At 51.0% G+C, this 57,671-nt stretch carries 54 protein-coding genes and 1 pseudogene (2 of these 55 running past the window's edge); 35 read left to right on the top strand and 20 right to left on the bottom strand.

Going from position 1 to position 57,671, the window contains the following annotated elements; all coding sequences use genetic code 11:
• Positions 1-204 carry the start of a PP2C family protein-serine/threonine phosphatase gene (locus tag FT643_RS08145; protein WP_198043408.1) on the bottom strand. 1,368 nt of this gene lie to the left of the window's left edge, so the window shows 204 of its 1,572 coding nt (coding positions 1-204); the start codon lies at positions 202-204; its stop codon lies beyond the left edge, outside the window.
• 345 nt (positions 205-549) lie between these two features.
• On the opposite strand from FT643_RS08145, the gene FT643_RS08140 reads away from it, so the two are divergent.
• The 7 genes from FT643_RS08140 to FT643_RS08110 are packed head-to-tail and all read left to right on the top strand — an operon-like array spanning position 550 to position 7,569.
• Positions 550-915 (top strand): FHA domain-containing protein, encoded by a 366-nt coding sequence (locus FT643_RS08140; protein ID WP_156870883.1) that lies wholly within the window; start codon positions 550-552, stop codon positions 913-915.
• Between the two features lie 43 nt (positions 916-958).
• Complete coding sequence (locus tag FT643_RS08135; RefSeq protein WP_156870882.1) at positions 959-1,771, top strand: MotA/TolQ/ExbB proton channel family protein; 813 nt, start codon at positions 959-961, stop codon at positions 1,769-1,771.
• A gap of 14 nt (positions 1,772-1,785) precedes the next feature.
• On the top strand, positions 1,786-2,472 hold the full coding sequence (locus FT643_RS23120; protein ID WP_198043407.1) for an FHA domain-containing protein: 687 nt from the start codon (positions 1,786-1,788) through the stop codon (positions 2,470-2,472).
• Positions 2,473-2,487: 15 nt separating this feature from the next.
• A complete protein-coding gene (locus FT643_RS08125; RefSeq protein ID WP_198043406.1) occupies positions 2,488-3,312 on the top strand; it encodes a PP2C family protein-serine/threonine phosphatase in 825 nt (274 codons plus the stop codon).
• A gap of 41 nt (positions 3,313-3,353) precedes the next feature.
• Entirely contained in the window at positions 3,354-4,826 is a 1,473-nt protein-coding gene (locus tag FT643_RS08120) for an FHA domain-containing protein (protein WP_156870880.1), read from the top strand.
• Positions 4,827-4,865: 39 nt separating this feature from the next.
• A complete protein-coding gene (locus FT643_RS08115) occupies positions 4,866-6,866 on the top strand; it encodes a serine/threonine protein kinase (protein WP_156870879.1) in 2,001 nt (666 codons plus the stop codon).
• 31 nt (positions 6,867-6,897) lie between these two features.
• The gene (locus tag FT643_RS08110) at positions 6,898-7,569 is read left to right on the top strand and encodes an OmpA family protein (protein ID WP_156870878.1); all 672 of its coding nucleotides are present in this window, start codon (positions 6,898-6,900) and stop codon (positions 7,567-7,569) included.
• A 148-nt stretch (positions 7,570-7,717) separates the two neighbouring features.
• Here the strand turns inward: FT643_RS08110 and radC are convergent, their stop codons facing one another.
• Entirely contained in the window at positions 7,718-8,392 is a 675-nt protein-coding gene (radC, locus tag FT643_RS08105; RefSeq protein ID WP_156870877.1) for a RadC family protein, read from the bottom strand.
• A 130-nt stretch (positions 8,393-8,522) separates the two neighbouring features.
• Here radC and coaBC point away from each other — a divergent pair, with 130 nt between their 5' ends.
• The 4 genes from coaBC to slmA all read left to right on the top strand — a co-directional run bounded on the left by coaBC (position 8,523) and on the right by slmA (position 14,039).
• Positions 8,523-9,740, top strand: coding sequence for a bifunctional phosphopantothenoylcysteine decarboxylase/phosphopantothenate--cysteine ligase CoaBC (gene coaBC, locus FT643_RS08100; protein WP_156870876.1), 1,218 nt, complete (start codon positions 8,523-8,525; stop codon positions 9,738-9,740).
• A gap of 76 nt (positions 9,741-9,816) precedes the next feature.
• Positions 9,817-12,429: a phosphomannomutase/phosphoglucomutase gene (locus FT643_RS23780; protein WP_156870875.1), complete on the top strand. Its 2,613-nt coding sequence runs from the start codon at positions 9,817-9,819 to the stop codon at positions 12,427-12,429.
• Between the two features lie 93 nt (positions 12,430-12,522).
• Positions 12,523-13,425 (top strand): acetylglutamate kinase, encoded by a 903-nt coding sequence (argB, locus tag FT643_RS08090; protein WP_156870874.1) that lies wholly within the window; start codon positions 12,523-12,525, stop codon positions 13,423-13,425.
• A 2-nt stretch (positions 13,426-13,427) separates the two neighbouring features.
• Complete coding sequence (gene slmA, locus FT643_RS08085; protein WP_156870873.1) at positions 13,428-14,039, top strand: nucleoid occlusion factor SlmA; 612 nt, start codon at positions 13,428-13,430, stop codon at positions 14,037-14,039.
• On the opposite strand, the gene FT643_RS08080 is transcribed toward slmA, so the two are convergent.
• A complete protein-coding gene (locus FT643_RS08080; protein WP_156870872.1) occupies positions 14,036-14,689 on the bottom strand; it encodes a hypothetical protein in 654 nt (217 codons plus the stop codon). The genes slmA and FT643_RS08080 overlap by 4 nt on opposite strands.
• A 126-nt stretch (positions 14,690-14,815) precedes the next feature.
• On the opposite strand from FT643_RS08080, the gene FT643_RS08075 reads away from it, so the two are divergent.
• Both FT643_RS08075 and FT643_RS08070 read left to right on the top strand, forming a co-directional pair.
• The gene (locus FT643_RS08075) at positions 14,816-15,586 is read left to right on the top strand and encodes a sulfite exporter TauE/SafE family protein (protein ID WP_156870871.1); all 771 of its coding nucleotides are present in this window, start codon (positions 14,816-14,818) and stop codon (positions 15,584-15,586) included.
• A gap of 139 nt (positions 15,587-15,725) precedes the next feature.
• A complete protein-coding gene (locus FT643_RS08070) occupies positions 15,726-16,106 on the top strand; it encodes a response regulator (protein WP_156870870.1) in 381 nt (126 codons plus the stop codon).
• A 25-nt stretch (positions 16,107-16,131) separates the two neighbouring features.
• On the opposite strand, the gene FT643_RS08065 is transcribed toward FT643_RS08070, so the two are convergent.
• The 4 genes from FT643_RS08065 to rph all read right to left on the bottom strand — a co-directional run bounded on the left by FT643_RS08065 (position 16,132) and on the right by rph (position 18,971).
• Positions 16,132-16,650 (bottom strand): SixA phosphatase family protein, encoded by a 519-nt coding sequence (locus FT643_RS08065; protein WP_156870869.1) that lies wholly within the window; start codon positions 16,648-16,650, stop codon positions 16,132-16,134.
• A gap of 1 nt (position 16,651) precedes the next feature.
• A complete protein-coding gene (locus FT643_RS08060; protein ID WP_156870868.1) occupies positions 16,652-17,503 on the bottom strand; it encodes a CHAD domain-containing protein in 852 nt (283 codons plus the stop codon).
• 88 nt (positions 17,504-17,591) lie between these two features.
• On the bottom strand, positions 17,592-18,251 hold the full coding sequence (gene pyrE, locus FT643_RS08055) for an orotate phosphoribosyltransferase (protein WP_156870867.1): 660 nt from the start codon (positions 18,249-18,251) through the stop codon (positions 17,592-17,594).
• A 3-nt stretch (positions 18,252-18,254) separates the two neighbouring features.
• On the bottom strand, positions 18,255-18,971 hold the full coding sequence (gene rph, locus FT643_RS08050) for a ribonuclease PH (protein WP_156870866.1): 717 nt from the start codon (positions 18,969-18,971) through the stop codon (positions 18,255-18,257).
• 203 nt (positions 18,972-19,174) lie between these two features.
• On the opposite strand from rph, the gene FT643_RS08045 reads away from it, so the two are divergent.
• The 5 genes and pseudogenes from FT643_RS08045 to FT643_RS08020 all read left to right on the top strand — a co-directional run.
• Positions 19,175-20,041, top strand: coding sequence for a YicC/YloC family endoribonuclease (locus FT643_RS08045; RefSeq protein WP_156870865.1), 867 nt, complete (start codon positions 19,175-19,177; stop codon positions 20,039-20,041).
• A gap of 169 nt (positions 20,042-20,210) precedes the next feature.
• The gene (locus tag FT643_RS24160) at positions 20,211-20,693 is read left to right on the top strand and encodes an Arm DNA-binding domain-containing protein (RefSeq protein WP_232339993.1); all 483 of its coding nucleotides are present in this window, start codon (positions 20,211-20,213) and stop codon (positions 20,691-20,693) included.
• Between the two features lie 469 nt (positions 20,694-21,162).
• On the top strand, positions 21,163-21,477 hold the full coding sequence (locus FT643_RS08030; RefSeq protein ID WP_156870864.1) for a helix-turn-helix domain-containing protein: 315 nt from the start codon (positions 21,163-21,165) through the stop codon (positions 21,475-21,477).
• Positions 21,478-21,489: 12 nt separating this feature from the next.
• Complete coding sequence (locus tag FT643_RS08025; RefSeq protein WP_156870863.1) at positions 21,490-22,728, top strand: type II toxin-antitoxin system HipA family toxin; 1,239 nt, start codon at positions 21,490-21,492, stop codon at positions 22,726-22,728.
• 652 nt (positions 22,729-23,380) lie between these two features.
• Positions 23,381-23,756 (top strand): annotated as a pseudogene (locus FT643_RS08020) (DDE-type integrase/transposase/recombinase); the annotation flags it as partial.
• Between the two features lie 107 nt (positions 23,757-23,863).
• Here FT643_RS08020 and FT643_RS08015 read toward each other — a convergent pair.
• The gene (locus FT643_RS08015; protein WP_156870861.1) at positions 23,864-24,259 is read right to left on the bottom strand and encodes a RidA family protein; all 396 of its coding nucleotides are present in this window, start codon (positions 24,257-24,259) and stop codon (positions 23,864-23,866) included.
• Between the two features lie 176 nt (positions 24,260-24,435).
• Between FT643_RS08015 and FT643_RS08010 the strand changes: the two genes are divergently transcribed.
• Positions 24,436-25,017 (top strand): TetR/AcrR family transcriptional regulator, encoded by a 582-nt coding sequence (locus FT643_RS08010; protein ID WP_156870860.1) that lies wholly within the window; start codon positions 24,436-24,438, stop codon positions 25,015-25,017.
• Positions 25,018-25,470: 453 nt separating this feature from the next.
• On the opposite strand, the gene FT643_RS08005 is transcribed toward FT643_RS08010, so the two are convergent.
• The 4 genes from FT643_RS08005 to FT643_RS07990 form a co-directional block, all read right to left on the bottom strand.
• Complete coding sequence (locus tag FT643_RS08005; protein WP_156870859.1) at positions 25,471-25,683, bottom strand: DUF6434 domain-containing protein; 213 nt, start codon at positions 25,681-25,683, stop codon at positions 25,471-25,473.
• Positions 25,684-25,841: 158 nt separating this feature from the next.
• Complete coding sequence (locus FT643_RS08000; protein WP_156870858.1) at positions 25,842-26,816, bottom strand: HEPN domain-containing protein; 975 nt, start codon at positions 26,814-26,816, stop codon at positions 25,842-25,844.
• Between the two features lie 391 nt (positions 26,817-27,207).
• The gene (locus FT643_RS07995) at positions 27,208-28,194 is read right to left on the bottom strand and encodes a YecA family protein (protein WP_156870857.1); all 987 of its coding nucleotides are present in this window, start codon (positions 28,192-28,194) and stop codon (positions 27,208-27,210) included.
• A 105-nt stretch (positions 28,195-28,299) separates the two neighbouring features.
• On the bottom strand, positions 28,300-28,791 hold the full coding sequence (locus tag FT643_RS07990) for a hypothetical protein (protein ID WP_156870856.1): 492 nt from the start codon (positions 28,789-28,791) through the stop codon (positions 28,300-28,302).
• Positions 28,792-29,069: 278 nt separating this feature from the next.
• On the opposite strand from FT643_RS07990, the gene FT643_RS07985 reads away from it, so the two are divergent.
• Genes FT643_RS07985 through FT643_RS07970 form a run of 4 tightly spaced genes read left to right on the top strand, consistent with a single transcriptional unit; the run spans position 29,070 to position 33,253 of the window.
• Positions 29,070-29,768, top strand: coding sequence for a DUF3348 family protein (locus FT643_RS07985; protein ID WP_156870855.1), 699 nt, complete (start codon positions 29,070-29,072; stop codon positions 29,766-29,768).
• Positions 29,768-31,771 (top strand): hypothetical protein, encoded by a 2,004-nt coding sequence (locus tag FT643_RS07980; protein ID WP_156870854.1) that lies wholly within the window; start codon positions 29,768-29,770, stop codon positions 31,769-31,771. Before FT643_RS07985 ends, FT643_RS07980 begins: the two co-directional genes overlap by 1 nt.
• Positions 31,771-32,397 (top strand): OmpA family protein, encoded by a 627-nt coding sequence (locus FT643_RS07975; protein WP_156870853.1) that lies wholly within the window; start codon positions 31,771-31,773, stop codon positions 32,395-32,397. The genes FT643_RS07980 and FT643_RS07975 overlap by 1 nt, the downstream gene beginning before the upstream one ends.
• A 4-nt stretch (positions 32,398-32,401) precedes the next feature.
• Positions 32,402-33,253 (top strand): DUF2894 domain-containing protein, encoded by an 852-nt coding sequence (locus tag FT643_RS07970; RefSeq protein WP_156870852.1) that lies wholly within the window; start codon positions 32,402-32,404, stop codon positions 33,251-33,253.
• Here FT643_RS07970 and FT643_RS07965 read toward each other — a convergent pair.
• Positions 33,250-34,212, bottom strand: a complete 963-nt coding sequence (locus FT643_RS07965) for an AraC family transcriptional regulator (protein WP_317621974.1) — start codon at positions 34,210-34,212, stop codon at positions 33,250-33,252. The two genes, FT643_RS07970 and FT643_RS07965, sit on opposite strands and share 4 nt — an antisense overlap.
• Positions 34,213-34,603: 391 nt before the next feature.
• On the opposite strand from FT643_RS07965, the gene FT643_RS07960 reads away from it, so the two are divergent.
• The 3 genes from FT643_RS07960 (at position 34,604) to FT643_RS07950 (ending at position 40,554) form a co-directional block, all read left to right on the top strand.
• Positions 34,604-35,833 (top strand): efflux RND transporter periplasmic adaptor subunit, encoded by a 1,230-nt coding sequence (locus tag FT643_RS07960; RefSeq protein WP_232339991.1) that lies wholly within the window; start codon positions 34,604-34,606, stop codon positions 35,831-35,833.
• A 115-nt stretch (positions 35,834-35,948) separates the two neighbouring features.
• Positions 35,949-39,137, top strand: coding sequence for an efflux RND transporter permease subunit (locus FT643_RS07955; protein WP_156870851.1), 3,189 nt, complete (start codon positions 35,949-35,951; stop codon positions 39,135-39,137).
• Positions 39,130-40,554 (top strand): efflux transporter outer membrane subunit, encoded by a 1,425-nt coding sequence (locus FT643_RS07950; protein WP_156870850.1) that lies wholly within the window; start codon positions 39,130-39,132, stop codon positions 40,552-40,554. The genes FT643_RS07955 and FT643_RS07950 overlap by 8 nt, the downstream gene beginning before the upstream one ends.
• Positions 40,555-40,624: 70 nt before the next feature.
• Here FT643_RS07950 and FT643_RS07945 read toward each other — a convergent pair whose 3' ends face one another.
• The 3 genes from FT643_RS07945 to FT643_RS07935 all read right to left on the bottom strand — a co-directional run bounded on the left by FT643_RS07945 (position 40,625) and on the right by FT643_RS07935 (position 43,211).
• Positions 40,625-40,909, bottom strand: a complete 285-nt coding sequence (locus tag FT643_RS07945; protein WP_156870849.1) for a CPCC family cysteine-rich protein — start codon at positions 40,907-40,909, stop codon at positions 40,625-40,627.
• 125 nt (positions 40,910-41,034) lie between these two features.
• Positions 41,035-41,985, bottom strand: a complete 951-nt coding sequence (locus FT643_RS07940) for an isopenicillin N synthase family dioxygenase (protein WP_156870848.1) — start codon at positions 41,983-41,985, stop codon at positions 41,035-41,037.
• A gap of 137 nt (positions 41,986-42,122) precedes the next feature.
• The gene (locus FT643_RS07935) at positions 42,123-43,211 is read right to left on the bottom strand and encodes a BMP family ABC transporter substrate-binding protein (RefSeq protein WP_156870847.1); all 1,089 of its coding nucleotides are present in this window, start codon (positions 43,209-43,211) and stop codon (positions 42,123-42,125) included.
• 275 nt (positions 43,212-43,486) lie between these two features.
• Here FT643_RS07935 and FT643_RS07930 point away from each other — a divergent pair, with 275 nt between their 5' ends.
• Complete coding sequence (locus FT643_RS07930) at positions 43,487-45,184, top strand: HAD family hydrolase (protein WP_317621973.1); 1,698 nt, start codon at positions 43,487-43,489, stop codon at positions 45,182-45,184.
• A 7-nt stretch (positions 45,185-45,191) separates the two neighbouring features.
• On the opposite strand, the gene FT643_RS07925 is transcribed toward FT643_RS07930, so the two are convergent.
• The 4 genes from FT643_RS07925 to FT643_RS07910 are packed head-to-tail and all read right to left on the bottom strand — an operon-like array spanning position 45,192 to position 50,200.
• Positions 45,192-46,535 (bottom strand): 8-oxoguanine deaminase, encoded by a 1,344-nt coding sequence (locus FT643_RS07925; protein ID WP_156870846.1) that lies wholly within the window; start codon positions 46,533-46,535, stop codon positions 45,192-45,194.
• Positions 46,536-46,582: 47 nt separating this feature from the next.
• On the bottom strand, positions 46,583-47,509 hold the full coding sequence (locus FT643_RS07920; RefSeq protein ID WP_317621972.1) for an ABC transporter permease: 927 nt from the start codon (positions 47,507-47,509) through the stop codon (positions 46,583-46,585).
• A 13-nt stretch (positions 47,510-47,522) separates the two neighbouring features.
• The gene (locus FT643_RS07915) at positions 47,523-48,611 is read right to left on the bottom strand and encodes an ABC transporter permease (protein WP_156870845.1); all 1,089 of its coding nucleotides are present in this window, start codon (positions 48,609-48,611) and stop codon (positions 47,523-47,525) included.
• The gene (locus tag FT643_RS07910) at positions 48,605-50,200 is read right to left on the bottom strand and encodes an ABC transporter ATP-binding protein (RefSeq protein WP_156871159.1); all 1,596 of its coding nucleotides are present in this window, start codon (positions 50,198-50,200) and stop codon (positions 48,605-48,607) included. The genes FT643_RS07915 and FT643_RS07910 overlap by 7 nt, the downstream gene beginning before the upstream one ends.
• A 619-nt stretch (positions 50,201-50,819) precedes the next feature.
• Here FT643_RS07910 and xdhC point away from each other — a divergent pair.
• From xdhC to FT643_RS07870, 8 genes are all read left to right on the top strand, one after another.
• On the top strand, positions 50,820-51,707 hold the full coding sequence (gene xdhC / locus FT643_RS07905; RefSeq protein ID WP_156870844.1) for a xanthine dehydrogenase accessory protein XdhC: 888 nt from the start codon (positions 50,820-50,822) through the stop codon (positions 51,705-51,707).
• Positions 51,704-53,125, top strand: coding sequence for an allantoinase AllB (gene allB / locus FT643_RS07900; protein ID WP_156870843.1), 1,422 nt, complete (start codon positions 51,704-51,706; stop codon positions 53,123-53,125). Before xdhC ends, allB begins: the two co-directional genes overlap by 4 nt.
• Position 53,126: 1 nt before the next feature.
• A complete protein-coding gene (gene alc / locus FT643_RS07895; protein ID WP_156870842.1) occupies positions 53,127-54,152 on the top strand; it encodes an allantoicase in 1,026 nt (341 codons plus the stop codon).
• 32 nt (positions 54,153-54,184) lie between these two features.
• Positions 54,185-54,691: a 2-oxo-4-hydroxy-4-carboxy-5-ureidoimidazoline decarboxylase gene (gene uraD, locus FT643_RS07890; RefSeq protein WP_156870841.1), complete on the top strand. Its 507-nt coding sequence runs from the start codon at positions 54,185-54,187 to the stop codon at positions 54,689-54,691.
• Between the two features lie 83 nt (positions 54,692-54,774).
• Positions 54,775-55,113: a hydroxyisourate hydrolase gene (gene uraH / locus FT643_RS07885; protein WP_156870840.1), complete on the top strand. Its 339-nt coding sequence runs from the start codon at positions 54,775-54,777 to the stop codon at positions 55,111-55,113.
• Positions 55,114-55,611, top strand: a complete 498-nt coding sequence (locus FT643_RS07880) for an ureidoglycolate lyase (RefSeq protein WP_156870839.1) — start codon at positions 55,114-55,116, stop codon at positions 55,609-55,611. It begins immediately after the preceding gene.
• A gap of 24 nt (positions 55,612-55,635) precedes the next feature.
• Positions 55,636-56,955: a guanine deaminase gene (gene guaD, locus FT643_RS07875; protein WP_156870838.1), complete on the top strand. Its 1,320-nt coding sequence runs from the start codon at positions 55,636-55,638 to the stop codon at positions 56,953-56,955.
• Positions 56,952-57,671 carry the 5' portion of a urate hydroxylase PuuD gene (locus tag FT643_RS07870; RefSeq protein ID WP_156870837.1) on the top strand. The gene runs 477 nt beyond the window's last position, so only the first 720 of its 1,197 coding nucleotides appear in the window; the start codon lies at positions 56,952-56,954; the stop codon falls past the right edge of the window. The genes guaD and FT643_RS07870 overlap by 4 nt, the downstream gene beginning before the upstream one ends.

The raw sequence follows: 57,671 nt of genomic DNA, 5'->3' as shown, positions 1-57,671 counted from the left end.
TCGTGCCCGATCTTGCCAGCACCGAGATGCCGCATCAATTATTGCTTCTGCGGCAATAGCCCCTCCTTTATGACCTCCTAAACCGTCAGCCACTACAATCAGCCATTCATCGCCCAGACCCAAACCTAGGATCTTATATCGATCCTGGTTTTCCTCACGCTGACCGATATTACTGATGCCGATTGAAGAGTAAGATTTAGCCATCACGAACAATTTCCCAATGCGTGCTTAAAAGCTCACAGAGCACAGTCTGGTTAAAAACATACATCAGTATATTAAATCGGTATACCACTAATTTAATCCTACCATCTTGTTACCGCTTGGTGCGCCCAACCGAACTCGACCGGCACCAAGAATGCTGAGTTACGTAATTAGAGCTTCACAATTGAGCAATCGGTTGGCAGAATGTGGCGTGGAACAGATAATTGAATTGTTGATAAGTTCTATATTTAGATCCGGCGCACCCTTTTATTAAATTGATCAGCTAAGCTGGCCGCGGCAGTGGAATGCGCGATCAACAGGGCATTTGGGGTATGAGGGAGATAATTCATGTTTACCACCTATACTATCGGGCGATCGGCCACTATGGATTATGTGATTGATCATGAATCTGTGTCCCGCTTGCACGCCGAAGCTACTCGGAGTAGCCAGAACCGCCTCTTTATCATCGACTGCGGCTCTTCCTGGGGGACTTTTGTCTGGCGTAATGAACAATGGCAACCACTACAACAAGGCTATGTGACGCAGGATGATCTCGTCGCATTCGGCAAACAAAAAATACCGGTTGCAACGCTATTGTCGTTTATTGACCGAAATAAAGCCAAGCCTGAATACCCACCGGAAAACGACGCGTATGAGCCTCTTTCGGTTAAACCCCGGCGCAATGCTACAACCGGCGAGATTAAAAAATCCTGAAGTTCAATTGGGATAGAGCGGCAACAACGTACGAGGAACCAGAATGAACCCTCTTGAATTGGAAGAACAAAAAGCAAGAGTGATCCGAGCATTAATGGCGCTGCTCATCTCCATTGTGTTTATTGCTATTTGCTCGTTACTAGCGCCGCCTGCTGAGGAAGTTACCGGGGAAATGAGAATCCCGGACGTCTTGTTCGACCGCAGCAACCCTATCTACCCGTTCACCATACAGAACATCATGTGGGTCATGTTTTTCATCGGCTTAGGCGAATTGCTTATACGCCTAAGCCGGGCAAACCAAGAAGCATCGCAACTGCACCTGAACATTTTACCCGAAGAAGATGACACTATGCTGCGCTCAAAAGATCTTGTACCTATCTACAAGACAATTTACGAACGCAAACAGTCCCGATTTTATTTTTTACAACGCTTATCGAAGCGCGTTATTCTGCAGTTCCAAAGCAGCCAGTCTATTGATCAGGCAAACAGTTTACTCAACTCAAGCATGGAGCTAATGCAACATGAAATTGATCTGAAATACAATATGTTAAGGTATGTGGTCTGGTTAATACCCACACTGGGATTTATCGGAACCGTAATCGGAATAGCACTAGCCCTATCCGACGCCAGCCATATGCCGGACATCAGCTCAGGTGGAAGTGAAATAAAGGAATGGATGGGTGGTTTGACCACCAAACTCGGCATCGCCTTTAATACCACTTTGGTCGCACTGCTTATGTCGGCAATTCTGGTTTTTTTCCTGCATCTTACCCAAGGCAGAGAAGAAATGGCCCTTAATGCTGCAGGACAATACTGCATCGATAATTTAATCAACCGACTGTTTGAAGAAAAATAAGCCCGGAGGACAATATGGCAATCAAACGAGGGCCGGATGGTGTACCCATCGATATACCATCTACGGTGAAAAGAGACCGACAACCCAAGGGCGGTACCAGCACAGGTGGCGAAGACCCGACGCTACCTCCCCGCGGGCAACAAGCACAGCCGGTCACCATTCCCAATACCCTGTTTCCCGATGATCCACCCACAGCGCCACCTAAGCGTTCTGTTATCCCAGACCAGACCGCAACAAACAAAATCGTACCGGATGATGATCCGCCCACGGTCATTAACCGTGGTAGAAGAAAGCCAATTTCTTCATCCGGCCAAACCGAGATTTCAGCTGCCGAATCGGTGGATGGCGCAGATGCAATGACCGATCCTGTTGCAGGCTGGTTAGTTGTAATTCAAGGTCCGGGTAAAGGCAACTTTGTAAAGCTTGGATACGGTCAAAATAGCATTGGGCGCAGCCCCAACGAACGAGTAAGTGTGGACTTCGGCGACAGTCAGATATCAAGAAGCAATCATGCGATGGTGACTTATGATCCCCGAGGCAACCGGTTCTATATCCAGCAGGGTTCCGGTACTAATTTGGCTTATGTAAACGAAGCCCCCGTATTAACGCCGATGGAATTGGAGCCTTATAGCCATATTTTATTGGGCGATACGGTTTTGCGCTTCGTTCCGCTGTGCGGCGAAGGCTTCACATGGGATTAAATGCGGGCCAACCGAATGCTGAAAATTGATTTAGCCTGGGCGCAAATGCAAGGCACCCGAGAAAGCCAGCAGGATACAGTCGCAGTCCTGACATGGCCCAACGGATTCCGATTGTTACTGCTTGCCGATGGGATGGGGGGACAGGCGGGTGGAGAAATCGCTAGCAAGTTAATTGTTGAAGAGTTTAAACAAAGCTTTATCAATAATTCTACTGCACCCAACATGAGAGAACGTTTGCTGGATGCGTTGGAAGCAGCCAACCTTGCCCTATACCAATATATATCAGAGCAACCCCATATGCAGGGGATGGGAACAACCTTGGTTGCAGTCGTCTACGACGGTGATTCTATTCAATGGCTGAGCGTAGGTGACAGCCCGATGTGGTTAATTCGTCATGATTGCGTCAAACGCATCAATGAAAACCACTCGATGGCAGCGAAATTGGCAGAGCAAGTTGCGGCCGGCCAGCTATCTGCAGAGGACGCTGCGATTTCTCCCGATCGATCACAATTACTTGAAGCCGTACTGGGTGAAGACATAACCATCTTTGATGCCCCAGAATCACCTGCGCCATTACAACAAGGCGATTGGGTAATTATCGCTAGCGATGGCGTCGAAACCTGTTCAGAGCAGCAGTTGTTATCCCTTTCAAAGCATTCAGATGCAGCCGAAGACAGCACAGACACATTCGTTAGTAAAGTTTTGGACTCGATCGAACAAGCAGGAAAATTGAGTCAGGACAACGCATCCATTATTGCGCTGCGGGTAACGGGTCCGGTTGAACAGTCATCAGGGGATACATCCGGAATAAACAAGGTTGTTACGGCACGATCCCGCTGAACGCCCCAGAAGACTCTACTTTGATATTGGAGAACTTTTTGATGAAAAGTCGTTTACTGCAAACGATGATCCTATTTTGCGCATCACCTGTGTTGATTGCCAGTGTACAGGCGGCAACGGTAGTTAAGATATCGGCAATCAAAAAAGGTGAAGCGGTTCAACATGGGATGGCATCACTGGTCTCTGATGAAGTGTTACTTATGAACAATCTGTTTATTGATCTGGGAGATCAATTGCAAGTTTCTGATGAAAAAACCGGTGCCACCATTATCGGTAACGTCATTAGCACCAATAAGGATGCAGATTTAGCGCTCATTTCAGCTAAAGGCTTGTCCGGCGAGCCCTTCGTCCTCGCTAGAGAAGGCGTGCAACCTGGAAGACAAGTTAAACTCCAGTTTCTGGAAAACACCAACCGCCAGGGCACTGTGCATTCCATCCTGCCGCCCGGACAAGGCTCAGCCAGGGTTAGGCACACCATTCAAGTAAAAGAAAATGAATTTGGCGCTCCACTTCTCAATAACTGTAGCGAGTTAGCAGGTATCAGCCAAAATCCAAAACGTGGCTTCCTGGATCAAAAACTAGCCCCTTCCACAGAGTTTAGTCTCACTGGCGATGTTGAAACCCTGAAGCAATTCCTGGAAAAAAACAAAATTCAATATAGTGAAGCCAGGGACGTCTGCCTATCGGTTCAGGACCTGCTGGAAAAAGAACGAATAGAAAAACAATCTAAGAATAAGGCACTTGAAGAAATAGCCAAGAAGCAGGCTGTTATAGAAAAACAAAAATCGGATCTGGAGATATTACAAAAAGAGCTTGAGGCACGAAACAAGGAGCAGGAAGAAGATCTCAAACGTAAAGCAGAACAGCTAGAAGAAGAAATCAAAAAGAATGAAGCAGCCCTTGAAGCGCAAAAAGCACTTGAGCAACAAAAGGCAAAAAAAGACGAAGAAATTCGCCAGGCAAAAGTGGCTGAAGAGAATGCCCGAAAAAAACAGACCTATATCATTTCCGGACTTGGCATTCTCACACTGACAATTGCTTTGGTCGCCTTGATCAGCCTGCGTAAGAAAAAGCAAGCGATGAAAGTAATTGAAAAAGAATCGCTATCTAATAAACAACAGCTGACTGTAGAATTGGCTAAGAACGAATCTGCACAATCTGAACTTGAGAAAGCAAGCGCCAGCTTTAACGATATTCTGTTAGTTGGAACGGATGAAGATCAGAACAAATTCAGGGTTAAGATTAATGGTAAAGCGTTGGCCCAGGCATCCGACGGACAAATTCTGGGGCGATCTGTCCAGAATTCAGACTATGTTATAAATCTGGAACAGATTTCCCGTCAGCATATCCGGATCACACTCGTCGAAGGCACCGTGTATTTTGAAGATCTGGGGAGTTTTAATGGGAGTTCAATTAATGATATTAATTTAAAACCAGGGACACCGAGCCCTATTCGAGCCAACGACAGAGTTCGGATAGGAACAATTAGTTGCAAAGTCATTTTCATGGAGTAGCGTCAATCACAACCCTGTTGGTGGTGGGAGCATATTATATTGTCAACCTCAGAGCATAGATTAGCGTTACCCGTTGGTACCGTATTGCAACAGTTCCGTATAGAAGCGGTACTGGGTTACGGTGGCTTTGGCATCGTCTATAAAGGCCGTCACCAGCATCTTGATGAAATTGTCGTTGCAATCAAAGAATACCTACCCCAGGAAATTGCTACCCGGGACGGTGCCACAGTCTTCCCCCTGGGCACCAGTGAACAGGAAGACTATGAAGAGGGCATGACACGCTTTCTGGCTGAAGCCAAGCAGTTGCTGCAGTTTGATCACCATCCGAATATCGTTTCTTGCCGGGATTTCTTTGAAGCCAATGGCACAGCCTATCTAGTAATGAAATTTGAAGACGGCATGCCACTCAATGAGTTGATCAGACTGAGGCAGCAAGCTGACCGCCCCTTATCCGAACAAGAAATATTGCAGATTATTTTGCCCCTGCTCGATGGATTAAAAATGATTCACGACCATGGTGTGCTTCATCGTGACATTAAGCCCGGTAACGTTTTTATGCGACGAGGTACGGAGGACCCCGTGCTCATTGACTTTGGTGCTGCCAAACAAAATTTCAGTAAGCACAGTAAATCCAACGCACCCTATAGTGTGGGGTATGCCGCTTTCGAACAGGTACATTCCGACGGGCATCTCGGCCCCTGGACAGACATTCATGCTGTCGGAGGAATAATGTGGCGCATACTGAGTGGCAAGAATCCGATCCCCGTAGAAACTCGCCTAAATGCCCTTCTGCGACAGCACCCGGATCCGATGACCTCTGCCTTAGAACTTGGCTCAGGACACTATTCCCCTGCTTTCCTCGAAGCCATTGATAAATGCTTGAAAATAAACGAAGAGGATCGTTTTCAGGACGCAGAAACCACTGCGCTTGCGTTGCAAGGTAGATCCGTTCACGTTAGCGGAAAAACGAACATTGACCCAGACACTACGATTGCTGACGATGACGTTCCTACGCAAATGGTACGCCAGAAAGAACCGGCGAAAGAGAGCGTGGCAGATGTAAAACCGACCAACAATACAAAGTGGATTATCGCTAGTTTGCTCGTGCTCATCTGTGTAGCGCTGGCATCGCTTTTCTTCGTAGGAAACAACCTAAAACCGGAAAAAGATAGCATTGTTAAATCAGAGCCAACACCTGCGACGCCTGAAACTCAAACCCCGCCCTCTTCCCCCCCCACGCCAAAGCCACCACCGACTTCGTTGGTGACCCATAAACTATGGATCAATGCGGATCCTCAATTCGCTACAATTGAGTTGTTGAACAGCAAAATCAATTACGCTGCCGGTGTGGAGTTACCTGCCCAACGTTACCAGGTCCGGATATCTGCAACGGGCTATACCGAGCAGTCTATTTGGGTTGATCTATCTCAGAATAATCAGACTGTCAGTGTGACGCTGACGCCCGAATCCAAACAATACCAATTGTGGGTTAATACTTCTCCTTCATCGGCAAGCATCCGGATTCCCTCCACAGGCACTGCTTACCAAGCGGGCATGTCACTCAATGCAGGTCAATATGAACTTGAGGTGTCCGCTCCCGGCTATATATCCCAATCCACCACTGCCGACTTGCGCTCCAGCGACCAGCGATTAGCAATAGTATTGGAGAAAATAAAGCAGCCACCTGCACCAGCCCCGGCTCCGTCCAGCAACCAGTCAGCCCTGGAGGAAAAGGCGTGGGCCAATTGCCAAGTCATTTCCGGGTCACCTCAAACGGGTGAAGCCTACTTCACACTACCCGCAGGTGTATCCTCCGGAGATGTACTTTTCAAAGTCGGACGCTTTCGTTTGCCTCTACGTCCGGTACTGTCCTCTGACAAATTTATTTCGATGTGCCAAAGCAAAAATTGTTATAAAGTCCGAGCTAACTACGGGTTGAACGACTATAGCGCCACAGGGAATGGCATGAAAGTGAATGGCAAAGCCTGCTTTTACGCTGTAGGAAAGAAGCCCCATCATTACATCCTTAACCTTAAATAGTGTTGCAAACAACATACGAACCGGGGGAAAAATGAAAAACACAACTTCAAGACAAGTGATCTACATCAGCTTATTGGCGAGCCTAGTAGGTTTATCAAGCTGCGCGCAAATTGAGACTGTTGCCAATTCGATGAATGAAAAGCTGACCTCAGGAGGCAGTGCTGTAGCTGTAGGTGGCGGAACCTACTTTGCCTGCAAGCTGGGCGGAGGCAGCGATAAAGACTGTGCCATTACAGCAGGGGTTATAGGACTGGCCACTTATGGCTACTTAAAACATCAAGCCAATCAAATGGCTAAAATTGAGAATGTGATGGCGACTCCCTGTGAGTCCAGCGATGCGTCAAAACAAGCCTATTGCGTCAACATGACGGAAGGAGCCGTCATTTTTTCAAGTGGTTCTCATGACCTAAATCCTCAATCTAAGCAAACCCTTAACCAAGTTGCGAACGTACTTAAAGAATCCAACAACACCATTATTTATGTAGAAGGGCATACAGACCCTGTCGGCCCCGAAGAATACAATCAAAAATTATCAGAAGATCGGGCTTCTGCAGTAAGAAGCTACTTTGAGTCGCAAGGCCTATCCAATGAAAGGATGCTTACATTGGGGTGGGGAGAGTCAAAACCGTTGCCAATGGAAAACCCAAGTAATTCTGAATTGCGTAGAGTTGAGCTACGGGTTGAAGGCGATGAAAACGGCTAACTGAGTGTTCGAAGTCATCGCAGAACGACCAGAATGCCGTGTAGGTTCAGACACGGAATGATGGTGGTTTCTGCGGTGAACAGGTGTTCTGCGTTCGGGTAGTCACCCCTTGCTCACTTACATTTCGCGAACACTGAAACACCGGCGTTCAAATTAACCCGCGCTCGGCCATCGACACCACTTCTGCATCCCCTACCACAAAATGGTCCAGCACCCGCACATCAATTAATCCCAATGCAGATTGCAGACGCTGGGTAATGTGGCGGTCGGATTGACTGGGCTCGGCAATACCGGACGGATGATTGTGGGCAAATATAACCGCAGCTGCATTCAGTGACAGAACTCTTTTCACCACTTCACGGGGATAAACTGAAGCGCAGTCAATTGTGCCGGTAAACAGCTCTTCAAAGCGAATCAGCCGGTTTTGGTTATCCAGAAAAAGGCAGGCAAACACCTCGTGATGATAGGCTCGCAATCTGGCTTGCAGAAATTGCCGTGTCAGCATCGGGCTGGTGAAAGCCTCGCCCCGGCTTAGGGTGGTTTGCAGATACCGCTGCCCTAACTCCAGACAGGCCTGCAATTGAGCCCACTTCGCCGGCCCCATACCGGGCACTTCAGCAAATTGATCCGCAGTCGCATCCATCACCCCGCGCAAACCGTCAAAACGGGTGAGTAAATCCCGCGCCAACTCTACTGCGCTCTTGCCTTTAATGCCGATGCGCAGAAAAATCGCCAGCAGTTCGCTGTCAGACAGTACACTGCCGCCGTGCTTGAGCATCTTTTCCCGCGGGCGCTCTTCGCTGGGCCAGTCAGTAATCGCCATGATCCTTGTTCCCTTACCTGATTGAGTATATAGACGGCCACAACTTAAAATCCGCAGCCCAGATGCTTGTTAAGTTGCTCTGCGGCTCTTAACATGCGAACCAGTACTCAGATGACAGGACACCGAGACCATGTTGGAACTGGCTAATCGCCGCATAGTGCTGGGCGTGACCGGCGGCATCGCCGCCTATAAAAGTGCGGATCTGGTACGCCGCCTGATCGAGCGAGGCGCAGAGGTGCGCGTTGTGATGACACCGGCGGCTCAGGAGTTTATTACGCCGCTCACTATGCAAGCGCTATCCGGCAACCCCGTGCACACCACCTTGCTGGATACCGAAGCCGAAGCCGCTATGGGGCATATTGAACTGGCGCGTTGGGGCGATGTCATTCTGGTCGCCCCGGCCAGTGCCGACTTTCTGGCCCGTATCAGCCAGGGACAGGGCAACGACCTGCTCTCTACCCTATGTCTGGCGGCCCGCTGCCCGATCGTCGTGGCTCCCGCCATGAACCAGGCAATGTGGGCCTCGTCTGCCAATCAGGCCAATGTCGACACCCTGCGCACGCGCGGCGTAATTATGTTCGGCCCGGCCTCTGGTGAACAAGCCTGTGGCGACATCGGACCGGGGCGTATGCTGGAGCCCACCGACTTGGCACTGCAGCTCGCCACAGTATTCCCCTCCCGGCAGCTGAGCGGAAAGCGGGTTACCATTACCGCCGGCCCCACCCGCGAAGCCATTGATCCTGTGCGTTACATCAGCAATCACAGTTCAGGGAAGATGGGCTACGCCCTGGCACAAGCTGCCCGTGATGCCGGAGCACAAGTGACGTTGATCAGTGGTCCGGTGAATCTGGACGCCCCCGACCGCATTCAGCGCATTGATGTGATCAGCGCGCAAGACATGTATGAAGCGGCCATGGCACAGGTACAAGCCTGCGATATCTTTATTGCAACCGCAGCAGTATCCGATTTCCGTGTGCAAAATTCACACTCACAAAAAATCAAAAAGCAAGATAATAGCAGCGCGGCGATGACACTGACCCTGGTCGAAAACCCGGACATCATTGCGGCGGTCGCTAACAGCACCCCCAAACCGTTCACCGTTGGATTCGCTGCCGAAACACAAGAGGTTGAAGAATACGCCCGGCAAAAAATCAAACGCAAAAACCTGGACATGATTGTCGCCAATGATGTGAGCCGCATCGACATCGGTTTTAACAGCGACAACAATGCCGTTACCGCCATTTGGGGCTCCGGCGAAGCTACGCTGGAAATTGCCAGTAAACATCAAATCGCCAAACAGTTAATTACCTTGATTAGTGACCACTACCACAATTCCACAGAGAGCTAAGCAGCCATAGCTAAAACTGCTACTCTGAATAAATAAGCTTGCCCAGACATTGACCGAAACTCGATCAGGAACACCCATGGCAACGAAAAAAAAGCCTGCTAATAATAACGATCAGCCCGCTGCGAGCAAATCCGTTTCCGTCCAATCCGGCTTACTCAAGGTGATGCTACCTGCCATTCTGGGATCGGCACTGGTGGTCGCCATTTGCGGTGCGTTAATCGTGTTTCAGGTGCTGCAGCCCAGCGCCACCGCGCAGATGGAGATCGTCGGAAAAACCGAAGCCCGGCACTATCTGGACGATCTAATTCAGCTGACCAAAAGCCAAAGCGAACATGTCAAGCAAGTTGCCGGCAGCAAGGTCGTATTGGATTCTGTGCTTGGTAAAGCAGAGCAGATCCAAGCAGCAGAGACTTCCCTCAAGCAGATTTTTCCGCACGCCAGCAATATTAATATCAACAAAAAAGGTAGCGCCAGAAAAGACCCGGGCAGCACGCCGCCTATCAGCTTTGCGCAACTGGATATGATCGCCAAAGCAGAAAAACAGCGTGAGGTGCAACCGGAAATCCACCAGCACGACAAAGCCGGTTATCTCACTATCGTACAACCTGTTTTAAAGGGTGAGGACGTGCTCGGCACACTGATGGTCAGCTTTGATCTGAAACCACTGCGGGCACTGCTGCCGGTTATGAATAACGAGCAGGGATATCTGGAGCTGATCCAGACGTTTTCGAACCAGGCTCAGGTGGTCTACGCCATCGGCAACAACGCCCATAAACAAGGCTCGGGTTATGAAGCCAGCGGTGACATCGCTCACTGGAGTACCCGCTTTTATCCAGCGGCTTCAATGAACGTCATACAAAATAATATGATGATGGCCTGGATACTGATCGGTGTGGCACTCGTGATGGTATTGGCCATGAGCGTTACCAGCTATTTTTTACTCAACGGCGCTCTGCAAACCAACGCCACCGCCCTGGCGTCGTTTTTTCAGGCCAAGATCCAGAACGACAACCCCAGCAAGCCATTTAGCCTGGGAATATTTGCTTCTCTGGCGCAGACCCTGCAACGCCTGTTTGAAGACTACGATCGCAAAAACCGGCAGCCTCCCGGTAAAACGCGCAGCACTGAGCAAAGCACCAAAGCAACGGCGCCTTTACCGGATTTCGACCCCACCTACCATCACAATGACGATGTACTGGATGTGGATATTCATGAAGATGACAATGATCTGCTCAGCGGTGCCGCCCAATTTGATGACAGCCCGCTGGATCTGGACGACATGGACATGGCGGAGCCGGAGCTGGTGCACGAGGATGTCCATGTGGAAGCGGAGATTTTCCGTGCTTATGACATCCGCGGTATCGTAGGCCAAAACCTGGACCGGGATGTCGCCTATGCCATCGGTACTGCGGTGGGCAGTGAAGCCCTGGACCAAGGTCAGGACGCGGTCATTATCGGTCGAGATGGACGACATTCCAGCCCGGAACTGGCTGAAGCCCTGGCTCAAGGTATTCAGGCCACTGGCGCAGATGTAATTGATATCGGCGCTGTACCCACGCCTGTACTGTACTACGCCACCAAAACCCTGCGCACGCAAAGCGGGGTGATGGTCACTGGTAGCCATAACCCCCCTGATTACAACGGTTTCAAGATCGTCATCGCCGATGAGGCGCTGGCGCTGGAGCGGGTGCAAAGCCTACGGGAACGCCTGGACACCAAGCGCATCCAAAAAGGCAATGGCCGTTACGAAGCGGTGGAGATTTCGAACGAGTACCTGGAACGCATCTGTAACGACGTCGTTCTGGCTAAACCGATGCGCATCGTGGTGGACTCCGGCAATGGTATTGCCGGCCCCCTGGCTTGCCAGTTATTGGACGCACTGGGTTGCTCGGTGACCCCCTTATACACCGAAGTGGACGGTTCCTTCCCCAATCATCACCCAGACCCCAGCAATCCGAACAACCTGCAGGACCTGATCAACCAAGTGCAGTCGGAAGAGGCCGAACTGGGTATTGCCCTGGATGGGGATGGTGACCGCCTCGGTATTGTCACCCCCAGTGGAAAAATCATCTGGCCTGACCGTATGTTGATGCTGTACGCCCGGGATCTGCTATCGCGCAACCCCGGCGCCGACATCCTGTACGATGTGAAATGCACCCGGGATGTGGCAGAGCTGGTCAGCAGCCTTGGGGGGCGTGCCATCATGTGCGCCACAGGGCACTCGCTGATGAAAGCCAAAATGAAAGAGTCCGGCGCGGTGGTCGGCGGTGAATTATCCGGTCATATCTTCTTTAACGATCGCTGGTACGGCTTCGATGATGCGCTTTACAGTGCCGCACGACTGTTGGAAATCCTCTCCATGGAGCCCTTCGATGCCGAGTCCGTTTTTGCTGAGCTACCTGAAAAAATCAGCACCCCGGAGCTGCATATCGAGGTTTCTGAAGCCAATAAATTCAAAATAATGGAAAAATTGGTATCAGAAGCGAATTTTGAGGGTGGAAATCTGGTCAAGATCGATGGAGTCAGGGTAGACTTTCCGGACAGCTGGGGACTGATACGTGCCTCGAACACAACTCCGGTGCTGGTTGCCCGTTTTGAAGGCGACTCAGAAGCTGCGTTGGAACAGGTCAAAACCGTATTCCGCAACCAGTTGAAGGCCGTCGAACCCGGATTAAACATTTCCTTTTAGTAACCAGTTCGCTGTCAGCACCTGTTAGACTACTAGCTTCACTCAAGAACTTTATTTTGGACGCCGGAGCACCCGCTTCGTCGTATGGTAGCCATGACGCTTAGCAAAGACCAAGCTCTGAACATCGCCCAGGTGCTTTCAGAAGCCTTACCCTATATCCAACGATTCACCGGCAAAACCATCGTCATTAAATTTGGCGGTAACGCCATGGAAACGGACGAACTCACTAACAGCTTCGCGCGGGATATCGTGATGATGAAGCTGGTGGGCATCAACCCGGTGGTAGTACATGGCGGCGGCCCGCAAATCGGCAACCTGCTGAAAAAAATCGGTAAAGAAAGCGAGTTTATCGAAGGCATGCGGGTCACCGACTCCGAAACCATGGACGTGGTTGAAATGGTGTTGGGCGGTCTGGTCAACAAAGACATCGTCAATCTGATCAACAATCATGGCGGCAAAGCGGTGGGCCTGACCGGAAAAGACGGCCAGATGATTCTTGCCAAGAAATTAAAGATCAGCCGCAACGCGCCCGGCATGAACGAACCGGAGATCATCGACATCGGTCACGTGGGCGAGGTGGAAAAAGTCAACGTTGATGTCATCAATATGTTGGTTAACAGTGATTTCATTCCAGTGATAGCGCCCATCGGTGTGGGCGCGGACGGCGCCTCTTATAACATCAATGCCGATTTGGTGGCGGGCAAAGTCGCAGAAGCCCTGAAAGCGGAAAAGCTGATGCTGCTGACCAACATCGCCGGGCTGATGGATAAACAAGGTAAGGTGCTCACCGGGCTGTCGCCGTCCGGCGTTGATGAGCTTATTGCCGACGGCACCATCTATGGTGGTATGCTGCCGAAAATACAATGCGCATTGGATGCGGTGAAAGACGGAGTGGTGAGCGCACACATCATTGATGGTCGCGTTCCTCATGCAGTGATATTGGAAATCTTTACAGACGCCGGAGTGGGCACACTTATTACCAGCGAGAATTTGTAGACATGGCAACCAGCGACCGCAAAGCCTCCCGTAAAGACCAAATCTTACAGGCTCTGGCCCAAATGTTAGAGGCCACACCCGGAGGGCGCATTACCACCGCTGCCCTGGCAAAAGAAGTCGGTGTATCGGAAGCGGCGCTGTATCGCCATTTTCCCAGCAAAGCAAAAATGTTCGAAGGCTTGATCGAGTTTATTGAAAACTCACTGTTCTCACGAATCAACGCCATTGTGAAAGAAGAGCCGGACGCCACCGAACAATGTGGGCAAATCCTGCATTTGTTGCTGGCCTTCACCGAGAAAAACCCGGGTATCACGCGGATTCTGACGGGTGATGCCATAACCGGAGAAACTGATCGCCTGCGGCAGCGGGTAGTACAACTGTACGACCGCATAGAAACCCAACTCAAACAGATATTACGGGAAGCGGAATTAAAACAGGGCAAACGCACGACGTTATCGCCTGCGCAAACTGCGAACCTGATGCTGTGTGCAGCGGAGGGGCGCATTAGTCAGTATGTGCGGTCCGGTTTTACACGCTCACCACTGGAGAACTGGCTCGGACAGTGGTCTTTACTTTCGGGGGCTCTGTTCCGGGTACCTGAAAAGGTCATTTAATGCTTTGATCGCTGCTCGATCGCTTTATTACGCAGGTCCACCAGGTATTTAAGCCGGTCGATGTCGACCTGATACTCTTTTCGAATCTCCTCTTTTTCCGCTTCTTTTTCCACAATAGACTCCCTGGCCTGGTCCATCTGCCGTCGCAGACTGTCCATTTTTTCCACCAGAAAATCCTGCACGGTTTGGCCTGCCCGCTCACGCTCCGCTGCGCGGGCTTGCGCTTCGTCAAAATCACCCTGTAATTTGCTGATATTGCCACGAGTGACATTGATATAGACGTCTATGGCTTCCAGCTTCCGGTCCCGCGCCCTCTCGGCGTCATGGGGGCTACTGAATATACTGAGCAGGCGTTTATCCCGGGCTGCCTGTTCCTGGGCATTCAGTTTATCTTTCTCCTGCTGCGTCAATGCGTTCAGCTCTTCCTGAGTCAGGGCACGGGGAATCACTTCCAGCACCCGACCTTTCTCGTTCAGGATTTCATATCCCTTGTGCACAAATTGCGGCGGCATGGTCTGCGTCATCACCTTGCGGCCCTCATCGTTTTCATAGCGGTAGTAATTTGCTGCAAACAGGCTACTGCAACCGAGCAGCCCGATACTCAAACAAAGCAAATTTCGCGTTACCATCTTGTTCAAAATCAACATCACGCCGTTAATACTCTCCGCTGATGACTCTCATGTCGTTTTTCTCACCTACACGATGCGGTATGATCCCCGTGCTTTTCCCGTTGCCGCATAACTGCTGCACCCAATCACTTGATTTGTTGATGCATTTTGTCATTTATCGATCAAATAATCCTGTTTTTCGCGTCCCTGGTCGCCAATACGCTCTCTGCTCTGGCTGGAGGGGGCTCAGGATTGCTGCAATTGCCCATCCTGCTATTTCTGGGTCTGTCCTTCTCCAGCGCACTGGCCACCCACAAAGTCGCCAGTATTGCCCTGGGCATCGGCGCCACCCTGCGTCACCTGCGGGAAAGCCGCCTGAACCGGCCCTTTGCCCTACTAATATTAGCCTCTGGATTGCCCGGTGTGATTACCGGGGCCCTGATCATTCTCAATTTTGACGATCAGGTCTCGACCCTGGCATTGGGCATTCTAACCACAGGGCTCGGGCTTTATTCCATTTTCAAGCGCGATTTGGGTCAGACGTCACATCTTGCCCACCGCACGCCCGCCGGATACCTGATCGGAGGCTTGGTTCTTTTTATCATCGGCATCCTGAACGGCAGCTTAACCTCGGGCACCGGATTATTTGTCACCCTCTGGCTGGTGCGCTGGTTCGGGCTCGACTATAAAACCGCGGTGGTGTACACCCTGGTTCTGGTAGGCCTATTCTGGAACGGCATCGGCGCCCTGACGCTGGCGTTACAGACGCCGGTTAGATGGGACTGGTTACCGGCCCTGTTAGCAGGCTCTTTTGTCGGAGGCTACGCAGGGGCACACCTCTCCATAATCAAAGGAAATCAACTAGTTAAGCGCTGCTTCGAAGTATTGACCATGGCCGTTGGCCTAAAGCTGATAGGGTCCGCCCTGGGTGCAGCTTAGCCAGCAATCCGCATTCTTTTTTTAGTTGCAGAAAAGTTTTTCGTTTGCCTGTTTTTTTTGTGAACAAGGTCTATATTCAGGTGAGCCTGGCCAGCATAAGCGTACAAAGGCTGCTCGCGAATAATTGAAAGGAAAGATTATGCAACCCCAACGATTCAACATTCTTTGTGTAGATGACGATTTGGGATTTCGGCGCTACCTCAGCAAGTCACTCAATGAACAGTACAACATTCGCTTTTATGCGCTCGGTTTCGAGTGCCTTACCCAATGCCAGGACTGGAACTTTGATCTGGTCATGGTGGATGCCACTTTGCCGGACATGGTATCGGAGCAGCTGGTGGAAAAACTCAAAGCGAAACCCGACCTGGCCACGACGCCTGTGGTCATCGTGTCCTATAAAAATTCCGACAAAGAACGTGCGCGCTTTGCCCAATGCGGTAGCGATCACTTTCTGAGTAAAGTAGCCAGTCCACAGGAAATTAAGGCGCTGCTGTCCGACGCAATAAGCAAGGCAGCCTGACTGACAAGGACTGTCGACACTCCGCCTACTGATCCGCCTGCTTAGGGCTATTAAAATACACCATACGTCCCGGCCGCGCTCCCGCTGCCGGACTGAATTCCAGAATCTGGCACCACTGCTCCACCGGCAGCTCAATCATCACGATGCCGCAGGTGGGTATGTTTTTTAGCTCCTCGTCTGTCAGCAAATTCACTAAATCAGTAAATCCCGGATTATGGCCAAACATCGCCACGTTGCGTGCGCTGTCCGGCAGCCAAGCAATATAATCCATTAGCATTCCGGCACCGGCTTCGTAAATCTGCTCACTCAGCCGCATCCGCTCCATCGGGTAATCCAGATAGTGGGCAAAGGTGCGCGCGGTACTCAAGGCGCGGGTAGCATGACTGGACACCAGCAAATCGGGCTTTTCCGGTAGCCGTGCGAATAACTCTGCCATAAAGGGCGCATCCCGTTGCCCTCGGCTGTTCAACGGCCGTTCAAAATCAGCTAAACCATCGTATTTCCAACTGGATTTGGCATGACGTATCAAGGTCAGAATTTTCATACTAAAGTTTCACCGGGTTGTGGGTTCGAGAAAACAGCTTTTCGAACAGATGCTGACAGGTTTCCTTGTCCTGACGCTTTTGCTCCATTAGCCAGGTGACCATCAATAGCCCAGCACTTTCCAGATCCAGGTTGTGTTGGGCGTCGTCCTCCAGCAACCGGTTTAGCGACCGCTCCAGAACACAGCGATCGTGGAAATCACCCAGACAGATCCCCAGCTTTTCCAGCGAGCGGATATAGGTTTTATCTTTCGGGCGTTTATCTTTCACCAGCATCTGCAACTGATACAGGTAGTATTTCACCCATTTGCGACATTCATGATACAGCTCGTCGTCGTCCGACGATTCGGCATCGTATGCCAGCTTGCGCGCATGCTTATAGGCATAGTTAAGCCCGTCGACAAAGTTTGGCGTCGCTTTGAGTTTAATTTTCTGACGCCAGATGTGCAGCAATTCATCAAAACCTTCCCGCACATCCACCGCTGCCGGGATCACATCCTCCTGATCCACATGAATACGATAATGGTCCAGCAATGGCTGCAGATTGTTCTGATTATCTTCGTTGAAAGCCCGCGTCATCCGTTCCAGCATGGCGTACTGAACATAGGCATCCCGCGCCGACGAGAAGGCGCGGGCTAGATTTCGGATCGAGTGATCCACCGAGCGTAACGCGGACTTGCTGCAAACAGGGCGATAGAGCTGCAATAGAGCCCGCAGTTTTTTGGTGCAGACACGCACTTCGTGTATCTGCTCTTCCGTTAACGGCACATCGTCCGCAATCGGCTTAAGCACCTTTGCGACACGTTTTTTAGCGGACTTAAAGATCGGGTCCGATTTGGGGAGCGGTTTATCCATAAACCGAATTGTATCCTACACAGGGTTTACAACAGGAAGCATTTATTATGACCGTTTCGTGAAAGCTGCATTTTGCAGCCTGATCACGTTAAGAAACCCCGTACTCCGATCGATAGGCTTTCACATTGTCCAGATGCTGTGACAAAGCAGTGGATGAGGCCGCGTTTTCTTCCATATAGTGGATAAGCTGGTTTAAATTAACGATGCTGATCACCGGAATAGAAAAGTCTTTTTCAACTTCCTGAATCGCGGACAATTCACCCTTGCCTTTTTCCTGACGGTCTAACGCCACCACAACGCCCGCCGGGCGAGCAGCGGTCCGGTCGATCAGTTCCATCACTTCACGAATGGCGGTACCGGCGGTAATAACATCGTCAATGATCAACACCCGGCCCTCCAGTGGTGCGCCAACCAGGTTACCGCCTTCGCCGTGATCCTTGGCTTCCTTACGGTTAAAACACCAGGGCAAATCCAGATTATGGTGCTCCGCCATGGCAATGGCGGTGGCAGAGGCAATGGGGATACCCTTGTAGGCCGGACCAAAAAGAACATCAAACGGCACACCGGAATCAACGATGGCAGCGGCATAAAACTGACCTAATTTTGCCAACGCCAACCCCCTGTTGAAGAGCCCTGCGTTAAAAAAATACGGGCTCTTACGGCCGGATTTGAGTGTGAACTCACCAAAGCGCAACACATTGAGCTGCAAGGCAAATTCAATAAAATCCCGTTGATACGCTTTAAGCATGGCTTACCACCCCAGGGCTTTTTGCTGTTCCTGAAACAACGCTTTAATGCCTTTGTCGGCCAGGTCCATCATCGCGTCCATTTCCTCGCGGCTGAACGTCTCACCTTCCGCTGTACCCTGCACTTCCACCAATCCACCGTGCTGCGTCATGATGACATTCATATCGGTTTCCGCTTTGGAGTCTTCCGGGTAATCCAAATCCAGAACCGGTGTGCCTTTATAAATACCCACCGAAACGGACGCAATCAGGCGCTTTAACGGGTCTTGCTTGACCGACCCTTTATTTAACAGATGTGTCAGCGCATCCACCAGGGCAACGCAACCACCGGTAATTGACGCTGTACGGGTGCCGCCATCGGCCTGGATCACATCACAGTCGATATAAATGGTGTTCTCACCCAGTTTTTTCAGATCCACTGCCGCACGCAAAGAGCGGGCAATCAAACGCTGTATCTCAAGGGTACGGCCCCCTTGCTTTCCGCGGGCAGCTTCACGCCCGTTGCGGGTACCGGTCGCACGGGGCAACATGCCGTATTCCGCCGTTATCCAGCCCTGTCCCTTACCTTTCAGAAACCGGGGCACACTTTCTTCCACGCTGGCGGTACAGATCACCTTGGTATTACCGAAGCGCACCAGAACCGACCCCTCTGCATGACAGGTATAGTCGCGGATGATTTCCACTTCGCGCATTTGATCCGGCTGACGTCCACTGGGTCGCATAATAAACTCCTTAATTGAATTCTGGGATGGCGGTTGCCTATTCTTAACAGCGGCACAGTATACTCAAATTCACGAATAAAATCGGGACAAACTGCCGCCAATCCCTATCCCGTATACTTGCCATGAAACCAAAGACAAAGTCGGTTAGAATCTCTTCAACCCATTCTCAACTCAATACCAGCAGGGCCCAGCCCGGAGACTCCATGATCAGCAGCATGACCGCCTTCAGCCGCAAAGAGCTTACCGCCCCCTGGGGAACCCTGTCCTGGGAACTGCGTTCGGTGAATCACCGCTATCTGGAAATCTCACCGCGCCTGCCGGACACCCTGCGTGACCTTGAAAACCCGGTGCGGGAAGCATTACGCAAAGCCCTCAGCCGCGGTAAAGTGGAATGCACCCTGAAAATCAAGGCCGAGAACATCACCCCCGCCCGCCTGGACATCAACGAAGAGTTCGTCAAGCAGCTAATCGACGCCGCAGGCCGCATTGCCACGTTGGCCGGTGAAACCAGTTCGCTGTCGGTTGCGAGCCTGCTGAACTGGCCCGGCGTTGTACAAACACCGGAAGCCGATCAGTCGGAGATCCAGCAAGCGGCCATCGCCCTGATGAAAGAGGCGCTGGATGAATTTATTGCCCACCGGCAACGGGAAGGGGCCGAACTAATGAATATTATTCAGGAGCGGCTGAACGGCATTGAAGAACAGGTGGCGGTCGTCAAGGCAAACATTCCCGCCATTTTGCAGGCGCAGAAAGACAAACTGCAGGCGAAACTGGAAGAACTGCAAGTGAACGTGGATCAGGATCGGCTGGAACAGGAAATTGTGTATCTGGCACAGAAAGCGGATGTGGATGAGGAATTGGATCGGCTGGTAACCCATGTCACGGAAGTGCGCCGGACGCTAAAGAAAGGCGGGCCAGTGGGGCGACGGCTGGATTTTTTGATGCAGGAACTGAACCGGGAAGCGAATACCCTCGGCTCCAAATCGATTAACACGGTAACAACTCAGGCGGCGGTGGAGCTGAAGGTGTTGATTGAGCAGATGCGAGAGCAGATCCAGAATCTGGAATAGTTTTTTACCCTTCCACGAATGCCCTAAGAGCCCTGCTATTTCATTGCAAATACAGGGCTTTATTATTTTCCCAGTCCAAATCGGTTTGCAGATGTCCGTTACCAACTACCTGTTTAGTGGTGGGCAGCCATTAATGCCCCTCCATTATTTCAGCAACTATGGAGTAAACATGGGAAAACTCACAGCAAAACAGGTTATTGCATACAGCAAAGCCGACCCCAAAAAATATTCAGACGTTGAAGGCCTATACTTTTGCGTTCGCAAACAGGGCTCGCCTTATTGGATGATCCGCTACACCACAGCCAAAGGAAGACGAGAAGCGACCTTGGGACAATTTCCTTTAATGTCGTTGGCCGACGCTAGAATTGCCGCCGCATACTTTCGAAAAGAAGTACGCGACGGCATAGATCCTCTTCTGGAAAAACAGAAAATCGAGTTACCTGACATTGAAACTGTTGATCAACTGTTCCATGACTGGTATCGAACCGATCTGAGCCGACGACTTAAGCATCCCAAGATTCCGTATCGGGTTTACATCAATAGCGATGGCGATTGTCATCGTCTAACCAGTGCAGTAAATAGCCGTAGTTATCCCCTTGCGGATCGCGAGTACGTGCCGCTACTTGCAGCCAAGCGCAAAATCCGCTGCTGACGCGCTGGGTGTGTTGATGTTGCGGATGATTGTGTGGTTGGATTCATCGTTTGCTTCCTCACTGATCTGTTAAGTTCAGTTAGGAGTTTGCCAGTACTAAACGGACGCAGTAGGCAGGTAAATGCCCAGATCGTGCAGCTTTCCGAGGTTACAGGTAGCTAGCTGCCCCAGAATTTACATAATGCCCCAAGTAATTATTGCCGTGTGGATAGGGTTGGTATGTGGCTAAATGGCGTGAATTAAGGCTTTGCCCAAACTGCCCCAAAAGCCCAAGGGGTAAGAGGTGTGTTACAACACTTGGAGTGTGAGGCAAAGAATGAAAGTGAAACTATAACTTCTCTATATTGTAAAAAATGAAAATATAGTTTCACTTTGACCTGCTTAACCATATCAAATGGTCACTTTACTCAAAGTTAAAAGTGAAGCTATACTTTCACTATCTGAATATTTAAGAAAATATAGTTTCACTATGAATGCCATCAAATCAACAGCAAAGCGCACCGCCGTCGTTTTTCCAAAGCACAAAAAGGTGTTAAGCATCTTGGGCGAGAACTTAACTCTGGCGATGAAGCGTCGCGGCATTACCCAAGAAATGCTGCACGAAAGAACGGGTCTGTCTAAACCAACGTTACGAAAAATCCTAAAGGGCGATCCTTCCGTTTCACTTGGTCACTATGTCAACGTATTAGCCTGTTTAGGTCTCTTGGAAGACCTAGCCAAAGTCGCCTTTGATGACGAGCTGGGAAGAAAGCTGCAAGACATCCAATTGCTGAAAAAAAAATAAGAGTGTCGCAATATGGAAATCTACGTTTATGCTGATTGGACTGAGTCAACCGACCCTATATTAGTTGGCACATTACGATCGTCAGAAATTAGAGGCAAAGAACATTTTAGCTTTAGTTATGACGAGACATGGCTAACTTCCGATTATGTTCGCCAGATTGACCCTTCTTTAAAACTATTCGTTGGCGAGCAACATGCGCAGGACGATAAGAATTTCAAAACATTTCTCGACTCATGCCCTGACCGTTGGGGCCGATTGTTAATGCAACGCAGAGAAGCGGTGGTTGCTAGACAAGAAAAACGGCGAGCAAAAAACCTATACGAGACGGATTACTTATTAGGTGTTCACGATTCATTTCGCATGGGAGCGCTGCGCTTTTGTACATCGCCAACGGGTCCATTTTTAGACGATAGCCATGAGCTGGCAGCGCCCGCAATGACCAGCTTACCCGAGCTACAACATGCCGCCAACAAAATCGAAGAAACTCCGGATTTAGATAATCCAGATTATCTGAAATGGCTCAATATGCTGATCTCACCGGGTTCATCACTAGGTGGGGCCAGGCCAAAGGCGTCAATAAGAAATCACGATGATACTTTGTGGTTAGCTAAGTTTCCTAGTCGTCACGATGATTACGATATTGGCTTGTGGGAATTCATTGTTTATCAAATGGCCATAGAGTCTGGCATCGAAATGGCTGAGTCAAAAGTTGAAGCCATTGGCAGACATCGTATTTTTTTAACAAAAAGGTTCGACCGTACCGAAACAGGGAAGCGGCTACACTTCAGCTCTGCGATGACTCAACTAGAGTACTTCGATGGCCAGGATGAAGGGGCAAGTTACTTAGAGCTGGCTGAGTTTCTGATCCAACACGGCTCGAATACTCAGGCAGATCTTGAACAACTTTGGACCAGAATACTGTTTAATATCATGGTATCTAATTGTGATGATCATCTTAGAAATCATGGATTCATTCTGGAGTCGACTGGTTGGCGGCTATCTCCTGCCTACGATATCAATCCTATGTTATACGCCTCTGGTCTACACCTTAATATTGATGACGTAAGCAACGCGCTTTCGATTGACTTAGCATTTGACGTTGCAGAGTATTTTCACGTTACTGAAAGTAAAGCCAAGGCCATCCACCAAAGATTGTTAAAAGCCGTTTCACAATGGGAAAGCCTTGCCCAACAAGCGGGCATCCGCAAAGAAGAAAGAGAACTATTGAAGGACTGCTTTATCCTCGCATAGAACGCCACAACACTTTTCCGCGCGTAAAAATGTAAAATGCAAGCTGGGTACTCATCAGTGTATTTTACTGAACGGGGAAATGCAGCGGTTAGAGGTCTACATAAAGTTACTTAAAAGGTAACACTCTGTAGACCTCGATAAGTGCCATTCGATACTCAGGCTCATCATGATTGGATATCATAGTATCCATATTGAGCTTATTTCTATTAAAATGGACACGATAATGTCTATTTCAGCTTTCTGCTGACTCACCACTATCGCGTAGAACCAGCAAAAATGGCCAAATTATGTTGACGGAAATCATGCTCGATAAAGCCTTTCAAAACTGCTATTTTTAGACCCTAACAGCAGCATAAAAACGGTACTGTTTTTCCATTGCTAACCACTCAGATTTAGTAAAAGCCATAGGCAAGTGGTGGGCAGTTTGGTGGGCAAACAGGCATTTTTGAACGGTTTCTTTTCGATAACTCGTTGAGTTTGTTAGGGTCAAGGCCGCTACTCAATGAGCAGATCCAGAATCTGGAATAGTTTTTTACCCTTCCACGAATGTCCTAAGAGCCCTGCTATTTAATTGCAAATACAGGACTTTTCCCCCTCCAAAGTCCGGCAGGATGAGCGTGATACCAAGATAAATGCCCTGCTTGATAGTGGTAAAGGAGCCAAGCAATTCAAAGCGACGACGAATTTAAATCATAATTTGCCAGTCGCACCCAATTTGCTACAACAGGATTTTGTGGCAGAAGCTGCCAATCTCAAATGGGTGGGTGACAATACCTACTTATGGACCGGCGTGGGCTGGCTCTATCTGACAGTACTGCTGAATCTGTTCAGTCGCAAGGTCGTTGGTTGGGCCATGTCAGAACGCATGACAGCTTCACTGGCATGCGTGCGATGCGCTATAAATGACGCTATGGAAGCGAACAATGCCTACAGGAGCAATCGTACATTCTGATGGTGGAAGCCAGTAATGTTCTCATGATTATCAACGATTGCTCAAGATCCATGAGCTGAGATGCAGCATGAGCGCAAATCGCCGACACAGTGCTAATTGGAAATATAAGCCCAGTAGCATTTAGACAAATCCCTATACATTCATGATATTAAATGGTCATTGAATAAAGTGTTCTCAGATGATTTATGGAATACGAGCGACAACTTTAATTTCAAAGTCAAAGCCAGCAAGCCAATTCACGCCTAGAGCTGTCCAATTTGAGTGAGGCGTAGTACTGAAAACAGCTTGTTTGACTTCCATTATGGTTTCGAACTGATTTTCTGGGTCAGTATGAAAGGTTGTAACATCAATGATGTCGTCGAAAGTACAGCCTGCTGCTTTCAAAACATTAGTTAAATTTTCGAAGGCCAACTCCACCTGTCTTTTAAAGTCAGGCTCGGGACTTCCATCCAATCGGCTTCCTACTTGTCCTGATACAAATAAAAGATCACCAGACCTGATTGCTGCTGAATAGCCATGCTCCTGATAAAGAGCGTGGCGTTCTGATGCTGCTGGGAAAACAGCTTCACGTTGTGACATGTTTCACCTCAATAAGTACAATTCTGATTAAAGACTGTGCTTCTGCTAATGAGCGCTTTCGAAACACAACATGCTCCAGATGGAAAGTTTCATATACGGTGCGTATTCGAATATAATTCATATACGCGACGAATGTCAAATTCATATACGCTGCGTATATGAAGGAGTTTAAAGTAATGAATAAACGCTTAGAAAAAATGGCAGAAACCAAGGCAAAATTGATCACGGCTGCTAGAGCGGCATTTGCAAAAAAAGGATTCACCGCAGCTTCAATGGATGATTTGACGTCAAGCGTAGGCATGACGCGGGGTGCTCTCTATCACAACTTTGGCGACAAAGTGGGACTGCTAGCCGCTGTTGTAGATCAAATAGACTCTGAAATGGCAATAAAGGCACACGCTGAAGGAGAGAAGCACAAAGATGCATGGGAAGGTCTGTTAGCAGAAGGGGCTGCCTACATAGAAATGGCGATAGTTCCAGAGGTCCAAAGAATAGTGCTTCTAGACGGACCAGCGTTTTTAGGCGATCCGTCTCAATGGCCAAGCCAAAGTGGTTGCCTTCAGTCTACAATCAAAACTCTAGAAACGATGTTTGATAGAGGCATTTTGAAGGAAGTTGATATAGAAGCTGCTGCTAGGCTAATTAATGGTGCAGCTTTAAACGCGGCTCTGTGGGTTGCTGCCAGTGACACACCGGACGAAGTCCTTCCAAAGGCAATTGATGCATTTAGAGTTTTATCAACTGGCCTATTAAAGTAAGTATTTGACGTATCCCTATTAGACGACAATTAACCAGGCTGGTTTGCGACCAGTATCCTGGCGAGGGCATATACCCTGGTCAGTGCGCCAGCGTCGTTCACACTGTGTAAGTGGCACGTTGGAAAATCACTCATAATGATTGAAACTTCGTTTCGCGCCTAACGCCCGGCGCGGGCGTCTGGTTGGAGACGCCGGTTAGGCAACTGATCGCTCCATAACGATATTTGCTCTTGAATATATTGGGTGCTGACCTTCCGAAACGACTTGTCTGGAAGAATCTTGAATACACCAACTGGATACAATAGGCCAGTTAGAATGCCCCCCGGTATTAAACAAAGCCAAACCCATTTTTAATGCAGGTGTATTCGAACTTCGGCGCTAAAAACCCGTATCTAACGCTATCATTTATTACAGATTTGAGTGGCTCTCGGCTAATTCCATGACATCTACGATTTAAACTTTTTCACGTCGTAGCCATTCTGATGCTACATCGCCCATTGTTTTGGGCTCACCGTTCTTCACCCAATCCATAAACTTCCTATCAAACCTAAAATTTGATCCACATACCTCTTTCAAAAAACGACGAACATTTTGTGTGTTTCGATATCCCTTGTCTACTGGCGTACTTTTTGTGATTTGATCACTATGCCAATCGAAATTGTTCATTCAAAGCTCCTGACTTTATCTGAGTCATAACACCGCGAAACAACGCAGCCCATTTATGCCCTCGATCAACACCAACGGCGCCACGCTCACAAGCGTCAATTATTCTCAGCTCTTTCTCGGCATTCATTAGGAACGTTTATTTTTAGCATTTAACATTGTTAACTGATGCCAATTTCATTCTCAAACTTATATATTAATACCTTTAGAACAATCTCTTTAGCTTTGGAAAGTTGATCTGAAAGTTCCTGTTTATCGATTCGCCGCCCATGAACTAAGTCACTTCTGAAGTCGTAAACCTTAAGAGCACTTTTAGCCAAATCGGAAGCAATCTCACTTTCGTCGGTAAAAGCTATATTAAAAACGTAATTTCTTATTCTTCTTCTAATAGAATCTTCTTTTCTAAAGAGTAATTCCCTAGATAATGACTCTAAAGACAGATAATCATCACTATCTTTGCTTAATTGGTGTAGCTCGTCATCAGCTTCCTCTTTCCACTTATCGATGAGTTGTAACACATTATCAGTTCTCTTCGTCGGCGTGGCTAGGGTTTCAAGCGCCATCACGAGAGTTAAGAATTTTGCCCTTGGTGTTGCCTCCAAAAAGTGACCAGAATATAGCTCAAGCGCAGAAATAAACTTTTCGTCATTTCCTACGTTTTCTGCAGTCTTAAACTCTATTGTCTTTGCAAATAACTCCAAGAATTTTTCTGACGATTGAGATAGCGTTAAAGTAACATCGCCAGCTGTTATTTTAGTTATTTTTTTCTCTGAAAGATAAATTGCTGGTCGAGCACCATCAATGTGTGCATCGACAGGTTCTCCAAATTCCATATTGAGGCTTTTGGATAAGTTTACTCTTGCCTCTTCTGGATCTTCTTCATATTTTATGTTTTGCAGTTCGAATTCAGAAAGGACTGAAAGTCCAGTATTCAAAGTGACGTATTTAAGTCCAGAATCGATTTTTTTAAAGAAATCTTTAGCATTCTCTTCTGATTCAAAGCCTTCAATATGCAGGCAATGATATCCAGACTCTTTTTCCAATGACATTCTTAGACTTCCTACTACCAACGCTTCATCATATTGAGTTAAATCTTGCCCAGATGGCAACCGGAATGGAAATCGAATTTTGAACATTTAGGTGTGAACCTCCTGAATGCTAACAACTTAGTGAACCGAACCCTCCAATATATCCATGCCCTGTTCTACTAACCTATTTTTTAAATCAATTATCGAAAAGTATAGAATATAGAATCAACCAGAAAAAACCAAAAGTCTCGGGATATCCAGGCCTGCAAATTCAGAAACTTTCGAGATGCCCAACAACCCATTCACGAGACCTTCGGTATATCCTGGAAGCAAATGTCGGAAGCTCCTATATATCCACATTATGGTTTTTCTTCGCATAGACGCTCTCTACTGTACGCACAAAAGATGGAGAGGTTCCACTCCATCCAGCGTTGATCGAACCACTACAACGCCATCTCGTTATGATGAAACAATTGCATGATACAGGCCTGGCGGCCGGTTAGACTGAAAATGCAAAACTTTGCCTTAGCAGCGGCAGAACCGTTGCCTCGCGCAGCACTCGTACGCCACCGATATACCTCCTCGGATCGATCGTCAAAAAACCCCAAAACTGTAAAAACCGTACCACAAAGCGTGAGTCGATCATCGAATTTAATTGGTCTTGCTGCGAGAAATATTCATCGTGTGGAATTTGCTTAAGCAAATCCGGAAAGGCGGTACTTACTTCGCTATTTAATTTATCTACCGAGCAATGCGTTTGCAGCCGCCAAAGCATAAACAGCCAAAAGGGTTGCAGATCAACTTCTTCTGACCAGCCATCCAGATAACTCCATTTGTAGCGCCGAACGGCGGTTTCTAACATAGGCAAGAAGAAGTCTGCGAGACCCTGAGTTTGAGCCTTTTTTTCCACATAATAATGCCCGCCTTTCAAATATATGATCCCGGATATTTCCGCCAATATCCGGGTGTAATGCAAGGCATTAAATTGGTCTTCGTTACTCCCCCTATACTCACTAACACCGGGCACGGTCTCAAACTCAGATACGGCGAACTCAGGCAAAAGCTCGCTCGCTTGCTTAACCAGCTTTACAGGTAGGTTGCCTTTGGCTGTGGCCTTTATTGAGCCGCCTTGCTGGCCGATTTCGTCAATAATCAGAGACAGATACCGCATCACCGGACTGGCTGACAAATCGTTAGGCACCGTAATGTGTACCCCTTCTAGCTCGCTAAACGGAGCATAAAGCCAATTGGCCATTTGTGTCGGGGTTAATCCGCAAAAATCCTCATTCGCACGATTATTACGCTCATTCATTTTATGCTGAGCAACCAGATTTAACTCGTCCAGAGTAAGGTCAGGGGTCATCGCTACGGCTTGAGCGAAGTCATCGAAAATTTCAGCATGCTGCTTTGATGCAGAATCCATACAGCAGCGCTTGTACTTTTTCCCACTGCCACAGGGACAAAGCTCATTACGCCCGACTTTCATTTTACTGGCCTCCTTTTGAATCTATTAAAGTACAGCCTATCAAGGCTGCACAGCTCCGAGTTTGTGGAAATGCTTCTGGAACCCGTGTTTAAATACCCAGTTAGCTCATAAACCTAACGCTTCTGCAGATTCAATTAATCTAAAGGGTTTATGAAGCGCTTCTATGGCATCGATGGATTTACGCTGCGCGTTCGGTAGCGCATTATATTGCGCTTCCAATTTTAATAATTTGACCATTTCCATTGTAAACAATGAACTGCCATCCTCTTCGTGTTGCATCATCAGCGGCTGCAGGTCTTTAAACAATCGCGCATTGACGATCGCCTCTGCTGCTTCAGCATGGGTACACTCGACGGATGCTTTCAGGAAATGGTAGGTTAACACGTCTTTGAGCTGTTGCTCACTCAAGCCCAGCGCTTTGATCGGGCCTGGCGACAGAACCGCCGACTGATCATCGCACTGCTGTTGTTTCTCTGCAAAGGTGGCAATACTTGCCGCAAGATTGGAGCGGGCTATTTCAACGGGGTCAGTCTGCGCAGATGCCAACAGGGTGTCGGAAAGCATCGATATCACAATAAAAATGAGCGAGCGAATCATGTCAAGGTCCTTCAAAGAAAGTCAGAAAATATTGGATCAGGCGATCACGGAACGTGATGGCGCCTTACTACCTGTTGTGTAGACAGTCGAGCGTTAAAAATAAGGCGCGCACAGGGCAGCTGATCCCTCCCCTACCTCACTAAGGTAACCGTTCCTTGAATCTGACCAAAAATCAGCGATAATTCCTTTCGAAGACACTATCAATAACTACATGAATAACCGTGCAATTTCAGTGCGATTAGCGACATTTGCCGCACTTTTTCAGACTTTGGAATGATATGACCCATGGGTTACCCCAGGCCGCGCCGAATCGTTCGCGCCTGATCTCACTTTTATCTAACCTGATCGCAGCCGATATCCAGATTCCCCACCGGCAATTTGCTGAAAAATTGGCGTTGTTTATCAATCTGGCGGACTCTATTCGCCTGGCGGACGGATTGTATGAGGTCACCAAAGCCAAGCCGGAGCCCTGCATTGACTCCCCCGACGCCATCCGCGATGCGTTTCTGAGGGAACGGGCCGGGTTAGTGCGTATCATTCTGAAAACCAAAATCGACGACGTAGGGGGCGTCGATTTCAAGCCGTTGCAGAAGTTCTATCTGCTGCAGCAAAGCACCATGGAAAGTAAGATCCCACAACTGCGCTCGCGCGCTCGCAAGGCAGTTGCTGCCCAGAGCACACGACTGGCGCAGCTGGCAGAATTGGATCTGGCACTAGACAGTGCGCTGGCCGCGCAATCCCGCGTGGTGTTTGCCGCCATTCCCCGATTACTGCATAAACGTTTCATTTTTTTGCAGCAGGATGCGGCAGCACCCTGGCAAGAATCGTTCTGCCGTGAAATGCGAACCCTGCTGCTGGCAGAACTGGAAGTCCGATTACAGCCGGTGATGGGCTTAATTGAAGCTCTGGAGGAAGAACCAACTCATGAGACCAACACAACCGACCAAAATAGCCAAAACAAGGTAGATTGCATTTGATGACTAAAACCTTATCCACTATTGCCTTTTTGTTGGGCTCGCTAACTGTTCTCTGGATGGGTGCCGGCTTTATCGGCGCGAACAGCCTGGCCTTGATTGTGACCTTGATTATCGCGGTCACCTATGTGATCGGCTTTATGGAACTTCATCACTATCAGGCTGCCACCGCCACGTTGCACCAGGCCTTGACTCGGACCGCTGGAGATGAGGCAGCTTTAAATCAATGGTTGGCGAGCTTACATCCGTCTTTGCAAAACTCCGTTCGTCTGCGTATTGAAGGCGAACGGGTGGGTTTACCAACCCCGGTACTGACACCGTACCTGGTCGGCCTCTTGGTGATGCTCGGGTTGTTGGGCACCTTTGTCGGCATGGTGGACACCCTGCAGGGGGCCGTCAGCGCCTTGGAAGGCAGTACCGAATTAAGCGCGATTCGGGCGGGATTAGCCGCGCCCATTGCCGGATTAGGCTTGGCGTTTGGCACCTCGGTGGCCGGTGTTGCCGCCTCTGCTATGCTCGGCTTTGCCTCCACCCTGTGCCGTCGTGACCGTATGCTGGCGGCGCAACAGCTGGATCGCAAAGTAGCAACGGACTTTCAGTCATTCTCGTTGGCCTATCACCGCCAACAAACTTATAACGCACTGCAACAACAGGCACAGGTGCTGCCTGACGTTGCCGGTAAGCTCAACACATTAGCGCAGCAACTGGAACAGATGAGTGAGAATCTGGGCCGTCAAATGATAGCCAACCAGGAGCAACTTCACGCTTCGACCAAAACGCTTTATACGGATCTGGCGAATTCAGTGGAGCAGTCCCTGAAAGATAGCCTGGCGACCAGCGGACGTATGGCCGGTGAAAGTCTGCAACCTATCTTTCGCCAGATGATGGAATCCATTCAGCAGGACGCGCAAAGCACTCACCAGCAATTAATGGAACGTAGCGGCCAACAGATACAACAATTAAGTGAACAGGTTGCTGCCTCCAATCGTGCTGTGTCTGATGCCTGGAACACCGGCTTCGAGCAGCAGTTGGCGACGCTGAATTCAGCGCAATCCAGTTGGCAATCGTCGCAACAACAATGCGAGCAGGAGCGTCTGAAAAACTGGGATCACTGTTTTGGCCGGATCACCCAATCATTGCAATCGTCAGCGGAAGCGATCAGCCACAACGCCGAAACCGCTTCCCGCGAATTGCTAAAAGAATTGTCTCAGCTCATCACCTCTTCCGATGCACTCATTCAAAAGCGTATCGACACTGAAGCCAGCTGGCTGGAAAACAGCGACCTGCAGCTACAGGGCCTGACGTCAGCGATCAGTGAAAAATTAAATGACCTGAACGATGCCGAAGCCAAACGCGGCCAAGCAGCAGTGGAGCGATTGGCGCAATTGCAAACCACGGTAGCAGAACAGTTGGCAACATTGGGCAATGCATTGGAACAGCCCATGTCGCGATTAATAGAAAGCGCGTCGGAAGCACCCCGCGCCGCGGCCGAAGTGATTGCGCAGTTGCGTACCGAAATGATCAACAACAGCGAACGGGATAATCTGTTATTGGAAGAGCGGCAGCGTTTGATGAGCGAACTGAATCGCTTGACCGATAGCCTTCAACAGACCACAGCAGAACAACGATCTGCCATCGAAAAAATGGCCGTTGATTCCACCGGTATTTTGAATGAAGTAGGCGCGAAGTTTAATCATCACATCGAATCGGAAACCGCCAAACTGACTAAGATCGTCGACCATTTCTCCGGTAGCACAAGTGAAATGTCGAGCCTGGGCGACGCTTTCGGTGCAGCCGTAAATCTATTCAACGAATCCAATGGGCTGTTAATAGAGCATCTGAACCGGATTGAAGATTCACTGCAAAATTCCACCACCCGCAACGATGAGCAATTGGGTTATTACGTGGCGCAAGCCCGCGAAATAATCGACCACAGTCTGTTGTCGCAACAGGAAGTAATTGAACAACTGCGCCAGATGAGCAACAACAGCGAAAGGCCAAGCTAATGCAGGAATTGGACGAAGGCATTTCACAAGACCCGCCTATCTGGGCCATCTTCGGCGATTTGATGTCGGGGCTGGTGGGGGTGTTTGTATTGATACTGATTTGGGCATTGGGGTTTCAGTTGGAATTATCACAAACCCTGGACCAGGAAATTCAGAAGCGACAGGAAGCGGAGCGCAGGCGCATGGCATTGGAGCAAGCACTGGCCGATCCATTAGCCACCGGGCGCGTTACCCTGCGAGACGGGCGTATCGGGATTAGTGGCAGCGTTCTGTTCCAGATTAATTCCGCTGAGCTGCAACCGGAAGGCCAAAAGTTGTTGAAAACCCTGGTTGCACCTTTGCAGGTTTACCTTGATCAACATGATCAGATTCTGATGGTAAGCGGTTTTACCGATGACTTGCCCATTCAAAAGGGCAATCTGCATTTCAGAGACAATTGGGAATTGTCGGCACAACGGGCGCTCACCGTGACACGGGAACTGATTGACGAAGGCATGCCGGCAGAGGTGGTATTTGCGGCTGCTTTTGGTGCCCAGCAACCTGTGGTTCCAAATCAGGATAATCAAAGCCGCTCCCAAAACCGTCGTGTGGAAATGGCACCGGTTCCCAAAGCTACGGAGTTTTAAAAATATGACAGCGATTGCGCATCCGGTCAGCCAACAGGAACAGTTGAAGCAGCGACTTGCTGAATTAACATCGCAAGGTGCGCAGGGTTTCGATCCTGTGCGTTTCCGTTATATGGAAGCGTTATGGCAACGGGCCAGCCAACAGCGGGAAGGGGTTCGCCGGATATTACTGAAAAAACTTCAGGTCGCTGTGGATTCGTATACGGTCGATTACGAGCAGCTAAAACAGCAGTCAGCGCAGCCACTCCAAGCACTTGCTCAACACCCGCAAATCCGTGATTTGCAGGCACTGCACCAGCAAAGTAACTTCAAAACCGTTATACGACGGGCACAGCGTTTGGCGTCAGCCAGCAAAGAGGACGCCGGTCATTTACTAGCGCTACTAACAGAACAATTATCCAATCTCAAATTCACCCAGGAAGAGCAGCAACAAAGCTCGGCCATTGACAATCTTTTTTCGCAACAGGATCAGGAAACCGTAGCAACGTTAACCGGGCTCATCAATGAGACTGCACCTGGCACCACCCAACCGGTGAAGAGTCTTGCCGCCGGACGCCGCTTACAACTATTGACCCGAAAGCATTACGACGACACCTTGATTACTCAGGCACTTTTGCGCGCACCGGAAGATCCCGGCCCGCTCAACGCACACAAACTATTGATCAGCGCCCTTTCCACCATGCGTGACTTGTCACCGAAATACGTTAGCCGCTTCGCTATTTTAGGTGAAAGTTTATTGTGGCTGGAAGAAATGGACCGGCGTGAGCCTGCCGTGGCTAAACCGGATACAGACAAGCCCGTTGCGACAAAGAAAAAAACCGGCACCAGGAAATCCAAACCCAAATCGACCGCCTAGACCGCCCGCTCCCGATTGTCACCACGCTGGCGCACCACGTCCGATCTGGGCGACGCGCCGAACAGGCGACTGTATTCACGGCTAAAATGCGACGGACTTTCATAGCCCACGCGAAAACTGGCGGTCGCGGCTTCCAGTCCTTCCGCCATCATCAATCGTCTGGCTTCATACAGGCGCAGGCGCTTCTGGAATTGCACCGGCGACATACGCGTCACTTCCTTAAAACTGCGGAACAGGGCGGATTCACTCATATTCACCGCGTCGGCCAGGTCGCGCACCCGCAACGGCTCGGAAAAGCGATCCTTTAGCAACGCAATCACTTTCGACACCCGGCTGGCCTGGTGATCCACCAAGGCAAACTTCCGGATGCGCGGCCCTAATTCGCCCATTAATACCCGATACAAAATCTCCCGCCGTATCAGCGGGCCAATAACCGCAATGTCCTTAGGTGTGTCCAGCAACGCAACCAGCCGCGCAATGGAATCCAGTAACGCGTGATCCATATGAGCGACCTGCAAACCACAGGTCACTAATGGACAGTGTTCTTCTTCCATACTGGGTTCGTTTTGCCCGTGCATCTGCAATAACAGGTCGGCTATCTCCTGCGGGTTCAGGGCGAGCTTGATCGCCAGATAAGGCTTGTCATCCGAAGCCTGCATGACCTGACCCAACACCGGTAACGAAACGCAGGTCGCCAGATAGCTCAACTCATCGTATACAATTTCCCGATCTCCCAGCTGAATGGTTTTGCTGCCCTGGATAATAAATCCCAGGCTCGGCTCATAAATGGAGGAGGTGCAACTGCTCGGACTGTCGGTGCGAATCAAACTTACCTGGGGAATGGGTGAATCCTGCACCCCCTGTTCCGGGGTGCGGCGCAAAATATTCTGCACCAGCTTCTGATGCTGATGACGGCTGATGACGCCGTCGTGAATAACCTGGGTACTGTTGGCAGACACAGAAAATTCCTCATTGAGTAGGCAGTGGAAACGGAAAGCGGAAATAACCACGTCAATCAGTATACGCCCGCCCTTGGTGCTTCCGGTGGCGGCTTGCAAACTTTGATAGGATTAGGCAAGTATTGGGCAGGAATGGACAAATAGGCAAGCGATAACCCGATGACCGGCAAGTCTTCGACCAACAAAACTGCCTCATAATGGCCGTATATCGGACAATCTGCCCCATTATTGTCATATATAAAGCCTCCCCTCCTGCCCGCGCTTTCACCGATCCAGGCAGAAATAGGCAATCACCGGATAGCAATACGATACCGCCCACAGCCCCCACCCCCTAATATAGCGATGGTACTAATCCGCTGCATTCATAGACTTTTGATGGGGTATCAACGTCATGAACACCAAGTTTCCATACCGATTTTTTTCCGGCCAGGTGCGCCAATCCGGCCCTTTCCCTTTCAGGCTGCTGATGGCCTCCCTGTTTGTTGCTACACCGCTGCTTTTGAATGGCTGCAACCCGGCCGATCTGCAAGCAAAGGAAAACACCCTGCCGCCCCCTCCCGCTGTTGATGTAATGGAAGTCAACCAGGAGGACGTCACCCTTTGGGACTCTTTTACCGGACGCGTTGCTGCCCGTGAGAGCGTCGAATTACGCCCCCGGGTAAGCGGTTACATAGACTCAATCCATTTTGAGGAAGGCCAATTGGTTCAACAAGGCGACTTGCTATTCGTCATTGATCCTCGCCCATACCAGGCGCACCAACGCTCTGCCGAGGCGGACCTGAAACGCGCCCTCAATGTGCAACAACTGGCCCGATCCGAGGCTGAACGGGCGCAACGCCTGCTGAAAGGAAAAGCCATTTCCCGCGAGGAGTTCGACCAACGGGCGGCCAACCTGGCCAGTGCCGAAGCGAATGTTGCTTCCGCGCAAGCCAGTCTCGACAACGCCCAACTGGAACTGGCCTATACCCAGGTAAAGTCGCCTATCAATGGTCGCGTCGGCCGCGCCTATGTGACGCGTGGGAATTTAGCCAATGCCGACCAGACCTTATTGACCTCGCTGGTATCAGTGGATCCGGTCTACGTGTATTTCGAAACAGATCAGGCAACCTATTCCCGCAACCAGAACAAGGCCGGTTTCGGAACCGGTTCCATGGTCAAAGTGGGCATCAGTGGCGACACGGAATATCCATACCGTGCACAACTGGATTTTGTCGACAACCAATTGAACCGCAACACCGGCACACTGCAATACCGCGCGGTGCTCGCCAACCCCGATGGCTTTTTTAAACCGGGTCAGTTCGCTCGCGTGGAAGTGCCCGTCAGCCATCTGCAACACGCGGTGTTAGTAGACCAGAAAGCGGTGATGACGGATCAGGATCGCCGCTTTGTTTATGTGGTGGACGACGCCAATCTGACCGCGCGACGGGAAGTGAACCCCGGCCGCAAAGTTGATGGGAAACTGGTGATTCATGAAGGCTTGACGCCCGGAGAACGTATCATTGTCAACGGGTTACAGAAAGTACAAGCCTCCGGCACCCAGGTTCAGCCCCAACTGGTCAACTTGGCTTCGCCGCGGGATCAAATTGCAGCAGCGCCGATGCCGGACAGCCCAGCGCTGTAACCCGATCATTCGGTCTGCGTCGCAAAGTCCATTTAGTTAAATCCAATTCTTCAACCAAACACACTCGGTGTATCGCGGACGTCGCTCCGCGATCAGCACCCGGGGGAGCCTTGTCATGAAATTTTCCCGCTTCTTTGTGGATCGCCCTATTTTCGCATCGGTGCTGTCCATTATTATTTTCGTCATGGGGCTGATCAGCATTCCCCTATTACCTGTTAGTGAATACCCGGAAGTGGTGCCGCCCAGCGTGCAGGTTACCGCCCGCTACCCCGGTGCCAATCCGAAAACCATTTCCGAGACCGTTGCCACGCCCATAGAAGAAGCCATCAATGGGGTGGAAAACATGATTTACATGAAATCGGTGGCGGGCAGCGATGGCACGCTGGTCATGACCGTCACCTTTGAGCTGGGCACAGACCCCGACCAAGCCCAGGTACAAGTACAGAATCGGGTGACACAAGCGTTGCCGCGCCTGCCGGAGGACGTTCGCAGACAAGGTGTGACAACACAAAAGCAATCGCCCAACCTGATGATGGCGGTGCACCTGGTATCGCCGGACGATCGTTTCGATGCCACCTATATCCGTAACTACGCTGTCCTGCATATTCGTGATGAATTGGCCCGCATTCCCGGTGTCGGTGAAGCAGGCTTATTCGGTTCCGGTGACTACGCCATGCGGTTATGGGTGAACCCGCAACGGGCAGCGGCCCTGAATATCACCGCCAATGACATTGCCAATGCGGTGCGCGAGCAGAATATGCAAGTGTCCGCCGGACAACTGGGAGCCGCCCCCATGCCGCAAGGTTCGGATTTTTTAATCTCTATAAATTCTCAAGGCCGACTCGACAGCGTTGAGCAATTTGGTGAAGTGGTTCTGAAAACCGGAAACAATGGTGAAATTACCCGGTTGCGGGACGTAGCCCGCATCGAACTGGCGTCGTCCCAGGATACCCTAAGAGCCCTGCTAAACGGGCAGCAGGCCGTCGCACTACCTATTTTCCAGTCTCCCGGATCCAATGCGCTTGAAGTGTCGCAAGCCGTGCGCGACAAGATGACTGAACTGGAAGCCCGCTTTCCCGAAGGCCTGACTTGGGAAGTGGCCTACGATCCCACCGTGTTTGTCAGCACGTCCATTGAGGCAGTAATCAAAACATTACTGGAGGCTGTGCTGCTTGTGGTACTCGTCGTCATCCTGTTTTTACAAACCTGGCGTGCCTCGATCATTCCGCTACTCGCGGTTCCGGTTTCCATCGTCGGTACTTTTGCCCTGCTCAATATGCTGGGCTACTCCATTAACACGCTAACCCTGTTCGGGATGGTGTTGGCGATCGGTATCGTGGTGGATGATGCCATCGTGGTGGTGGAAAACGTGGAACGCAATATCGAACAAGGACTCACTCCGCTGGCCGCTGCGCACCAAGCCATGCGCGAAGTAAGCGGGCCGATAATTGCCATCAGTCTGGTGCTCTGTGCCGTGTTCATTCCAATGGCTTTTCTTGATGGCATCACCGGTCAGTTTTATCGGCAGTTCGCCGTCACCATTGCCATTGCCACAGTGATTTCTGCTATTAATTCTCTGACTTTGTCACCCGCGTTGGCCGCCAATATTTTGAAACCCCATGATGCGGATCCGGATCGCTTAGCCAAGTTGATCCAGGTTGTTTTCGGCTGGATTTTTCGCCCCTTCAACCGTTTTTTTAATCGCAATGCGGAACGCTACCAAGGCATGGTCGGACGTAACTTGAATCGTCGCGGCTGGGTGTTCGGTGTGTATGCTTTGCTGCTGGCAGCAACGGTACTGATGTTCAATGAGGTGCCCGGTGGTTTTATTCCTACTCAGGATAAAACCTATCTGGTGGGAAGTATCCGGTTACCGGAAGGCGCATCCCTGGAGCGAACCGAAGCGGTAGCCCGTCAAGTCAGCGAGCTGGCATTGGAAACCGAAGGGGTTTCCCACGCTGCGGCTTTTGTCGGCTTTAATGCGCTTCAGCGCACGAACACGCCGAACGTAGGTACGGTGTTTATTCTATTCGATGATTTCAGTATCCGGGATCGCAGTGCAGAGCAAATCAAAGACGAACTTAACGGCAAGCTGGCTCAGATTAAAGAGGGTTTTGCCCTAACCTTAATGCCGCCACCGATCTTCGGGCTGGGTGCCGGTTCAGGCTATAGCCTATATGTTCAGGATCGTGCTGGCGACGGCTATGGCGCACTGCAAACTGTAACCAATCAGCTGGCAGGCACGCTCAGCCAAGAACCCGGACTGAATTTTCCCATCAGCTCCTATCAGGCGAACGTTCCGCAATTGGATGCCGTCGTGGACCGCTTACAGGCGAAGGCACTGGGAGTGCGACTGGACGATGTGTTCAGTACCCTGCAACTGTATTTCGGCTCGCTCTACGTCAACGATTTTAACCTGTTTGGCCGCACTTATCGGGTAATGGCGCAAGCCGATGCACCTTTTCGCGATGAAGAAAGCGATCTGAGAAATCTTTACACCCGTAATGTCGAGGGCGACATGGTGCCACTCAGTACCGTGGTGGAACTGAAACAAAGTTTCGGACCTGATCCGGTAATCCGATACAACGGATACCCTGCGGCTGATTTGATAGGACAGTCGGATCCGGCATTGCTGTCTTCCGGTGAAACCCTGGCATCGGTAGCCGCCATCGCGCAACAGGTATTGCCTAACGGCATGAACATTCAGTGGACGGACCTCAGTTTTCAACAAATCAATCAGAGCCAAGCGGCGCTGGTGGTGTTTCCGTTAGCCCTGATGCTGGTGTTCCTGGTTTTGGCTGCCCTGTATGAAAGCTGGGTGTTGCCGCTGGCGGTGATCCTGATAGTGCCAATGTGTTTGCTGGCCGCTCTGTTCGGAGTCTGGCTCAACGGTGGCGACAACAATGTCTTTGTCCAGGTGGGGCTGGTGGTCTTGATGGGGTTGGCTTGCAAGAACGCCATCCTCATTGTGGAGTTTGCCCGTGAGCTGGAGATGGAAGGCATGGACACAGTACAGGCGGCACTGGAAGCGTGCCGATTACGGTTACGCCCCATCATCATGACCTCGGTCGCCTTTGTCGCAGGAGTCGTGCCCCTGGTTATGGCCAGCGGTGCTGGCAGCGAGGTGCGCAACGCGATGGGCGTAACGGTGTTCACCGGCATGATCGGCGTAACCCTGTTTGGACTGCTTCTGACTCCGGTGTTTTACGTGGCTTTGCGTAAACTCGCCAAGAACTCCGTGAAAACGCATCCTGAAACCAACGCCCACACCCCTGGAATAGAAACAGGAGAAGTACATGTTTAAGTTACTAAAGCCCATCTCCGGCTTAACGCTGACCGCCGTTTTGTTACAAGGGTGCATGGTGGGCCCGGATTATAAAACTCCCGATAGCCAGCCCCCTGCAACGTTTTATAACGAGCCGGAGTCACCCACTCCGGAAAAAGGCGGTAACAGTCCACAGCAAAATCTTTTCTGGCAGGGTTTTGACGATCCGGTGCTGGCGCAATTGATCACTGAAACGCTGTCGGCGAATTACGATTTACGGGCAGCACTGGCGAACTATGATCGCGCGGCGTCACTGCTACGCGGTGCCAAACGCAACCGGTTACCGAACATTGCTATAGGTGCCAATGCCGGCGAACAACATCTTGCCTTATCGGAGCGCGCTCCGCCGGCTTATGCGGAAAGAGTTGAGCAATACAATGTCGACGCCAGCCTGAGCTGGGAGCTGGATTTGTTCGGTCGCCTCCGTCGCAGCGTAGAGCAACAGCAGGGACTGCTGGATGCCACAGCCGCCGACCTCGACGCATTGCAGATCGCGTTGGTTGGCCAGATGGCAACCCAGTATTTTGAATTACGTGGTTTGCAGCAGCAAATGCAGGTAGCACAACACAATCTGGAATTGCAAAGGGAGTCTCTGGACATTGTCGATACAAGGGTTAATGCCGGTCGCGGTACTGAGTTTGACCAAGTGCGGGCGCAGGCACAATGGGAATCCACGGGTGCCTTGCTGCCTTTATTGCGTGCGGATATTGCCGCGCACATGCACCGCATTGCCGTCCTCAGCGGGCAGCTACCCGGCGAATTAAATAAACGATTGGCAACGCAAGTGAACTGGCCAACGCAGTTACCCTCTATCCCTCTGGATTCACCTGGTGACGTACTTCGGCGTCGCCCGGATATTCGTGCCGCAGAACGACGCCTCGCTGCCAACACAGCGGCCATCGGTGTCGCCACTGCCGACTGGTTTCCGCGTTTTCAACTGGGGGGACTCATCGGTTCGTTTGCACTGGATGCAGATGATCTCTTTTCCGCTTCCGCCGAACACCACGGTGGCGGCATCGGTATCCAGTGGGCGGCGTTGGATTTTGGACGTGTACAGGCACGGGTGGACAGCGCCAACGCGGAAGCGCAGGCCGCTTTGGCACAGTATCAGCAAACCCTGTTGGTCGCATTGGAAGAGACCGAAACGCAACTGGTGCGCTACCAACAGGAGCAGCAGCGAAGCCAACGGCTCAATCGGGCATCAGATGCAGCCGAGCAAGCGGCTAAACTGGCGCGATCGCGATACGAGCAGGGCTACATCGGATTCTTTGAGGTGTTAGCGGCAGAACAGGAGTTAATTCAAACCCAGGCTCAGCTGGTACAAAGCCGCACGCAACTGACGTTGGCGATGGTAAACCTGTATCGGGCTATGGCGGGTCCGCCTCAACAAAGCTAAGCCCGACACCAAAGCAATAACCCCCGTCAACCGGATAGGTAACGGGAGGTTATTGCTGCAACTGGCGTCATTAACAATAGTGGGGCTCAAAATAACGAATGATCCAGCTCTCACAGCCGGATTCACTCTTCGGCGCTGCAAAGGCACACCATTTAGAATCTTTCTTAAAATCAGTGACCATTTTATTCAGGGCAATAAAACGATGCTGTGCTTCCCGTAGGCTGATTAAATTCCGGCCCGCATTGTCGTCAGGATCCATTGCCTGGTACGGGTCGCTTTTCCAGTTGCAGAGCGCACATTGCTCTGCACTCTCTTCAACCGCTTTATATCCACAACAAGGGCAAGTAAATTTCATGGCTCAACTCCTATATCTCTTTATTTTGCCAAGTTGTGTTATTAGACGGTTTATCTCCCCAAAAGATCACGTAAATATTCACATTTGAACATTGACCTGTTTCATAATATTTCGTTTACATTCACTTACGTTTCCTTTTGACGGAATCCATAGGTCGCATCCAACCGGTCTGCCAAATATTCTGCGCAGCTAACCGGTTGATATTTAGGGACTTGTTCAGGAAATAGTTGCCGCGGGTCAACCACGGCTGCCGGATCGACCTCCAGAAAGAACGCGATCGAAAATCGCTCCCGAAGTGGCGGCCTCACCCGATGAGGCGTTGAAACATAGGTGTCGTTGGTCCATCGCATCAAACAATCGCCGATGTTGCACACGAACGCACCCGCTACATGGGGCGCCTCTATCCACCGTCCGTCGCGGTCTGATACCTGCAAACCGGCCACGCCATCAGTGGCCAGCAGGGTGATGTTGCCGTAATCCGTATGGGTTCCGGCGCCGCCATCTTCGCGATTTAGGTCGCCACTGGCAGCCGGGTATCTGAGCATGCGCAAAGTGGCAATCGGCATGCGCAGATGTTCGCTAAAGAACGTTTCAGGCAATCCCAGATCCAGACTCAACCCGCGATGAAGCAAGCGCCCCAGATCAAGGCAGGCATCAAAATAGGTCACCACGTTTCGTCTCCAGCCTGCCAGATCGGGCCAGAAGTTCACCCCACGAAATGCCTTTTCGGCCAACACTTCGGGGTGGTCTGGCGGCAGATCAACGCCGATATTGAACGCCTCCTTCATATCTGCACCGGCATCGGGATTTAGGCGTTCGTCAGCCATGGCGATGTAACCGCGATTATGTTGGGAACGTTGGATAGACAGCGCCTGTTTGTCTTGCAGCGGTGAAGCAAAAAAACGCTTTGCTTCACCGAAGGTGGTGTCGATCAACGTTTGCGGAATGCCATGGTCGACGACATAAAAGAACCCCACGTTACGGCAGGCATGACCTAATTCGTCCGCCACCTGCTGTCGTTCTGCCGCGTCGGAACTCCTCAATTTCGCGACCGAAATAATGGGTAGGCTATCCAATCCGATTCTCCTTTGGCCGTAGCGGTGCATTGGTATTCTTTACCGTAGAGATGACAACAATGATCAAGGCAAAAAACCGCATAGGTTATCTCAATGTGCATCCAGAACCCGTTTTACGCTTGACGCTGTGCGCCGCTTTATTTCGGAATCGTGCCGTCGACGCCTTCAATGTAATAGTTCATCGCCGCCAGTTCCTCATGTGACATTTCCTTGCCGTCGGGCACGGTGATTTTTCCGCTTTGGTCTTTAATCGGCCCGGTAAAAGGGTTAAATGAGCCATCGATAATGGACGCAATGATTTCCTTAGCATGTGCTGCCACCGCTTCGGGTACGGCTGGCCCGAAATCCGGCACCTGGATCATGTCTTCTTTCATGCCACCCCAGAAGTCCCGGGATTTAAACTGACCGTCCATCACATCCTGCACGGTGTGAATGGTAAACCACGACCAATCATCCACGACCGACATCAAATGCGCCTTGGGACCGAAGCTGGACATATCCGAAGCTTGCCCCACGGCGTACTTACCCCGACGCTCGGCGGCCTGCATTGCCGCTGGACTGTCGGTATGCTGCAGAATGACATCGACCCCCTGGTCCATCATGGCATTGGCTGCATCCGCTTCTTTACCCGGATCAAACCAGGTGTTGACCCACACCACTTTCAACTCTGCTTCCGGGTTGTATTTATTCAGCGCCAATTGCACCGCGTTAATATCGCGGATGACTTCCGGAATCGGGAACGAGGCAATATAGCCTATCTTATTACTTTTCGTGACTTTCGCCGCCACATAGCCCGCCACATAACGACCCTCATAGGTTTTGGAGACATAGGTGCCCAGATTTTTGGTGCGCTTGTATCCGGTCGCGTGCAGGAAGGTCACTTTGGGAAATTGCTTCGCTACCTTGGCGGTCGGATTCATAAAACCGAATGAAGTGGTGAAGATGACTTTGTTCCCCATTTTGGCCAGATTGCGAATGACCCGCTCGGCGTCGGCGCCTTCCGGAACATTTTCAACATAAGTGGTTTTCACTTTGTCACCAAAATGCTTTTCCAGCGCCAGCCGGCTTTGATCATGCTGATAGCTCCAGCCGTGATCCCCGATTGGGCCTACATAAACAAATCCTACTTTGAACGGTGCTTCGGCCTGGACGGCGGTCGCGGTTAACAACATTCCCAAGGCGGCGGCCAAACCCGCCACCCAGGCTTTAATCCCCGAATTTCTCATGCAATGCTCCAATGGTATAAATGATAATGTTGGCGGCGTACAACGCCTGTGCGGCTTTGCTTGCGGTACCCGGCCCAAAACCTGTCCAATTAGACAGGTTTGTTATTAGCAATAATCTGACCAAATAGACAAGCCATTGAAAACCCAGCATTATCTCTATAATCATCAGGACAGCGCCGACGCTGCGCAGCACAAACCGGGCACATCATGCGCTAATGCAGTGCAATCGGTTTTGACGATGCTCAACAAAACACAAACACCAGGAGTTGAACCCGGTGAAAAACGTTCCTTTGCTCCCCACCCCAAAAACCATTTTGTTCGACTGGCACGGCACCCTGGTGGACACCCAGGACGCCATGATCACCGCCTTAACGGATACACTACAGAAAATTGAAGAGTTGGGACTGGTGGAACGGCTGCTGCCGGAATCGGAATGCAAAACCAAAGACGATATAAAACTGGTTCGCTATATCCGTCTGTTTCGCAAGCTACACCCGAAAATATTGCTGGAACGCCGCGTTAGCCGCACTGAAATATTCAATGCGATTTTCGGTGATGATGAAGAAGCCAAAGCGCTCGCACACCGCGCTTACAATAAAAATTACCGCACTTATTTCGGCAAGGTAAAACCATTTCAGGAAGGTGTTCGGGAGTATCTGTTTGCCCTGAAGCGGCTGGGCCTCACCATCGGCGTAGCAACCAATCGCAGCCGGGAATTTTTCGATCATGAAGTACGAACGGTAGACGATGGCTCCTGGCCGCGGTTGATTGACATCACCACCTGTGCCGATGAAGTCACCCTGTATAAACCCGATCCTCAAATCATTCGTTATACGTTGGCACAAATAGATACCTATCCGCGGCCCGAGACCTGGTATGTGGGCGACAGCTATCAGGACATGGTGACCGCGCGCAATGCGGATGTCACCGCCATTTTTTATAACGGTGGCTGCTGGGATCAGGATTACCTGCAAGAATTATTCTCTGCCAATCCGAAAGCCCGGCCCGATGCCATCATCAACAGCCTGGACGAATTAATGGATTTGTTGCAGGAAGTGCAGGAAAATGCCCCTACTGCGTTTCCAAAAATTGTCGAAAAAGCACGCCCGCCCTATTTCCCGCCGCCACAACCTCCATTGCAACACATTGAACCCGATTGGCATCCATCGGTTGCCAGCTTAACGTTGCCCGACTTAATTCTGTTTGACTGGCATGCCACCTTGGTCGACACACTGGACGCGATGTATCACGCGGTGGACGATATGCTGCCGGAATTGAAGAAAACCGGGTTGCTGGAACAACTGGTGGATTCCAAACTGAGTAAATCACCGGATGACGCCAAGTTGGTTGAGTACGTTAAAAACTACGCGCAACTGCACCCGAAAATAAAAGCAGACCGCAAAATCTCGCGCACGGATATTTTCGAGGTGTTGTTCGGTGAGAATCTCGAAGCCAAAAAAGTCGCGCACTCGATTTTCAATCTGCATTATCGCAATCACTTTGGTACCGTGTTGCCGTTTGAAGCAGGGGTGCGCCAAGTATTATTGGGCTTACGCGCCATCGGCCTTAAAGTGGGCATGATTACCAATCGCGATCGTGAGTTTTTCGAGCACGAAGTCAAAGCCGTTGAAGCCGGCACCTGGGCCAATCTGTTCGATGTGATGGTGTGCGGAGACGACACCCCCAATCGCAAGCCCCATCCGGACCAACTGATTAAAGCCGCTGCTGAAATGGGGTTTCAACCGGGAAAAAATGTCTGGTACGTGGGGGATAGTACGACCGACGTCATTGCCGCCAAAACCGGACTCTTCACCAGTGTATTTTTCAACGGCGCGCAATGGGATCAGACCTGGCTGCATAAAATATTTCCCGGCAACCAACGTTTCCCCCATCAACCGGATGTCGTGGTCAATGATTTCTCTGAATTCTGGGCCCTGACGCTGGCCTGCCTGCGCAGGGGATTAAAGCACTAAAGCCGGATCAGCGGTCGGCCAAAGTGCGCGCGGCCTGCCAATGATCGGCCATCAGTTTATGCCGGTCCAGACCCGGAATTTCTCCGTCAATCACGGTCCACTCGCCACCCACCATCACCCGATCCGCTTTCTGGGCACCACATAACAGCAGTGCCGCCAGGGGTTCGTGGCTACCGGAAAACCGCAGCTCATCCATTTTGAATAGCGCCAGATCAGCCTGTAATCCGGCCGCGATACGACCGGTATCACTGCGCCCCAATACGGCGGCTCCGCCCTGGGTGGCCCACCGCCAGGCATCCAAATGACTGACCGCAGCGGCCCCATAACGCAACCGCTGTAACATCATGGCCTGACGTACTTCACCCACCATATTGGAACCATCATTCGAGGCCGATCCATCCACACCCAAACCCACCGGACAACCGGCCGCTTCCAATTCACAGGCACGACAAATACCCGATGCCAACACCATATTGGAACAGGGGCAGTGGCACACGCCCACTTTGGCAGCCCCCAGCCGGGCGATTTCCTCGTCATTAAAGTGAATGCCATGGGCTAACCAGGTGCCCGGACGCAGCCAATTGACCGAATCCAGATAATCCACCGTACGCAGGCCGAATTGCTGCAGGCAGAATGCTTCTTCGTCCAGGGTTTCCGCCAGATGGGTGTGCAGCCCCACTTGATATTGGGCCGCCAGATCAGCGCTGGCGCGCATGATTTCGGTGGTCACAGAAAACGGAGAACAAGGCGCTAAGGCCATCTGCACCATCGCGCCGTCACCGGTTTGATGATGAGTCCGGATTAATCGCTCACTGTCATCCAAAATGGTTTGTTCCGTTTGTACCACTGTTTGCGGCGGCAAGCCGCCGTCCTTTTCGCCCAGGCTCATGGAGCCACGGGTAAGCACCACCCGGATACCGAGTTTCTGCGCCGCCGCCACCTGCAGATCAATGGCGCTTTCCAGGCCCTGCGGAAATAAATAGTGGTGATCGGCAGCCAGTGTACATCCGGACAGCATCAACTCTGCCAGCGCCAACTCACTGGAAAGGGAAATCATCGACGGAGTCAGACCAGCCCAAACCGGATATAAGTTTTTCAACCAGGAAAACAATTCCTGGTTGAGCGCCGCCGGTAGTGCCCGTGTCAGGGTTTGATAGAAATGATGATGGCAATTAACCAGACCCGGCACCACCACGTGTTCACGGGCGTCAAAGGTGACGTCACAGGGCTGCGCGGGTGGCTTATCGTGGGTCAGCAATTCGCTGATACACCCCCCTTCGACGACCAGACCGGTGACACCGTCTTCATCGCAAAGCAGGTCCAGGGGTTGCTTAATCCAAAGTCGTGTCATCGGTCACGGCCCTATCGGTAAAGCGGTAATTAAAACGTCAGGAAAGCCTAACCGGTTTTATAAAACGGTTGCCCTAACGACACCGGCGCGTATAAGCGATTGCGGGCGGCATTACTGGAAAGCATTACCAGCACCACAATGGTCGCGACGTACGGCAGCATGGCTAACAGATTAGGGGATACTGAAATGCCCACCCCTTGCGCAACCAGGTGCAGAATGCTCGCCAAGCCAAACAAATACGCACCCAAGATAACCCGACCGATGCGCCAACTGGCGAACACCACCAACGCCAACGCAATCCAACCGCGACCGGCACTCATATTTTCTGCCCATAACGGAGTGTAAGCCAACGACAAATAGCCTCCGGCCAGACCCGCCATTGCGCCACCAAAAGCCACCGCTAAAAAACGCGTGCGCAGCACCGGCAATCCGATTGCATTGGCAGAATCCGGACTCTCGCCTACGGCTTTCACAATTAACCCGGCGCGGGAACCGCTGAAAAACCACATCAAAAAAGCCGTCAGAAAAAATGAGCCGTAAACAATCAGATCCTGCTGGAAAAAAGCTTTGCCGATCACCGGAATCTCATTTAGCAGAGGAATAGCAAAGGGTTCCAGTCCAACAACGGGCTTACCCACGTATCCGGCACCAATGAAGGCAGATAGCCCGGTTCCGAAAATAGTCAGTGCTAATCCGGTGGCGTACTGATTTGAGTTCAATTTCAGCGTCAGCAATCCAAACAGCATCGACATAACAATGCCCGCCAGAATGGCACACACAAAACCCAAAAATAAACTACCTGTAGTCAGAGTGACAATAAAGCCCATGACCGCTCCCACCAACATCATGCCTTCCTGGCCCAGGTTCAGCACGCCACTTTTTTCTGCAACCGTTTCGCCCAGCGCCACCAGCAACAATGGCGTGCCTGTGCGCACCGCCGCCTGCATAACATTATTTATCAGATCCAGATCCACGCGATTCCCCTTTTCAATCTGAAGCAGTAGCCAGGTTGCCCACGTTTGGTGATACCCAGCGTAAGCGGTATTGAATCAACATATCGCAGGCCAGCAGATAAAACAGCAACATACCCTGAAACATTCCGGTCAACGCCAAAGGCAGATTCAATTCGATCTGCACCATCTCTCCGCCCATATAAAGCAATGCCATCAACACGCTGGCCAACACCACGCCGATCGGATGCAGTCGCCCCAGAAACGCGACAATAATTGCAGCATAACCATAGCCGGGAGAGATTTGCGGAACCAGTTGGCCGATCGGTCCGGCTACTTCACCCACTCCGGCAAGCCCGGCCAGGCCACCACTTAGCAGCAATGCGAACCAGACCAGGCGTTTTTGCTTGTAACCCGCCATACGGGCAGCACGCTCATCATTTCCCAGCACTTGAATCTGGTACCCCATAAAACTTTTACTGAGCAACACCCACACACCGGCACTGGAAATCAACGCGAGTATTATTCCAAGATGGACTCGGGTTTCTTCCCACAAAATAGGCAACCGCGCTGCATCCGCGAACATCGCCGATTCGGGAAAGTTAAAACCGTGGGGATCTTTAAGCGGCCCGTGCACTGCGTATTGCAGTAAGTTGAACGCAATGTAATTGAGCATGATGGTGGTCAGAATTTCATTGGTGTTGAATTGGGTTTTCAACAGAGCGGCAATGCCCGCCCACAATAAACCGGCGGCCATTCCACAAATCAAAACCATGGGCAGCAATAGTACACTGTCGCTATCGGTAAACTGCACCGCCAATGCACTGCCCGCCAAGCCTCCCATTAACAGCTGCCCTTCGGCGCCAATATTCCATACATTGGCACGATAGGCCACCGACAGTCCCAGCGCACACAGCAAAATCGGACCGGCTTTCACACACAGTTCGGCGATCCCATAACTGTCGGCAACCGGCGTGATCAAAAATGTTTTCAGCGCATACAGCGGCGGTTGCCCCAGCACCGAAAACACGATAGCACCGCTGATTAATGTCAGCACGCCAGCCAGCAACGGCGACACGTACGGCATCCAGGCCGAGGAGGATTGACGTCTTTCCATCTTCAACATACTCGATTCTCCGCTTGCACATCTGCCTTGCCCTGGGCATGAATCGGGGTCACTGCTGCCCGCTTTGTACTGAGGCTGTCGTCCTGCTCGTCAAAATCGCCGGCCATCCAGCGTCCCACTTGCTCAATGGACGTTTCCGCGGTTGCTTTTAATGCAGAAAGCTCGCCATCGCAGAGTGCGCAGATGCGATCCGAAATCAGAAATAATTCATCAATGTCTTCCGATACCACCAGAATGGCCGCGCCGTTGTCCCGCAGACCGATGATCGCCTCATGAATTGCCACAGCCGCCCCGATGTCGACCCCCCAAGTGGGGTGCGATGCGATCAGCAATTTGGGATTTTGCAGAATTTCACGGCCGATAATGAATTTCTGCAAATTGCCGCCAGATAAGCTGCGTGCCTCACTGTGTGTACCCGCCGCTTTCACTTTAAAGCGATCAATGATTTGCTTTGCGAAGGCATCCACTTTGGCGCCAACCACCATTCCGTTTCGCACCAGGCCAGTCAGGAAACCCGTGAGCAACGCATTGTCGTGCAAACTCATATTGGGCACCGCTCCCCGCCCCAACCGCTCCTCCGGCACAAAGGCCACCCCCAGTCGGCGCCGGTCTGCCGGCCCCATGCTGCCGATCGCAACACCTTGCAACTGGATTGCGCCAGCTTCCTTCACCGGCTCTTCGCCACTGAGCGCCGCCAGTAATTCTTCCTGGCCGTTACCGGCAACACCGGCCACCCCGACGATTTCACCGCTGCGCACCTGCAGGTTGATATTGTTGAGCCGGGTGCCGAACGGGTCATGGGTCCCTTTACTTAATTGCATTACCTCTAAAAAGGCTTCGCCCCCTTCCGCCTTGGCGTATTCTGTTGAAATCGGGGTATCGTCCCCCACCATCAAACGCGCCATGGAGGCCGGTGTTTCCTCCGCCGGTTTGCAGTTACCGGATACCTTGCCCCCCCTCAACACCGTGGCGTTATCGCACAGCGCTTTCACTTCATTCAGCTTGTGACTGATAAACAGAATACTGCAGCCTTCCCTGGCCAACTGTCGTAGCGTGATAAATAAGGTGTCCACTTCTTGTGGCGTTAACACCGAGGTCGGTTCGTCCAGAATCAGCAACTTTATCTCCTGCACCAGACAGCGCACTATTTCCACCCGCTGACGTTCACCAATGGACAGGGTATGCACCAGCCTATCGGGATTCAATGCCATGCCGTATTTGCTGGAAACGTCCGTGATGCGTTCGCCCAGTGATTTCATTTCCCGTGCCGGAGTGCCCAAAGCCAGCGCAATGTTTTCCGTCACGGTCAGGGTTTCGAACAACGAAAAATGCTGAAACACCATGCCAATACCCAGGCTGCGTGCATGACTGGGATCGGCGATGGTCAGCTGCCGGCCTCTCCAATAAAGCGTACCGATATCCGGTTTCACTAAGCCATAGATCACTTTCATCAGGGTGCTTTTACCGGCCCCGTTTTCTCCCAACAACGCATGTATTTCACCCGGTTCTATATCCAGACTGATATGGTCGTTGGCCAGGCAGCCCGGGTATTGTTTGGTGATATTGCGCAACGCCAAGCGCGAAGGCATCGGCAACTCGTTGGCCCCGGCTGGCACCGGCAAATCATCGTTGTATGCATCTGAAGTCATAGCAATACCGTCAAAATAAACCCGTCTGTGTGAAGTTTTACCTAAATGTCGAAGCCAAAATGAGATTTCATCTCCACCTGAAGTCGCCCCCAAGCGGCCAAACAATCCTGACGAGTTGGTCAGGTCTTTCTTGACTCCAGGGACTGCGTTGGCAAACAATATGCAATAACCTGTCCAGTTGGACAGGTTTTATTTTGGCTGTGCTATGGTGACCAAGACGCGTAAGCAATTCGATCACCCCCATACTGAAAAGAAATAATTCCTGTATTTTCAAGGCTTTGTAAAGGTCGAAGTCGACAGGGAAAAACGGACCATTCCACAGGGCAGTCGCCATTTAAGGCAGGAGCGGGATGATGTTGAAAGAAACCGCGCCGCGGTTCACGCCACAGGCAATCGGGTTGGGGGCGCTATCATTGAGCGAAGCATTCACGGAGCGCACTATCCTCGTGCGAGCGCAGCAAGAAATCGTTTGTTTGCTTTCGGAATCAATGCTTTTAAGTACACTTAGGTCTACCTGCCTTATTCATACTGCATCTCGCCCCATCCATGAGGTCCGATCATGACTGCTTCATCGAATTACCATCTACGCACCTGGGCTAGCGCGGCTGCCAAGCTACAGCAACAGGGTGAAGGTTATGTCCTGGTTACCATCGTTAATGTTAAGGGTTCGTCGCCCCGAGACAATGGCACCAAAATGCTGGTGAGTCATGACCGTACGGTGGAGACCATCGGCGGCGGGCACCTGGAATTTTTGGCCATTAAAACCGCCCGCGAATTGTTAACGCAAGGCAAACAGCATCAACACATGGAGGAATACCCTTTGGGTACCAAGCTGGGACAATGCTGCGGAGGCCGGGTCACATTACTTTATGAATGCTTCGCTCCCAGCGAAGTACAAATAGCCTTGTTCGGAGCCGGCCACGTGGCCCGGGCGCTGGTCACCATTCTGGCACAACTGCCGGTGCAGATTCGCTGGATCGACAGCCGCGCCGATGAATTTCCAGCATCGATTCAGGATGGAGTGAAGGTGATCGTTTCGGATCAGCCTGAAAACGAAGTTGCGCACCTCAATCCGGGTGCCTACGTCATCGTCATGACTCACTTGCACCCACTGGATTACGCCATTGCCGAAGCAGCATTGCAACGCAACGACACCGCTTATGTTGGCGTAATCGGCTCAGAAACCAAAGCCCGGCGTTTCAGGATGCGGCTACAGTATTGGGGATTCCCACAATCGGTGATCGACCAGATGCAGTGTCCTATCGGACTGGACACCGTAGCGGGAAAACACCCGATGGAAGTTTCCGTGTCCATTGCCGGACAAATTATTGCGCATTATCAACAACGCAGAGAACTCGGGATAAGCGACAACGCTGAAGCGATTCCCATCGCATTAAAACCCACACTGCAAAAGCAAATCGGATACAAGGAACCGTTTGATCAATGAGTGCTTCCGAAATCACATCAACCAGCAAGATCGATCTGAATAAACCCTTTGCACTGCGCGCCAAGCGGGTCATAACGCCCCAGGGCGAACAAGCTGCAATCGTGGTGGTAGAAAACGAGCGTATCCAGTCTATTCTGGCCTACGAGGCTGACCCGGGCTGCCCGTTGCTGGAAATCGAAGGCGTACTGATGCCGGCACTGGTGGACAGTCACGTGCATGTGAATGAACCTGGGCGTACTGATTGGGAAGGTTTTGATACGGCGACCCACGCTGCGGCAGCCGGTGGCATCGCGACCCTGGTGGACATGCCCCTGAATTGTGTCCCCGTCACCATCTCCGACGCAGCTCTGGCAGCCAAACTGGAAGCAGTGGACAGCAAAATCTGGGTCGACTGCGGTTATTGGGGAGGTGCCACTGCTGATAATCTTGCAGACCTTCCTGATCTGTTAAAGGCCGGAGTATTGGGTGTAAAGTCCTTCACTATCCATTCCGGTATTGACGAATTTCAGGCGGTGGACGAGCAACAATTAAAGGATGCAATGCGACATTTGGCGAACGCAGAGTTACCCCATCTGGTACACGCCGAGCTGGATATACATTGCCAACCTGAAGTGGAGGCAATCGGTCGTTCCTATTCCCGCTTTCTGCAATCACGGCCGCGCCAGTGGGAAAACGACGCCATTGCTATGGTGATCCGGGTTATGCGGGCGTTACGCGAAGAAGGCTTAACCCCCCGTGCGCACATCGTACATCTGTCTTCCAGCGATGCCATTCCCATGATTACCCAAGCACGGGATGAAGGCTTGTTGCTAACGGTCGAGACCTGCCCGCATTATCTCACCTTGTGGTCGGAGGATATTCCGGATGGCGCGACGCTTTACAAATGTTGCCCGCCGATCCGGGAAAATCAAAACCGTGATTGTCTCTGGCAGGGTTTAAAGGACGGCGTAATTGATTTTATCGTTTCGGACCACAGTCCCTGCACCCCCCAACTAAAAGCGATCGACAGTGGCGATATCGGCGATGCCTGGGGCGGCATCTCGGCCTTGCAATTCGGCCTGGCTCTGATCTGGACCGAGGGCCAGAAACGCGGCTTTGATCTGACTCAGATCACCCGCCTGATGGCGCAACGCCCCGCCGAAATCGCCGGACTGGGCGCATTCAAAGGCCAAATCGCAACAGGTTATGACGCGGACTTTTGCGTATTTGATTGCACTGCGACACAAACCGTCACTGCCGAGACGATCAAACACAAGCACAAGATCAGCCCTTATTTAGGAAAGACCCTGCAAGGCAAGGTGTTGCAAACCTGGCTACGCGGTAAACCTATTTACCAGCACGACGAGTACACGGGAGAAGCACGCGGTAAAAGCCTGCTACGGGGTCACACCTTTACCCTTCCAAAAGGAATTCAATGAAATGAGCAATCCGGAACACCCGATTAAATGGGCCATGACCCATATAGATTTACTGGCCGAACGTTTTGGCGGGCAAACCCTATCCTGCAACGATGAGTTTTTTGCCGAAGCCAGCAATCTGATGAAACAATCCGAACCGGTTTTTATCGAAGACAAATACACCGACCGCGGAAAATGGATGGATGGCTGGGAGACCCGCCGCCGCCGCTCAGACGGCTTTGACTGGTGTATTGTGCGCCTGGGCATTGCCGGCCGCATTCGTGCAATAGATGTGAATACGACCTTTTTTAAAGGCAATGCGCCGGATGCTATGTCGATTGAAGCCTGCTATGCACCCGATGATCCCGCGCTTTTAAATGCCGATCAGTGGGAATGGTTTACGTTAATAGAATCGAAGAAGATCAAACCCCACAGTCATAATTTATTCGAACTGACCGACAGCCGCTCCTGGACCCATCTGCGTTTGAATATTTTTCCGGACGGCGGAGTCGCCCGTTTGCGTGTCTACGGAGAACCCCGCGTCGACTGGAGCAAGCTACTGCCCAACGAATTAGTGGACCTGGCCGCCTGCGCTAACGGTGGCCGGGCGCTGGCGTGCTCCGATATGTTCTTTAGTCCGATGAACAATCTGATTGCACCCAATCGCGGAAAAAATATGGGCGACGGCTGGGAAACCCGACGCCGCCGGGGCCCCGGTCACGACTGGTTGATCGTTAAATTGGCCTGTCCAGGCAGGCTGAAAAGAGTGTTGATCGATACCCTCCATTTCAAGGGCAATTTTCCCGACAGCTTTGTACTCGAGGCGATCCACTCCATTACCGACGATCTGACCGATGACGCTATGGAATGGACCAGCGTCATTGCATCCACCAAGTTGATGCCGCACACCGAGCATTTTTATCAGGAAGAACTGTTGGAACAGGAAACTCCGTTCACCCACGTTCGTCTCAGCATTTTTCCGGACGGGGGAGTCAGCCGCATGAGAGTGTTTGGTTATCCGGTAGTGGACACTGAAATCCAAGACTGATCAATGTTATGAACAGTGGAGACCAGAGCAGTATGAATTTAAATACGTTGAATACCATGCCCATAAGTCAGGCTGGCGATACCTTCCGGCAATGTTGTGCAGCCACCGGCTGGGTCGATGGCATGGTGCGATCGCGCCCCTATGCCACTCTTGTTTCCATTCTCAACACCTCTGACCACATCTGGATGGACATGCGCGAAAGCGATTTACTTGAAGCCTTTAGTGCCCATCCGCAGATTGGCAACGTCGATAGCCTGCGACAAAAATACGCTAGCACCAAGGCAATGGCGGCGGGGGAACAAGCCTCGGTGCAACAAGCCACCGAAGAAACCATTCAGGCCTTGGTGAAAGGCAACGCAGAGTATCTGGAAAAATTCGGATTTATTTTTATCGTCTGCGCCACCGGCAAATCCGCCGACGAAATGCTGGCATTGCTGCACGCCAGATTGCCAAACAGCCGTCCCCAAGAGTTGCAGAATGCGGCGGAAGAACAACACAAAATTACCGCTCTGCGGTTGGAAAAGCTATTCTCATGGTAGCGCCATTCGCCGGCTCAGATCAGCACAAATACATTTAAGAGTCGAATCACTCAATACGATTCAAATAAGATGAGTCAGACATTATGAGTCAAATTACTACCCACGTTTTGGATTCTGCATTAGGTCAACCCGCAGCGAATGTCCCCGTTATGCTCAGCTACCAAGACCGGGCGGGCAACTGGTCGAAGATCAACAGCACAGTCACGAACGAAGACGGGCGGGCACCGGCTCTGAGTCCGGATAAATTGCAAGCCGGCACCTACCGGCTCCGCTTTGAGACCTCACCCTATCTGCACGCTCAGGGGCAACCGGTGTTTTATCCCTATGTGGAGGTGGTTTTTACGATTGATGACAGTGGTACGCACTACCATATCCCCCTGTTAATGAGCCCGTTCAGTTACTCCACCTACCGGGGCAGCTGAATGAATCGAATAGAACCGTTAACGCAAGAAGCCTTCCGGCCATTCGGTGACGTGATCGAAGCCAATGAGGCGCTGGAGAACTTTGATATTAACTATGGATACACCCGGCGTTTTCACAATCTGGCGGATATCAATGTGGATGCCGAATTCGGTAAACCCATCGTGAGCTTGTTCCGCTCCAATCCGCTGCCGGCTCCCATTAAAATAGAACGCCTGGAAAGGCACCCGCTTTCCAGCCAGGCATTTATGCCGTTGGGCGCGAGCCCCTACTTGGTCGTAGTGGCACCTGCAGGCGAACTTGTGGAAGCGAACATCCGCGTCTTTTTGGCACAGCCCGGACAAGGCGTGAATTATTTTGCGGGTACCTGGCATCACTTTTGTCTGGCGCTGCAGGCGGACAGTTTATTCCTGGTCATTGATCGAGCCGGGCCCGGTTCGAATTGCGATGAACTTTTACTGGACACCCCCTTTACTCTTGATATTAGCGGTTTGGTGTGAACAGTCCCTTAAGGAGCATAAGCCATGAGCAATGAATCCCATGCCTATCGTGCCCGTATACTGCACTTTGTTGACAACCCTCTCAACGCAGGAGACCAGGCCTGGCAATACTTTGAAGACGGTATTCTGTGGGTAGAAAACGGCTATATCCGAAGCGTCGGCCATGCCGTGGATCAACTGATGACCTTACCCACCTATGTCTCTATTGATAATTACTCCGATCACCTGATTATCCCGGGTTTCATTGACACCCATATACACTACCCGCAAATAGAAATGATCGGTGCCTATGGTGAACAGTTACTTACCTGGCTCAATAACTACACCTTTCCCACCGAAAGCCAGTTTGGGGACTCCGCCTATGCCGCCCGTATTTCTTCTGTTTTTACGGATGAGTTATTGCGCAACGGCACGACCACGGCATTGGTTTTCGGTACGGTTCACCCCGCTTCGGTGAATGCTTTTTTTAGCGAAGCACAGCAACGGGGCCTGCGTATGATCGCAGGCAAAGTCATGATGGATCGTAACGCGCCGGAAGAAATCTGTGATACACCGGAGACCGGCTACCACCATTCCAAAAGGCTAATCGAACGCTGGCACGGAGTGGATCGGCTGCAGTACGCAATAACACCCCGCTTTGCCCCCACCAGCTCCTATGAGCAACTGGAAAAAATTGCCTACTTATTCAAACAGTACCAAGGCCTTTATATGCATACCCACCTGTCAGAAAACACCAACGAAGTGGCATGGGCACTGCAACTATTCCCGGAGGCGACCCGCTACCTGGACATTTATGATAATTACGGACTCCTAACTCCGCGTAGCGTCTTCGCCCACGGAGTGCATCTGTGCGACGAGGAATGCAGACGCTTAGCCGAAACCGGTTCCAGCATTGCTCACTGCCCTACGTCAAACCTATTTCTGGGTTCGGGATTAATAAATCTGAATCAATTATTCCAACACGGTGTTTCGGTGGGGCTGGGCACCGATATCGGTGGAGGCACCAGCTTTTCCATGTTCAAAACAATGGATGAGGCATACAAAATTCAACAGCTCAGAGGAGCGACACTGGATCCATTTCAGGCTTTATATATGGCGACGCTGGGTGGAGCTAAAGCTCTCGATCTGGATACCAGAATCGGCAGCTTTCGCCTGAATAACGAAGCCGATTTTGTGATATTGGATTTACAGGCTACCCCATTACTAAAATTCCGTACGCCCTATTGCAAAAGCCTGCGGGATCTATTGTTCGTTTTGAATACCCTGGGCGATGACCGCGTTGTAAAGCGCACCTATTCACTTGGACGCTGTGTGCATAACAGAGATGGAGCAACACACCTATGAGCGCTTACATTATCGATTGGTTAAACCTTCTATTACGCTGGGCTCATCTGATTACCGGTATTGCCTGGATTGGAGCCTCTTTTTACTTTGTCTGGCTCGACAACTCTCTGGAAACACCCACTGAGGACAATAAAAAACGCGGCTTTGGCGGGCAACTCTCATCGATACACGCCGGCGGCTTCTATGAGGTAGCGAAATACAAACTAGCGCCGCCGATGATGCCGCAACATTTACACTGGTTTAAATGGGAAGCCTATAGCACCTGGATTACCGGATTCTTTTTACTGGCTCTGATGTTTTACGTGGGTGCGGAAACCTATCTGATCGACAGCAGTAAAATGAGTTTGAACCCGCTCACTGCAATTGCCATCAGCCTGGGCACACTTGCCGGTGGCTGGATCGTCTATGACCTCCTGTGCAAAAGCCCGCTATCAAAAAACGGCTGGCTGCTGGGTATCATCCTGCTGTCTTTTGTTGCATTGGTAGCCTGGGGCCTGAATCAGATCTTCAGCGACCGCGCCGCCTATTTGCACGTAGGTGCCCTGATCGGCACCTGCATGGCGGCCAATGTATTTTTTGTCATCATGCCCGGACAAAAAGCGCTGGTTGCCGCCGTTGAAAAAGGCGACGCTCCGGATCCGAAATACGCAGCGGCCAGCAAGGTGCGCTCCGTACATAACAACTATCTGACCTTGCCTATTTTATTTCTTATGATC

Origin of the sequence: Ketobacter sp. MCCC 1A13808 (assembly GCF_009746715.1) — a bacterium.
In the GTDB taxonomy this organism is placed as follows: domain Bacteria; phylum Pseudomonadota; class Gammaproteobacteria; order Pseudomonadales; family Ketobacteraceae; genus Ketobacter.
The sequence above is the reverse complement of the archived record's forward strand: the minus strand, read 5'-3'. Positions and strand labels throughout refer to the sequence as shown.

Bases quoted from the DNA above. Each gene is read 5' to 3' on its own strand.
- FT643_RS08140 (WP_156870883.1), top strand. From the start codon at position 550: ATGTTTACCACCTATACTATCGGGCGATCGGCCACTATGGATTATGTG.
- FT643_RS08135 (WP_156870882.1), top strand. From the start codon at position 959: ATGAACCCTCTTGAATTGGAAGAACAAAAAGCAAGAGTGATCCGAGCA.
- FT643_RS23120 (WP_198043407.1), top strand. From the start codon at position 1,786: ATGGCAATCAAACGAGGGCCGGATGGTGTACCCATCGATATACCATCT.
- FT643_RS08125 (WP_198043406.1), top strand. From the start codon at position 2,488: ATGCTGAAAATTGATTTAGCCTGGGCGCAAATGCAAGGCACCCGAGAA.
- FT643_RS08120 (WP_156870880.1), top strand. From the start codon at position 3,354: ATGAAAAGTCGTTTACTGCAAACGATGATCCTATTTTGCGCATCACCT.
- FT643_RS08110 (WP_156870878.1), top strand. From the start codon at position 6,898: ATGAAAAACACAACTTCAAGACAAGTGATCTACATCAGCTTATTGGCG.
- radC (WP_156870877.1), bottom strand. From the start codon at position 8,392: ATGGCGATTACTGACTGGCCCAGCGAAGAGCGCCCGCGGGAAAAGATG.
- coaBC (WP_156870876.1), top strand. From the start codon at position 8,523: ATGTTGGAACTGGCTAATCGCCGCATAGTGCTGGGCGTGACCGGCGGC.
- FT643_RS23780 (WP_156870875.1), top strand. From the start codon at position 9,817: ATGGCAACGAAAAAAAAGCCTGCTAATAATAACGATCAGCCCGCTGCG.
- argB (WP_156870874.1), top strand. From the start codon at position 12,523: ATGACGCTTAGCAAAGACCAAGCTCTGAACATCGCCCAGGTGCTTTCA.
- slmA (WP_156870873.1), top strand. From the start codon at position 13,428: ATGGCAACCAGCGACCGCAAAGCCTCCCGTAAAGACCAAATCTTACAG.
- FT643_RS08070 (WP_156870870.1), top strand. From the start codon at position 15,726: ATGCAACCCCAACGATTCAACATTCTTTGTGTAGATGACGATTTGGGA.
- FT643_RS08065 (WP_156870869.1), bottom strand. From the start codon at position 16,650: ATGAAAATTCTGACCTTGATACGTCATGCCAAATCCAGTTGGAAATAC.
- FT643_RS08060 (WP_156870868.1), bottom strand. From the start codon at position 17,503: ATGGATAAACCGCTCCCCAAATCGGACCCGATCTTTAAGTCCGCTAAA.
- pyrE (WP_156870867.1), bottom strand. From the start codon at position 18,251: ATGCTTAAAGCGTATCAACGGGATTTTATTGAATTTGCCTTGCAGCTC.
- rph (WP_156870866.1), bottom strand. From the start codon at position 18,971: ATGCGACCCAGTGGACGTCAGCCGGATCAAATGCGCGAAGTGGAAATC.
- FT643_RS08045 (WP_156870865.1), top strand. From the start codon at position 19,175: ATGATCAGCAGCATGACCGCCTTCAGCCGCAAAGAGCTTACCGCCCCC.
- FT643_RS24160 (WP_232339993.1), top strand. From the start codon at position 20,211: ATGGGAAAACTCACAGCAAAACAGGTTATTGCATACAGCAAAGCCGAC.
- FT643_RS08030 (WP_156870864.1), top strand. From the start codon at position 21,163: ATGAATGCCATCAAATCAACAGCAAAGCGCACCGCCGTCGTTTTTCCA.
- FT643_RS08025 (WP_156870863.1), top strand. From the start codon at position 21,490: ATGGAAATCTACGTTTATGCTGATTGGACTGAGTCAACCGACCCTATA.
- FT643_RS08015 (WP_156870861.1), bottom strand. From the start codon at position 24,259: ATGTCACAACGTGAAGCTGTTTTCCCAGCAGCATCAGAACGCCACGCT.
- FT643_RS08010 (WP_156870860.1), top strand. From the start codon at position 24,436: ATGAATAAACGCTTAGAAAAAATGGCAGAAACCAAGGCAAAATTGATC.
- FT643_RS08005 (WP_156870859.1), bottom strand. From the start codon at position 25,683: ATGAACAATTTCGATTGGCATAGTGATCAAATCACAAAAAGTACGCCA.
- FT643_RS08000 (WP_156870858.1), bottom strand. From the start codon at position 26,816: ATGTTCAAAATTCGATTTCCATTCCGGTTGCCATCTGGGCAAGATTTA.
- FT643_RS07995 (WP_156870857.1), bottom strand. From the start codon at position 28,194: ATGAAAGTCGGGCGTAATGAGCTTTGTCCCTGTGGCAGTGGGAAAAAG.
- FT643_RS07990 (WP_156870856.1), bottom strand. From the start codon at position 28,791: ATGATTCGCTCGCTCATTTTTATTGTGATATCGATGCTTTCCGACACC.
- FT643_RS07985 (WP_156870855.1), top strand. From the start codon at position 29,070: ATGACCCATGGGTTACCCCAGGCCGCGCCGAATCGTTCGCGCCTGATC.
- FT643_RS07980 (WP_156870854.1), top strand. From the start codon at position 29,768: ATGACTAAAACCTTATCCACTATTGCCTTTTTGTTGGGCTCGCTAACT.
- FT643_RS07975 (WP_156870853.1), top strand. From the start codon at position 31,771: ATGCAGGAATTGGACGAAGGCATTTCACAAGACCCGCCTATCTGGGCC.
- FT643_RS07970 (WP_156870852.1), top strand. From the start codon at position 32,402: ATGACAGCGATTGCGCATCCGGTCAGCCAACAGGAACAGTTGAAGCAG.
- FT643_RS07960 (WP_232339991.1), top strand. From the start codon at position 34,604: ATGAACACCAAGTTTCCATACCGATTTTTTTCCGGCCAGGTGCGCCAA.
- FT643_RS07955 (WP_156870851.1), top strand. From the start codon at position 35,949: ATGAAATTTTCCCGCTTCTTTGTGGATCGCCCTATTTTCGCATCGGTG.
- FT643_RS07950 (WP_156870850.1), top strand. From the start codon at position 39,130: ATGTTTAAGTTACTAAAGCCCATCTCCGGCTTAACGCTGACCGCCGTT.
- FT643_RS07945 (WP_156870849.1), bottom strand. From the start codon at position 40,909: ATGAAATTTACTTGCCCTTGTTGTGGATATAAAGCGGTTGAAGAGAGT.
- FT643_RS07935 (WP_156870847.1), bottom strand. From the start codon at position 43,211: ATGAGAAATTCGGGGATTAAAGCCTGGGTGGCGGGTTTGGCCGCCGCC.
- FT643_RS07925 (WP_156870846.1), bottom strand. From the start codon at position 46,535: ATGACACGACTTTGGATTAAGCAACCCCTGGACCTGCTTTGCGATGAA.
- FT643_RS07915 (WP_156870845.1), bottom strand. From the start codon at position 48,611: ATGTTGAAGATGGAAAGACGTCAATCCTCCTCGGCCTGGATGCCGTAC.
- FT643_RS07910 (WP_156871159.1), bottom strand. From the start codon at position 50,200: ATGCCTTCGCGCTTGGCGTTGCGCAATATCACCAAACAATACCCGGGC.
- xdhC (WP_156870844.1), top strand. From the start codon at position 50,820: ATGACTGCTTCATCGAATTACCATCTACGCACCTGGGCTAGCGCGGCT.
- allB (WP_156870843.1), top strand. From the start codon at position 51,704: ATGAGTGCTTCCGAAATCACATCAACCAGCAAGATCGATCTGAATAAA.
- alc (WP_156870842.1), top strand. From the start codon at position 53,127: ATGAGCAATCCGGAACACCCGATTAAATGGGCCATGACCCATATAGAT.
- uraD (WP_156870841.1), top strand. From the start codon at position 54,185: ATGAATTTAAATACGTTGAATACCATGCCCATAAGTCAGGCTGGCGAT.
- uraH (WP_156870840.1), top strand. From the start codon at position 54,775: ATGAGTCAAATTACTACCCACGTTTTGGATTCTGCATTAGGTCAACCC.
- FT643_RS07880 (WP_156870839.1), top strand. From the start codon at position 55,114: ATGAATCGAATAGAACCGTTAACGCAAGAAGCCTTCCGGCCATTCGGT.
- guaD (WP_156870838.1), top strand. From the start codon at position 55,636: ATGAGCAATGAATCCCATGCCTATCGTGCCCGTATACTGCACTTTGTT.